The sequence below is a fragment of the Nevskia soli DSM 19509 genome (genome assembly GCF_000711955.1).
GTDB lineage: Bacteria > Pseudomonadota > Gammaproteobacteria > Nevskiales > Nevskiaceae > Nevskia > Nevskia soli.
Map to the genome: position 1 here is coordinate 1 of NZ_JONR01000024.1, position 57,671 is coordinate 57,671.

Genomic DNA, 57,671 nt, shown 5'->3' on the forward strand with positions numbered 1-57,671 from the left:
AGGAAATCCCTGCATGACCGCCCCGACCTTGAGGGCTTTGACCAATTCACGGCGCTGCGCCTGATCCAATCCCGCCGGACGGCCGCGGCGACCATCTTTGAGCGCCCCCGGACCTTCAGCCTCCAGCTTCAGCCGCCATTTGCGCACCGCCTCAGGGCTGACGCCCACGCGCCGGGCGACTTCCGATTGGTGCACACCCTGCTGCAACAGACGACCAGCCTTGAGTCGCCGTCGCTGTAAATCCGATGCTTTCTGAGGCTCTGCCATTGGTGCCCTCCAAGCTACCACAGCGGCAGACCACAAACAGCAAAAATAGTTTCAACTATTTATGCAAGGCTCAATAAGTTCGACCGAACAGCCACTGGGGCGGAGAAAAAGAGGCAATCCCAAGCCGGATTGCCGCCGGAAAAATCCCGGATGGCGCTACTGCCAGGCCGTGCCGATCATCCAGTCATGGAAGACCTGTCCATAGCCCGCAGTCGGCGTACCGTGTGCATCCATGATCAGCACGTTTTCATTGTTCAGCCAGACGTCCCAGGCCCAGCCCACTACGGACCATCCATGCGTGTCCGCGTAGGGTAGAAGCTGCTGCAGAAACGGAGCGCCGGAAGTGCCAGGCTGGTTGCGTTCACCCACCTCTGTAATCACCACCGGATAGCGTGACGCGATGGACTGCACGGCAGGCCAGTTGGCCGGCATGGACCAAGTGGAGGAAAGGTTGGAAAAGCGAAGCGAAAACGCGGCTCCCTTGCCACTGCCTGAAGTGGAATCCTGGGTCACGGGACCAGTGGGCAAGCTCGTTTGCAGATAAGCGCCGCTCTGCGTAATGCCGACCCCGGTTATGCTTCCGCCGGAACCGATCGATGTGACGGTGAACTTCGCCGGCGTATAGACGGTATTGGGTTGGGGCAGGGTAATGGTATCGGAGACGCTGTAGCCACTGCCGGCTGCCGATAGGCTGAAGCCGGAAACGAGCTGTTGCGGTGGATAGGGATGCCATGCGGCAGCCATTTGCCCCAGCGGATCGCTTGGGACATTCGCCAACCATGCGCTCATGTCGTTGCAATATGCAATGCCGCCAACCAGTACGATGTTCTGGGCCCCTACCTGGCGCACGGAATCAAGCATCGCCTGCATGCCGGCAACATTCCATGAAGTGACAATTCTCTGGTATTTTCCTTCGCCGCTTGTCGCCGGGTAGTAACTTATCGTGCCGCCGCGCATCATCACCTCCCAGGCCGACGCACTGCCGTTTATACCGTCGAGATAGGGCTCGTTGTACAACTCGAACAACACTGCGCGATTGTCTTTGAATGCTGCGGCGACCGATCGCCAGAACGCCAAGGAATGATCGAGATTCGCCATTTGTGTCTGCAACATCGGACAGGTACTTCCAGGCGCCGCCCAATGTAGATCGAGAATCACGTAAAGGCCGGCTGCATTCGCTTGAGCAACCTGCGTTTTCACCGTCGACTGGTAGTTGCCGCCGGGATCCGGGCTGTGGATTTTTCCACTGGTGTCGACGCAGCTGCTGTTGTTGAGCCAGGAAGCTTCGTTCAGGGGTAGACGTAAGACGTTGGCGCGCCAGCTGTTCAATCCAGCCCAATTGGGGCCGCCTGCCTGGCCAGCCTGGCCCCCGGAAGGATCTCCAGGGCTCCAGCCCTGGATCGCAACGAATTCAAATCCACTGTAGTTGACGCCGCGCAGTTGCACCTGCTTGCCGTTGCCGTCAATGAAGTGGTTGCCCTGCACGCTGATCGCCAAGCCGTGTGAAGCGCCTCCGCTCGAGGTGGTGCCGGAGCTCGAACCGGCGCCGCTGGAGGACGCGCTCTGCGCTCCCGAGCTGGCGCCGGAACCGCTGCTCGAAGAAGCGGAAAGCCCGCCGGAACTGGAACCGCCGCTGGATCCGGTGCTTGGAGAGGTGTTCGTTCCATTCGAACTGGAGCTGCCGCTTGAAGGAGCGGCTTGGCTATCAGAGGATGAACTGCTCATTGATGATCCGCTGCCGCCCGGGCTCTCGGAACAAGCGCAGAGTTGCAGCATCAGCGCCGCGGTCATGGACAATATGATGCGAGCTGTCACGTTCGGGTCAAAACCTCGTTTGGCGCGTATGTCGGAATCTGCTGGCTGGCGACAGCAGGTTATTAGAGGCGACACAGCGCACTTGGCATGGTGCCAAAACCGACATTTCCCGCTTCGTTCCGACCGTTCGTCGGTGGCGTAGCTGCGGCGTACAAAAAAGCCCCCGGAGATTTCTCTCCGGGGGCTCCCCCAAACTACCCGGCACTGCAGGAAGCTGTCGACTTCGTGCCGCGGCGGGATTCAGCTCATCATCGACGGCTCACGGAGCGTGGTTGACCAGCCAGTCGTGGAATACCTGGCCATATCCGTCGGTCGGCGTCCCATTGACGTCCTTGATCAGAACGTTCGATGAGTCGCCCCACGTGTCCCAGGTCCAACCAAGCAGGCTCACGCCGTTCTGGTCCGCGAAGGCCGTAACGGTGGAGACCAATGGCGCTCCAACGGTGCCTGTTGCGTTCAGATCACCGGTTTCGGTGGCGATGACCGGGAAACCTGCGGCGCGAATGTTCTGCACGTCGGTGTATACACCGGGGGCATAGTTCGGCTGGGCGTAGGCAGCGGTGCCCCAAGTGGTACCGAAGGTCGGGTAAGGGTGCCAAGTGGCAGCCATCTGCCCTTGTGGGTCGCTCGGACGGTAGGTGAGCCAGCCACTCAGATCCTGCGTGTACTGCATTGCACCGACCAGCACCACATTGGTCGCGCCGGTGGCGCGCACTGCATTGAGCATGGCCTGATAGCTGGCAATCGCCCAGGGCTGCTTGACGTCCTTCCAGTTGCCTGTGCCGCTGGTGGCGGGGAAGCCGCTGAACGAGCCGTTGGTGCCCAGCATCATGTAAGACCAGGTGTTGCCCGTGAAATCGAAATTCAAGTAAGGCTCGTTGAACAGTTCGAACATCACGGCCGGATTGCTCTTGAACTGGGTGGCAATGCTGGTCCAGAAGTCCAAGGAATGATCGGCATCGGCCATCTGGGTCTGTAGCATGGGGCAGGCCGTACCCGGTGCCGTCCAGTGCAGGTCGAGAATTACATACAGTCCCGCAGCATTTGCCTGCGCAACCTGCGTGGCCACGGCGGATTTGTAGTTGTTACCCGGGTCGGGATTATGCACCACGCCGCTTGTATCGGTGCAGCTGTAGCCCAGCCAGGACGCTTCGTTCAGCGGAATGCGCACGATATTCACCTTCCAGCTCTTCATCGCGGTCCAGTTCGGACCTCCGGCTTGGCCAGCTTGCGCCCCTGACGGATCGGATGGAGACCAGCCGCCGATAGCGACGAATTCGAAGCCGCTGAAGTTCACGCCGCGCAACTGCACCGGTTGTCCAGAGCCATTGACGAACTGGTTGCCCTGCACGCGAATGGAGAGCCCACCGGTGCCGCCACTCGAACTGCTGCTGGAAGAACCGCCGCCAGAGCTGCTCGTGGTGCCGCCGCTGGAAGAGCTGCTCGAGCTGCTAGAGCTTCCACTTGAGGAGCTGCTGGAGCTGCTTGAGCTACCGCTGGAAGAGCTGCTCGAGCTGCTGCTGGACGAACTGCTGGAGCTGCTTGAGGAACTGCTGGAGGCCGTGGCCACGGTGAATGAGCCAGGTGAAAAGGCCGCATTCTTGGCGTTGAGGATAACCACCTGTCCGGTCTTTCCATCTGCGGGTACGGTAATCTTCACCTGCGTATCGCTGACCACTTTCAGCGCAGCATCATGTCCGCTGCCGATCCATGCAGCATTGGCACCCGTAAATCCAGAGCCGGATACAGTCAAGACCGTACCTACGGGACCCGAGGTTGGAGTGAAGCTGCCGATCATCGGTTGCGGCAGGGTCGCCGAGCTGGCAGTGACCGCGAATGTGGAGGGACTGAAAGCGGAGTGCGCGGGGTTGATCAGCGCAATCGAACCGCTGGTTGCATCGGCGGGAACTGTGACGGTTGCCTGGGTATCGCTGATAACCTTCACGGTTGCGGTATGGCTGTTGCCGACCCATGCCTGGTTCGATCCGGTGAAGCCGGAGCCCGTAATTGTCACAGCAGTCCCCACCGGACCGCTTGCCGGCGAAATCGTAGTGATGACCTGCTGCGGATAGGTGGTGGCTGTCGTCGTGGTCTTGGTTGTGGTGAATGCGGTGGAAGTAAACGCCGCATGCGATGGATTGAGGATCGCAACGGCGCCAGTCGTCGCATCGGCGGGAACGGTGATCGTTGCCTGAGTGTCGCTGAGCACACGCAGAGCGGCATCGTGCCCGTTTCCAACCCAGGCCTGAGTCGAACCGGTGAAGCCTGCGCCGTTCAGGGTCACGATCGTGCCGGTCCCACCTGAAGCCGGTGAGAATGAGTTGACGAGTTGCTGCGGGTAGGTGGTGGCGGCATTCGCCCCGGCGCTGACCAGGGATAGCGTCAAGACGGACAACAAGCTTCCGACGCGCATGGTGTTTAGGCCAATAGGGGCGGTCCACACGGAACGGCGAGGGCTCTTGGATCGGGGTCCCGACTCGATTGCGACCGGCTGATTGGACGCCGGTGGCGCTCCGAAGATGCGACTGAAGTTCATGGCGATGTATTTCCAGTTTCTGGTTTGGGGGGTAACCAGTTCGTGTATTGCTCGCGGCAACAAGCGATCCGGTGTCGCCACCTTCGTCTTTCACGGAGAGTCTGTGGGATTGCCCACGTTAAATGGCTGCATTCGCGCCGTTCGGCGGACGGTACCTTAAAAGCAAGTGCCGCTCATCGGCACTCTGCAGCCGCTGATCGGCACCTTTTGGCGAATATTCGGGGAGCGGGAATGAAGAAATCGGGCCGGAATAGTCAGCCCCCACTGTCGACTCACGCAGGCAGCCGTTGTGAACGGCCCAGATCTGGTGCGTCGCCAATCAGCGACCTAAGAACCCTGCATAGCCGGAATCAAACGTCCCAACTTGATTCAGATCAATCCGGATTCTTTTGTTCGGCACCATACTAAGTAGCGTAATCAAAGATCCACCAAGGGGGCGCGATGAAAGAATTTGAGCTGCCGGCAGAAATAGCGCTACGTGAGTTATTCGCGGCCAATGCGCCGCGAGGGCGGGGGCCGGTCAATGCGCGAAATCTGTATCGCCTGTGGGAAGCGACCGGATTTCGGCGCTCGGATCTGGCTGCATCGATAAGGACCATGATGGCTTCAGGGACCCTGCGGGCGGAACATCAGTCCGGCCATTGCCAGTATTTCCTGGCTCGGGCTATCCGAAGCAGCATCCCGGAGCTCGATGCTGTCGTAAATAAAACCTCATTGGATGATGACGACAAGATTGTCATCACCGCCGCGAAACGGGTGCGTAACCCCGCCAGTGGCGCGAGTTTCGGACGGCGCAGTCAGGATCGGGGGGAATACGCAAAAGCCCCCGAACGTCGCGGTCTGCAGCAGAATCGCTTTCTCGGGTTGCTGCCGGGTCCGGTGCGGGCGGAACTTGAGCAGAAGCTGGAACAGGTGCCGATGCCCCTCGGCCTGGTTCTCTGGGAAAAAGGTGAACACATACGCTATTTATACTTTCCTATCGATTGCGTATTGACGCTATCCCAGGAAACCGTTGAGGGGTTCTCGACCGAGATGGCGATGATCGGCAATGAGGGCATGGCGGATATCCTGGCCGTGCTTGGGAGCGACGTGGCTTGCGGCCGTGCCGTGGTCGATATGCCAGGTTTCGCCTATCGCCTGCCGGTGAGCACATTGCGAAAGACCTTCGAAGCTGGCGGCGAGGCGCAGCAGGTGTTCCTGCAGTATTTCCGGGCCCTGTTTCTGCAAACCGCACAGCTTGCGGCATGCAACCGCTTCCACACGATCGACCAGCAGCTCAGCCGTCTCCTGCTGAGTTACATCGACCGTTCCCGTTCGAACAAGATGATTACCACACATGAACGGCTGGCCAGCCTGTTTGGCGTGCGTCGTGAAGGCGTGACCGAGGCTATCGGTAGACTGAAAAAATCCGGTGTGATCGAGGTTGGGCGTTGCGCTCTTACAGTTTTAGACCGTGACGCACTAGTAGAAAAATCTTGCGAGTGCTATGACGCCGTTCGGAGCGAGTACGATCGTCTGCGTTCCCTGTCGGCGCGCGGCGCGGGGCCAACGACCGCGCCGGGGCTCGGTGCCGGGATTGCTGCCAGTCCAGATTTTCCGAGAACCGCAGGGCGGTTAAACAGCAGCCAGCACAAGCCAGGTTTCGCTCCCTGACGCGTGTCGGCTGCAAGAAGGTCAACCTGGAATCGCGAGTGGCCCACTGCTCTCTCGCAGCGATAGGGCGAGGATGCCGCCTACACTGATTATTTCCCCGAGTAGTACGCCAAGCGGGGCGCCGATTTCGCCGATATGGCGCATGGCCCAGTAACTGGCCATGAGGGATGCCAGCGCGCTTACGGCAGTGATCGCCGTGAGTGCCCGGAAACGCGAGTGCACTACCAGTAGGTATATCAACTGGTCGCGGATCACCATCACCAGAAATGCAGAGAACCACAGCAGCAGCAGCTGGTCGCGGTGGGCAAAGGATTTCTTCAGGATCGTCGCGAATATCCAGTCGCGGAATAGCCACAAGCCCCCGAAATAGCACAGTGCGATACCGGCTACCGCAGCCGCAAAAAAGCTCAGGCGGCGCAGCACAGCCTGCGCGCCATGCGCCGCCAGCCAGGTCGTAGCCAATGGCAACATCATTGTCCCCAAACCCGTCGAAAGCAGATTCACCGGCATCATCAGCAGGCGAGTCGCGGCAATGGATGCCAATGCCTGGACATCCAGTGTCGCGGCGACCAGATAGCTATAGCCTTGGCTGAAGGTCCAATGCACGGCCGCTCCAGCCGTTGACCAGAGTGCGAAAGGCGCAATCTGGCGCAGGATCCCCTGACTGCCGGCGATGTTCCAGGGTTCATGGCGGCGCAGGAAGCCTGCCAGCAGCAGGCCGCCAACCAGAGCGGAGAGCGTCAGGCCAAGAATGGCCCCGAGCGAGGGGGCTGAAAGCCATGTGGCCAGGAAGGCCGCCGGAATCAGCAATGCGACAAATACGGCGTCGCTTCTGAGCACGTCTGCCGGCCGATGATAAGCCAACAGCACCATTCGAAAATATTCCCGGTTCAGTGTCAACAACGCGGCGCCGATCACGGCAAGGACCAGTGGCCCGGTATGGCGGTCGAGCACTCCGCCGCACCAAAGGACGGCGGTGACGAGCACCGCTCCGACACAGGCCGGAATCAACATATGGCGTTGTGCGCGATACAGGCCGCCGACAACATCGGCTCGTCCGGCTGGGTTCAGGTGCGTCAGACGGTTGACCATGGATGGGGCAAAGAACGCGCTCTGCAGCGATGTCAGCAGCAGCAGGGCATTTATTGCCAGTATGTAATACCCGTACTGCAAGTCTGTACTGCGGCGGATCAAGATCAGCCCAACGCATAGACTGGCCCCGGACAGGAGCGCCTGGTCGATGACCGCGCTGCTGAACAGTTTCAATAGGCGGTTGATGCCGTGAATCTTATTCAAGCGCGCTCCCGCTCTGTGCTGACCCAGCCCGCCGATTCGCGTCGGCCGAGCATGACCGGGATTTTCCAAAGCACAAAAAACGGCGCATACATCAGATCGAAAAGGCCCTGCCTGCCAAGTCCGCTGAGGCGCCAGCCTCGCAACACATACAGGAGCAGGCTGGCAGCGCAGATCACGCCTATCCACAGCAAGATTCTTGCTTCAGGTTGCCACCACATTGCGATGCCGGAGCAGACAATCAGTGCGGCGATGTTCATCGATACGTAGGACAGGGGCAATACCAGCAGATCAAGCGCCAAGTCCAGGCATACCTTGCTGCGCCGATATAAGGCTGCTCGCAATAAGGGCAGGGTGCGGGTGCGAATCAGTTGCATGCGCCCGCCCTCCCAGCGCTGCCGCTGCTTTCCGGCTGCGACGCCGCCGGACACCATTTCCCCCTTGGCATGCGCCTCGTCGGCATAATGCACGCGGTACCCGGCAAGTCCGAGCGTGATGCCGTATTCCAGATCTTCGGTGATGGAATAGGCGCAAAACGGCAACTCTCTGAGCAGGGCATGAGTGACACACCAGCCATTGCCACGGATACCGCAAGATAATCCGAGTCGCTCGCGGGCGCGGGAACGCACTATGTGAAATGAAGCCTTGGCCATCGTGATCAGACGCGTTCGCCACGAGGCTAGGGGATTGAGAACGCCATAGTGGGCCTGTACTGCCACGGCGCCATTCTCGATCCGGGCGGCGAAGGCTTCCAGCAGGTTGTCCGAGACCTCGCTGTCCGCGTCCACTACGACAACGGCATCGGCGATCGCGTCCTTCAGACTCTTGTTGAAGGCAAAGTCCAGGGCATAGCCCTTGCCGCGGTTGCTGAGGTCGCGTCGTTCGATGACTGTGGCTCCCGCGTTGCGCGCCAATGCAGCTGTGGCATCCGCGCAGTTGTCGGCAACTACCAGGATTCTGAATTTTCCAGCCGGCCAGTCAAGCCGCCGCAGGCTGGTCACAGCGCGCTCGATTACCGTGGCCTCATCGTGTGCGGGGACGACGATATCGAAGCGCAACTTGCGTGACGAACGCGTTGCCGGAGGTAAAGCCCCGGATAGCAACGTCGCAGTGAGTAAATAGGCGGAGGCCGCTACAGCCGGCAATGCCAACAGCAGCAGGAACATGTACAACAGCGTCATGGCGATGTTCTCCGGGCGTACTCGTCGTAGCGCCAACCACACAGCAGGGATAGCTTGCCGAAATTCGCGGTCGCCTTGATGATCCAGTGGGCCGCCTGATGACGACCGAGGGGAAGTGTCAAAGGCACGAGGCTGCCGGCGACCAGCATCTGGGCAAGTGACCGCAGCGCCAGTAAAGTTGTTCGCGTGTGCGTGGCCGCTCCGTAGCCGCCGTCGAGCGTATGCCGGGAAAAATCCTGTCCCCCGCGCAGAGCGCGCAGGCACAGCCAGCGAAGTGAAAGTCGAGTTGGCGCCACCGGCTCAACTACCGCCGCTTCATCGCACCAAACAATCCGCGCACCGCGCCGCGCCAGCCGGGTGAGCATTGCGCCATCCTCCCCGCCAGTCAGTCCGTAGGCCGGATCGAAGGGGGGGGCGTCGCCCTTTAGCAGTTCGCTGCGCATCAACACGTTTCCGAAGCGCAGGAGGTTGGCTGGAACCACGGTGCCGGTGGTCATGCGAGGCCAATTATAGAAACTGCCGCGACGGATCCACGGAGGCGCCTGCGGCGGCAGCATCGGTTCGACCGGCCCAAGCACCACGTCAGCCCGATAGCGTTCAGCGGTAGCCAGCATCAATTCCAACCACGGCGGTTGCGCGCGTTCGTCGTCATCGATGAATGCAATCCAGCTTCCGGTGGCAAGGTCGACGGTGCGATTCCGTGTTAGCGAGATATTCTGGATCGGCTGGACTTCGTAACGGATCTGGAACGGTGTGCCATACCGCATGCGCTGCTCCACCACCTCCCTAGCCCCTCCTTCTGCGGTATTGTCAACCACTACAAGCTCGGCCGGAGATAGCGTCTGGGCAACCATGTCATCGAGCAATTGGCGCAGCTGTTCGTTGCGTCGATGTGTTGCGATGCACAGACTGACGCTCACTGGCGAGGCTCCACTTTGGGCTTGGATAGGAAATGCGCAGCTTTCAGAACCGCCCAAAGCTCGGTACGCGCTCGCAGAAGCGTCCAGCCAAAAAGCGCCAGTGTGGTCCAGTTCATGAGCAGGGACAGCCCTTCGGTCAAGGCCAGCATCGACATCAGGAGTGTCAGAAAAAACAGGCGGATCAGACACAGCGGGGCATCCGGCCAGCTACGCTGCCCGAGGCGGTAGATGATGTATGGCAGCCAGCGCGCCATGACATGAGCGGCCAGTGCCAGCGCCCCGACAGGGCTGATCGGCACCAGCGCGGCAAAGACCGTGGTGCGGGCAAACTGCAGGCCGACATACATCCAGACACGCGTTGTCTTGTCCAGACGGTTGTAAAGCAGGAATGAGAGATGGCTCAGACCGAGCGCGGCCATCCATGTGGCCAGATCCTGCGGCGTCGCCGCACCCGGCCAGCGCAGCAGTAAAATGCCGAGATAGCCACATGCCAGCGCCCAAATCCAGGGCTGCACGGCGGGCGTAGCGACTGGTGCGTCAAAAAATGCCGAAGTCAGCTTGGGATGCGATTCATAACGCTCCGCCACCAGATCGTTATCGACATAACCTCTTTCGTACACGGCCCAGAAGGAGATCAGCAAGAACAACAGGCCCAGGAGATGCAGTCCCGGAATTGCGGCCAGTGCGATGGAGCTGAGCACCCAGTAGGCGAAATCTTCCTGCAGGATTCCGCGAAATATGTAGCGTTCACCGGGCCGTTTCACCCGCGAGACGTATTGGCCGGGTAGATAAATGGCGCTCAGGGCATGGCGAAATCGCGCCTGTGGCCAAGTGGTCCGCAGAGGCCGGGCGCACGCGTTGAGCAGCGGGAGGTCCTGCACCGAATCGGTGATGACCAGGCTTGCCTTGACGACATCTTCCCCCAGGGCCCCAACGACCAAGTCCAGCTTGCCGCCCCGGCGATCCTGCCAGTGATTCACCCGCGCCGCAACGATGACCGCCTCCGGGAGCCCCATGGCCGCTACCAGTGGGGTAACGATGCCGTCGAAGCCAACCGTGGCAATGATCGGTGAGGATCCACGGGATTTCACCGCATTCAACAGGCGTTGATTGGTGAAACGGGCCGCCAGGCTCGTCACCCGTTTGCGCCAACGTCGATGAGTCCAGGGGAAAAAAGTGCTGACCAACCGAACGCGCCAGCTGTCGCGGGTGGATTCGCCGCCAGTCCAGCGCCAGGGCTTAATCATATCGAGCAGCCGCAGTAGCAGCAGGGCTGCGACTCCTGGATGGGCACAATCGATGAAATCTTCCGTGGAGTTGCCGAGGTAAAGTGTTTCGTCCAGATCCAGCAATACCGGGCCGACATGCCGGCTCAGTGCATCGATCGCGATATCCGGATGTGCGTCGTGCAAGGATAGGATGGGGGAACCATTCATCGTAGGTTCACTGGGGCCGGAACCGTCGAATTGCGCGATACCGTAACTTGGCGGTGCAGGCGCTTGCGCAGCCGTGCACATGGTCGCTCCACCCAGCGCCGCATCAGCTCAGCTACAGCCAGTGTCAGAATTGCAGTCAGAGTTGTCGCGGCAGCCCAGCCGAGGTGTGGCCAGTTATCAACGATCATGAACATGATGACTTGGTGCGACAAATAGATGGAGTAGGACACCGTCCCGAGATAAACCATGGGCTTGCTGTTCAGCCAGCGATAGGGAGCCTTTGCCGAACGCGCCACCGCAAGGTAAATCAGCGGGGCGATAGCCAGACTCTGAATGGTGTAACGGGCCGTTAGCCGAAACGCCTCGCCGCGCCAGGCAAGGGTGCCGATCAGTACCAGGACGCAGGTGATGGCCACGAGTCGGTCACGATGCTGACAACGCTTGGCCGCAGTATCGAGCCACGGATTGCGCCATAAACCCATCACGCACCCGACGAGGATGGCGTCAACGCGCGTATCCGTACCCATGGTCAGGTGCGCCTCGGATCCACCGTGTAGCATGAGCCAGAAGCGCCATGCCAGCACTGCGGCGCAAAGTGCGCTCAGCAGTGCCGCCGACCTGTTGCCGCGTCCCGACCTCAACATCAGCAGGGCCAGCGGCGGATAGAACAGATAGAAATGCTCCTCGACCGCCAGCGACCACACCACGCCGATTCCCGCCGGAATGCCGGCGAAGTCATGGGAGATGACGAAGTAGTTGCCGAGATAAAGCAGCACCGCCCATAGCCCATCCGCTGTAAAGTGGCCCTTTACAATGTTGTGCTCCGAAAGCAGGGCCGTGGCGCCGATCACGATCAGCAGTGGCGGCATCAAGCGCAGGAAGCGGCGCAAGTAGAAAGTTCGAAAGCAGACGGTTCCCGTTGATGCATATTCAGAGCGCATCAACGTCGTGATCAAAAAGCCGCTCAATACGAAGAATATGGTGACACCCAGGCCCCCGGGTACAATGTGCTCGAGTCCCGCATGCGCAAAAAAGACCAGTAGTACAGCAATCGCGCGGATTCCATCCAGGGATGGAATGGCTTCGGTCGCCGGGCGGCGGCTGTTTATGGTCATGTCCACCGGGCCGCCTCATGTTCCGCCAGAGATATGGGGGCGCTGACCGGATGCAGACTGACCGAGCGATAAATGCTGTCGGTGGGGTCGCCGAAATGCAGCTGCAGGCGGCGCTGCAAATGCGCGCGGGCGAGATCAGCAGTGGCCAGCATCATGATGACACAATTGACGCTCATGGCGCTGAGCCAGTGGGTTTCCGATAGATTGGTAATCCCCTGTTGCAGGAACAAGGCAAGACACAAAGCGGCCTTCTGCCGGTCCATCGCGAGCAGTTGCAGCGACTGCCTGATGTAGGCTGCCAGATAGCCGATCAGGCAGGCCAAGCCGACAAATCCAAGATCATTGACGATTTCGAGATATCCGTTGTGTGCTGACCCCGGATAGAAATTCATGCGCTGAAGGAACTCCAGCGATGGCGATCCGGGCACGGGGGACCAGTAAGCGCCATAGCCGGTTCCAAGATACGGGCTGAAATGGATGTGCTCCACAATGATCGCCCATATTTCGCTGCGCCCCGTAAAAGACAGGTCTTTTCCGGTCAATGCCACGATCGGGCTGAGTAGCACATCCAGTCCGGGTACCAGGCGCAGGATGGCCATGGAATAGATCAACAACATTGCCACGAATGTAATGATGGCGATGGGCATGTATCGGCGTAGTCCGGCAGGAGCGCGCAGGAACATGAAAAGAAAAAGAAGCACGAATGCCGCAGTCACTAATGACGTGGAACTGCGAGACAGGAGCAGGCATATGGCACAGAGTCCCGTTCCAAAAAGAGCGACGGCCGGCCGAACCTCTCCGGTCAGCCAGGCATGAAACCAGAAGATGAGGCCAATACAGGACAGAGCGCCGAGGGCATTCTTGTGGCTGGTCAGTCCGCGCCACGCGCCCACCAACTCGGCCGACGATTCCTGATGAATTGCCAACTGCGGTGACAGCAGACCGAACAACAGCGATCCACCCAGCATGATGGTGAGAATAGGGCGGATCACGCTCTGCAACCGGCGTCCGTGCCACCCGATCACCATGAAGGCCAAGGCAATCATCATGAAGGTGATAAAGCGGATATCCCGGCGTATGCTTAAACTGGGATCTATTGACCAAGTGACACTGGCCAGAGCAATGATCAAGAACGCGGGCAGGAACGGGTTGAGCCAACGCAGGACTAACCAAGCCAGCCCGGATCGCCACAGGACTACCACGCTGCCGAACCCCAGTAGCCCCAGCCAGAGCATCCGCGTCACCGGTGATCCTGCTGTCGGCGCCTGCGCAGTATGCAGGGCGCTGTAGTCCAATCCATCTGGAACGATCATCAGTACTACCAGCGTCCAAACCAATACGCCGACCGCGATAGCATGCCGATCATCGCGTATCCAAATCGCTCCCGCGTGAGAGGTCTCATGCATTACGCTTTCCATCCTGCGATCACCCGCTCGGCAGCGCAGATAAGCCTGTCAGGTCGGGTGCCGCCAAGTAGGAAAAAGGGGCAGCCACAAAATCGTCTATGGCGCTGGCCGGCCATGATCGGTGCAAAGAAATATCGGCAGCTGAGGAACATGCTGATTAAAAGTGGTTGATCACCGCACCAAGAATTTGCGAGCGGGTGGCTTCCAGGCGCCGTAGCAAATCACGAGTGTCGCTGTAAGGGGTATGCCCAGCACGACTCAGCGCGAGGACCCGTCCTGCAGACTTGGCTACCGCCAAGCCGTCCGAATAAAGGGACACGGGGCCAGTGTCGAACACGACGTATGCGAACTGCCGCCGCCATTCCTCGATCAGCAGTTCGAAGCGTGCGTCCGAGAGCAGTTCCAATGGATTTGAATGGCTCTCGCCCGAAGTCAATAGGGACAAATGCTGCACACCTTCCACGGAAAGCATGCAGGGTGGCTGGCCGCTGACGATTGCATCCGCGAGCCCGCATTGATTATCTGCCGCAAACAATGAATGTTGCCGTGAACTGCGAAGGTCCGCGTCCACCAAAAGGGTCGCGCGGCCGAGTTGCGAAAAGGAAATTGCCAGCTCGGCGGCGAGCATGGATCGGCCTTCTCCAGCACAAGGACTCAATATAGCGATCATGTTTGCCTGAGCGTTGCTCTGACTGCGCAGGATCAGCTCGGTGCGCAGAGCGCGAACTGTTTCGCTCCGGACGGCATAGGGATCGTGAACAATGCTCAGGCGTGAGTCGGGCTGGGCCATCACCTTGGCCAGACCGGCGTTGTGCCCACCATTTTGCGCCGCTTCGATGTCGTCCCGTGACACTAGTCCGAGGCACAGCGCTGCGTCGCAAAAGGGCAACCCCAACCGTCGCTCGGTGTCCGTAATCCGCGCCAGGGAATCGCTGGTCAGTCGGCGGCGCCGGATCAGGGCAGCGCGAAGCCCGGAATCGACTGACACGTGATGACTGCTATCGGTACTGCTGCTCATGGCGCGGCTTCCAGGCGGCGCCCGTCGTGGAACTCGGCAAGCACCGGGATGCCATGATCCCGTTCCAGGTCGTCGCGGCAGCGAATGCGTCGCTTGACCAAAAGCTCGTAGAACACCGGAAGGCCAAAGCCCAGCCCCAGTCCGCCGATCAAGGCGGAGAACAGGAACTTGAGGGTCTTCGGTTTGCTTGCCCGAAGCGGAGTCGTGGCGCGGCCCACAAAATCCACGTTGCTGTAGTGGTCGTTCGAGGCGAACATGATCTGGTCGTAGCCGTCCAGGGCGCGCTTGTAGACCGACTGCGCGGACTCCAGTTCCACCAGGTATTTGGCCTGTTCGTCGTGAAGAGAACGCGTGAGGAGAACCTTCGCGTGCTGCTCGTCGACGGCTTGTTTCATTTTTTCTTCAAGGTGACGGGCAGCGGCAAGATCGGATGCCGCGCCGCTGGTGTAGCGTTGTGTTTCCATTACCAGGGAATGACGTGTCGAGTCCATCTGCTGTTGCAATGCCAATACCTCGGGATGCCTTGATCCAAGAATTGCACGACTTTCCGCCATGCGTGACTCCTGGTCGGCGAGCTGCGTCTTCAGGGACTGGATCAGGCTGGATGACAGCACCTTGTCGGCCAGCGCCCCATTTTGCGCGCCAGCCGCTTCGGCGGTGCGGCGTGCGTTCTGGGCTTCGACCTGGCGTTGCTGCAGGGTCGAAAGCAGCTCCATATCGATATCGATCCTGGAGTCGGAATCGAGCAAACCGGTTCTCTGCCTGAACGCCGTGACCTGTTCCTGTGCCCTGTCGACCTTGGCCTTGAGATCATCCAGCAGCGCGGTATATCGTCTTGCGCGATCACTCGCCGGGCCGGTTTGGCGCAGGTGCTGCTCTTCGGTATAGACATCGGCGACTGCGTTGGCCACCTGCGCAGCTTCTGCCGGATTGTCTGCTGCATAGGTAACGTAGATGAGCTGGCTGCCGAAATGTCCTTGCTCAACCGTGAGATTCTTGGCCAGAACTTTTTCGGCCCATTCGCTCAGGGTGGTGCCGTCGCCTTTATAGCCTGAGATGTAGGGTTTGAGATCTGTCAGGTGAAGCCGCTCTACTACCTTCATCAGCACCACGGGGCTTTGCATCAACTCGATTTGCGTAGCGATGTAGCTGCCCAGGAGGCCGACTGGAAAATCCTTGCCGGCCAAAGGGTCATTCACTTCATAATTGATGAGCAGGGACGCTGTGGCTTCGTAGCTGCGTGGCAGCAACCTGACCACGACAAAGGAGATCGAAAACACGCACAGTGCTATGGCTAATGTCAGTTTTCTATGCGCCCAGATGATTGCGCCGATCTGTGATGCCGACAGACCGGGGTGGGCATATTGTTGCGGAACCACGGCGAACGGAAGCGCTCGATTGGTGTCGCGCACGGAAAGTTGGGTTCCAGCCATTAGAATATTCGCTCCTTCACGCGCAGCACGTCATTGGCCTCGACTGGATCGGTCAGTTCCGGCTTCAGGGTCACGTAAGATCCTTCACCCGTGCGTCTGCGGATTTCGATTCGTCCGTCGCTGCCCCGAGGGGTAATGCCGCCGCTGCGTGCGATGGCCTGTACTACCGTCATCCCAGGCTCGAGCCGATACATGTTCGGTGACTGAACTTCACCGTAGATATAGAATTGCGCGGCGCGCGGTACAAAGACCGCGTCTCCCCCTCTTACCGTTACAGCAGGTAGTGAACTGGCGGAGCTGGTCAATCTCTTGATATCAATGGGGATGTGCTGGATGCGGCCGTCCTTGTCGGGCCGCAGCAGATAGATGGTGTCCGCGCCGCCTTCAGTGATGCCGCCGGCTTGGGCAAGCAGATCGAGGATGGTTGTCTTCGATTCAATAGGGAACCTGGATGGTGAGCGGACTTCGCCAAGTACGGACACCTGCTGGCTGCGATATTGGACGAGGAATACGGTCACTTGCGGATCCACCAGGAAGTTACCGCCGCGCAGGGCTGCCGCGACGCGCTGTGCCGCTTCGGCGGGCGGCAGACCCGCCGCTTTAACGCTTCCGGCGAGGGGTACGGATATCGTGCCATCTGGAGAAACATAGGTGATGGTGCTGAATTCAGGTCGGCCGTAAACCTGAATGCTCACTGCATCACCGACACCCAGCTTGAACGTGGCATTGGTATCGCCGCCGACGGCCGAGGCGGATTCTGGTCCGGTCACCTCAGGCTCTGTGGCAGGAGAAGGCGCTGCGGACGCCTGGCAGGAAATACCAGCCAGCATCAGTCCGACGGTAAGGAACCAAACGGCCGGCATTCGTGATTTCTCAAATTGTTTGATCATTCCGCGTGATTTCCAAGCTAACCCGGATCGGCATGGGTCCGATCTTGTTTCCAGGTAGCGGTTGAAATTTTGAATAGGGCCTACAATCGAATCTGTTCGCTATCCAACAATCCCGCATGGCTCCGACGCTTTCTCCATCGTAAGGCGGTACCTCTGCAGGGATAGCCGAGCCGGAGTGGCTCAAGTGTCATACTTGGCGAGGCAGAGGAGGGCGAGATGGCCCCGTGTGCCGTGTATGGTTTTTGGCGGTGTTTTTGGATGGTTTTAACGTGCTGATAGTCCCACCTGGCGGCGTTCAATCATGGAGCCACCGGCGCGGCGGCGCTTGCGTGCTTGTTCCAGCAGATGTGTGACCCCGTCGCCCAAGCGGCTCCCAGTCATCATCTGAGCCGGCCGCAAAAGGATATCGGCGCGTCCGGGTTCCCGGGCGCCGATGCTCCGTTCCGAGCGCAAGGCACTCAAGCCCTGTGAGAAATCGCTAATTCTTAGACCCGTTTTCTCCCAGTCCTCGCGCAATTGATCCAGATCAATTGGCTGCCCGACTTGCAGACCTTTTCTCCGGAATATGTCCTGGAAAGCACCGATGATTGTGGAGGTATCTATGCTGCGCCAATTGACGCGGAGTTCAATTGGCGTCCTGATCAGAAAGGTGAATGCACGCACCCCTCGCACCAGATATCGGCTCGCCATTCGGCGAGGGGCCTGTAGCAGACGGTAGGCCCACTCGATGCCGAGTTGCTGCATCCAACGGGGTGCGCGTTTTTCGATCCCGGTCAGGAAGTCGATGGACGCGCCGACGCACAAAGCGAGACCACGTGCGATGTTGCGAGTCTTCAACTGGCGGGCTACATATTCCTGTTGGGGCGATCCCACTGCCAGAAAACAGAAGCGAAAAGGGCTATTGTCCTCGACGAAACGCAGGCAAGCCTCGATCAATAGCGGATCTCGGATGAAACCCATTGGCGGATTAAAGTGACTCAGATGCTGCAGATGGTAATGGTCTCTGATTTGCAGTGCCTGCTCAGGGCTGCCCCCAATCAAGATGATATGGTCATCCGGTTGGATCACGTTGGCGAACAGGCTGGAGGTAAGGTCGCTGCCGCAACATACTGGAAAGCGAAGGCCACGCGTGAATCGCAGGATGTTGGCGAGAAAACGACTGTCGAGCAGTACGAAGCCAGCATCGGCATAGAGTGTGCGGAAGGCGCTATCCTCTTTTAGCCGAAGCAGATGATCGACATTCGGCGTGACCACGAAGCCATATTGTTGATTACCGAATTCAGCCGCCAGGCGGGTGAATCCAGGGAGGTCGAAATCATCCAGTTGACAAACAGGCGGCGGTGCAGGGTTCATCTTCAAATCCTCATGCTCTCATGCGTCCCCAGGGGGCTACTCATTTTCGTCAGGGGACCAGAAAATGTCGGCACAATGTTGGGCGTGCATTCATGAGTTTTCTGTACGTCTGGATACAAAATGCGCTGACACATATATGGAAAGCCGAGGATGGGGCTTGCAGTCGAATACATGATGTCCCCACGGGGTCGTGCGCGGGATTTGTGTCTGCTAACCAACAGAGCCCGATTCAATCCCATATGAGAATTCGCATCTATTCCGGGCAGGGCCTTTAAAGCGGTGGTGACACATTACGAGACGGTCCAGAAGGACCATAAGCCGCTGCTCCTCAAGGCACCACGTCAAAGCTGGTGCACTTCGACCCGGTCTCGTTGTCGATCCGGCGGACTGGGCTTTGGCATTGCATTTATCGCATTTATCTGCAGTGTCCCGGCGCTGGCCGAGATCAATCTGATGCCCTATGTGTCCGGCCGGACCTTGTACGACTCCAACGTCTTTGCCCTGTCCAGCGGGGATCAAGCGGTATTGCAGAATGGAGATCCTAGCCGATCGGATACGGTATTCCGATACGCCGCAGGCGCGGATGCATCCTTTTTATGGAATCGACAGGAAGTGTACGGATTCGCGGAAGGTCGTCGTTTCAACTACCTGCATTTCGACCAACTCGATCATGACGAATACACTCTCTCCGGAGGATCCAATTGGGTAGTCAATGATGCCTTTGGCGGAAGCGTCAACTATCGCCAGGAACGGCGCATGGCGTCGTTTGCCGATCGCACAACGACCCAGCTTGAGATGGAGACTGAACGTACATTGTTGGCGCGTCTTGATGTAAAAGCTAGCGATGAATGGCGCCTCGACGGCGGCTTCAAACTGCATGGGCTGGACTCTCCGCTGCCTGGATTTCCGTTGTTCGCGCTAGGCGAGCATTCCGGCAACATGCAAATACAGTACGTTGGGCGGGGCAAGCTTGGAGTCGGCCTGTACACGGAGTATCTCGAAGGTGACTATCGGGGCGTACCCGATGAAGGGCGATTCCGGCAGGTAACCGCAGAACTCACTTCGACATATGCTATTAGCGGCTTGTCTGATTTCGATGCAAAAGTAGGCTATTCTCAACGCAAGAGCCAGATCGAACAGGGAGGGGACGTATCTGGACTTGCCGGAACCCTTGCCTATAAACGCAGTTTTACCGGTAAGACCTCCGGCGATATTCAGATATTTCGCCGCATCAACAGTTATGTCGCCGGAGCGACGTCAGTCGTTGAAACCGGAGCGACCATCGCACTGCGCTGGCAACCAAGCTCGACGATATCCGTAAGCCCGGATTACTCCTGGATCGAGACCGGCTACCGTGGAACATCGGCGCCCGGATCGTCGTTTCCCAGCCGCAGGGATCACTATCAGACTGCAGGAATCACGATAAACTATGACGCGCGGCCGTGGTTGTCTATCCGTGCCTTCGGTCAAGCGCAAGACCGTAACTCGAACATTGTGCTCGACAGCTTCAACGAGTCACAGGTTGGCATTGAATTTGTGCTTCGACGGAGCCGTGATCCCAGTAGCGTTTTGCATGGCGATACGTTGACGTCCAGCCACTAAGCATCCCTTCCGGCTGACTTGTGAATCCGTGCCGTGCCAGCTGGCGTGGCACATCGAAAAAATGATGGTCGTCTTGGGGCGATTCACCATCTCCGGAGCTTGTAAAAAGCGCCGTCATCCGGAATATTACTTCAAGGTGCGCAGGCCCGTCATCAGCGGCGTGAAATGCAGGCCCAACCGGTCCTCCGATTTGCGCCCATCCAGGCGAATGTTCTGGCTGAAAAGACGCAGCAGCGAAGGCGGCATAGGTTCCGGCACCGCCGCGCTATCGGCCCCTAACAAACGCGCGACCAATTGCGCCGCCTTCAACGCGGGTGCCAGTACCGAGCCCTCAAACAGCAACCTTTTTTCAGAAATCCTGCGCACCGGTAGCGCATTGTGAAATTGCGCGAGCCACAGGAAGTATTCATTCCAAGTTAGTGAGCCTGGCATTACAATATTGAAGCACTCGCCTTCAATGTCGGGTTGGCGCAATGCATTGAGCAATGCAGCTACCAGATCGTCAATGTGAACCAAATTGCAGAATCCCGCTCCGCGGCTTCCGAGGTCACCGATCCGCCCGGCAAGCAGCCAACGCGCGATACGTTCGCTCCATTGCCTGCTGCCGCGGCCGTATATGCAGCCGGGCCGCAAAATTACCGCTCGAGGATATCCACGGGCTATTCGTTCGGCTTCGACCTTTGCCCCCGCGTATCCTCCGGCGTTCTGGGTGAGCGAACTGGATTCATCCACCACGCCGGATGCCGCGCCATATACCGCCATCGAACTCAGATAGACAACACGCGGCGGCTGTGGCTGACGTGCCGCTGCTTCATACAGGGCCCGCGCATTGGCCCGTATTACATTGGAGGTCCCGGCGACAGCGTTGACCACAGCATCCACGCCGCGCATCGCTTCGAAAAGCTGCGCTGAGTCGGTGGCATCGACTTTGCCGACGCTTTCGCATCCAGAGGGCGGTGTATGGTAGTGATGGGTCACAAGGGGCATTGCCCATTCAGATGTGGCGAGCGCTTTCACCAGCTGCCGGCCTACATACCCACTTGCCCCTAGAATCAGAATTCTTTTCTTGATCACGTGATCGATTCTGGCACAGGGCTTGCCTTTTCATTTCGCGGCGCTCGTTCGGGGTTCGCAGCCGAGACGTACTGACGGCGGTTGGCGACAGCTTTAAGGTGATCGGCTAGCCGCAATGCCAACGCCACGATAGTCAGGGTCGGATTTGCCTGACTCGATGTGGGGAATACCGCGGAACTGGCGATGAACAGGTTGTCTATGCCGTGCATTCGGCAATTGGAATCCACCACGCTGTTGCGCGGATCGGATCCCATACGTGCGGTGCCGAGGTGATGACCGCCATATGCACCGTAGCGGGTCATTTCAAGCTCGACTGAGTCTATATCGTACTCAAAAGAACCAACCTCGCTGCAGCGCAGGTCATCCGAAAGCAAGGCCAGGGCGCGCTTCACAGTGAGGACGTCCCCCTCGGTGTAACGCCAGTCGATGTCCAGTTGTTGGATGCCAAGGGCATCGCGCAGAGTTCCGAGTCGCACCCGGCTATTCGGATTAGGCTCCTGCTCTGCGTGAAAATCCAAGCTGTAAAGTCCTGCTCGTGGCTTGATGATGATCGACGGAAACTTCCGCTTCGCCAGAGTGCGGTAACGCAACCAGTGGATCAGAAACAAAGCTGTTCCGAATGGATCGCAGATGACATTGCGCAGGTGTAGCAGTATCGCCTGCGCCGACAGGTGTTCCTCTCCGTGTAGGCGCTTGCCGTATTCGTATGGAATAATGCCCTTTGCCAGATAGAGCAGGGAAAGCAAACCAGTCCTGTGTGCAGGATCGGTAATACGCGGATGATGCAAGCGTGCCACGAAATTTCCGATTCGGTGCTGACGCTGTGTGGCGGAGGAAAGCGCGAAGCGCCGGCGGCAATACACGCCGTTCATGTCGACATCGTAGCCATGATGGACCTTATTGGGCTGATTCAGCTTGATCGCTCCAATAGTTCCGGCCATGTGACACATGTAATAACGTCCAACTAAATCACTATTGTTGCCAATGCCGTTGCTATGTACATCACGATTGGATAGCAATAGCCTGGCCACTTCAAGCCCGCCAGCGGCGAGCACGAACTGGTCGGCTCGAACCGTCATGGTCCTTCCATTCAGCGTGCTGACTGTCGCTCCATTAAGTGCCGAGCCTGCATTGTTTAAGCTAAGCGCCGTAACATTGGCATGCAGCAGCACGGTGACTCTAGTGGAAGCGCGCAGATATGCGCCGTAGCGGCGGCCAAAATCGGTGGGGCAACTGAAGCGTTCCAGCGTGTCGGTGCTGAAGTGAGGGCTTTTGAATCCGACGATCATGGCCCTGGGTTCGGCTTCAAACGCCTTGCCTACGGTATAGGCGAATGAGCCGGCCTCGCACAATTCGTTGGCTTTGCCATAGTAGGGAAGCAGATCGCCGTATGCTATCGGCCAACCACTGTGAGGTATCCAGGGACGAGCTTCGAAATCGATAGGGTCGAATGGGACACAACGTCCGCCCCAGATTGTTGTTGAGCCACCGAAACGACGCTGGCGATAACGGTCTGGGAGGCTATGCAGATGCTCGTCTGACACAGTGCCCTGGTATAGATCCTGCGTTTCGTGCTCTGCCTTGAGGCCCCCTGACTCGAGAAGTAATACGTCGAGTCCCGCATCTTCCAGCGCCAGCGCCAGAGAAATCCCGGCCGCGCCGGCGCCCACAATGCAGATATGCGCGGACAGCTGGTGCCCATCCGGAAAATTGGATGCGTCTAGTATCACGTGTTGACCTTCTTTCCCACCTTGGAATCAATAGACGGCTTATCGCTATCGCGAAGGTATACCTGCCACAACAAGCCTAGAGTAATTACAGCAAGGAGCAGGAACCATTTCTGTTGGATGGCGCACAGTTTCGCTCTGTGAAAACGCAGAGTCACTTTGTATAGACGCTCGATTTCGTCGATAACACTGTTGGGCGTCATACAGAAAACGTTGAGACCAATGCGTAGTGTTTGTTGAGTAACTAGTTTTTGCCTTCGGTGGTTTTTGGCTGCCTTTCTGGAACGGTTGGTGATGAGAAATAGCGATTTTTCGCAATTTTGACATTGATGGACGGAAAAAAGAGGATGATGAACACAGAAGATGTTGTGAACCCGTGGCAGATGCAGTTGCGGGCTCATTCAAAAAGAAAGATCAGCCGCGATACGGTTACCCTGGCTTTCGACTTGTTACCCTTGGCGGATTTCGCCTGTTTGATTCTTTCCGGATACTTGGGAACACTCATCTACTGCACAGTAACCGGCGATGGATTGTCAGCCGATATTTGGAGCATCCATAAAACCCGAATAATCATTCTCGCCTTGCTGGCGCCTGTACTCCTGTACGATCGCAAACTGCGCGATGCGACCGGCCACATCAGCCTGTGGAATCTCGCTGGCAATACCGTGATGCGCTTTATCAAGTTCTCCGGCGCAGCATTGACGCTAGGGTTTCTCACTCATTCCTTGGTCGACGTGCCACGCGGATTGGCCGTAACCTGGCTTGCCATAGGCCTCGTCCTGGTCACGGTCCTCAGGATGCTGTTGGTCAGAGAGCTACGCGTGCTGGAGCGCATTGGAGTGCTGTGCGAAAGCGTCGCCATTGTCGGAGCTGGTCCAGTGGCCGATCGCCTGATCCAGCAACTGCTTCACGCTAGGCCGGATAGCATGGAAATAGTGGGGATATTCGATGATCGCATGGCGGATCCAGCCACACATGAAACACGCCAACCGGCCGCCCTCAACCGTCCGGTAGGTACGCTCCAGGATCTGCTCGATATTGGAAAGACCCGCAAGATCGATTGGGTATTACTGACGATGCCGTGTACCGCGGAGAATCGCCTGCTGTCCATGATTCATACACTCAAGGCTTTGTCCGTTCCGGTGGGGCTGTGCCCGGAAAATGTCGGGCTTCTTCTGCCTTATCGTATGATCGACTACGTTGCGGATGGCCTGCCGGTCACCTTGCTGGCGGATCGTCCAATCCGACATTGGGCGGCCATCATCAAGTCGGTGGAAGATGTGCTGCTTGGTGGCTTGTTGCTGCTTCTGCTACTGCCGATCATGGGGTTGATCGCATTGGCCATCAGGCTGGAAGGCGCGGGTCCAATACTATTCCGCCAACCGAGGCATGGGGCGAACAACGACGTATTCGATATATTCAAATTTCGCACCATGCGCTGGAGTGCGGACGCGGAGCAAGGCCCGCTAAAGCAAACCAGCGTGGATGACATGCGAATCACGCCGGTCGGGCGCCTTCTGCGCAAAACGAGCCTCGACGAGTTGCCGCAACTCTTCAATGTGCTGCGCGGTGAGATGTCCCTGGTGGGACCTCGCCCTCACGCGGTTAACATGCGAACCGAGGATCGCCTCGGACACGAAATTACAGATGAATACCCGCATCGGCATCGGGTCAAGCCGGGTATGACCGGCTGGGCACAGGTCAATGGCTCCCGTGGCGCCACGGATACCCGTGAGCAGTTGCGCCGCCGGGTCGAGCTGGATATCCAGTACGTTGAAAACTGGTCCTTGTTGTTCGACATCAAGATACTGTTACTGACCTTTTGGGTGGTACTGCGTGGCACCAATGCACGCTGACCCCGGCACAGCGCTGCTCAGGGTATAAGGCTTTCGTGAGAATTCTCTTTGTCCAGATAGTCGGTGCAGGGTCATAAGCTGTGGCTGGTTGGGGGAGCGGGTCTTCCGTCCATCAACTGTCTTGCATCCTGACTCGGATTGTATGGCGCCGCACTGATTGTCCGAAATCCCAATGTTGAACTTGCGTTGCCCACGCGGCATCAGCATCCGCTCTCGAGCATCTCTCATCACAATATTGGACAGTCAAGTGAACGTATTACCCATTGGGACGTTGTTGCACCTGCTGGACAGACCACCCGGCATCGATCGCTTGCCAGCTGAAGACCGGACGGGACAATGCGGCGAAGGGTTTCAGGCACGCATTTATGAGGAAGCCAATGGCGGCTGGCAAAGGATTCGGGGCTACTGATGCCAGTGGTTTCCCGCCTCATGGTGCAGGGTACATCGGCATGGCGCGCCACCAGCAGAAGCGAGTACAAGCCTGTTGAAGCAAATACTCAACCGGGGAACGTGAGCGCTGGTCTTGATTCATACATCACTGCCGTCAACCGGGTGCCTATGTTGACTGCGCACGAAGAGATCCTTCTGAGCAGAAAAATCCACAGGGAAGAAGATTCGGCCGCAGCAAAGCTATTGATCAAATCCAATCTTCGCTTCGTCGTACCGATTGCGCGTAGCTACCTGGGATACCGGCAGTCATTGGATGACTTGATTCAAGAAGGAAACATGGGGTTGATCAAGGCTATCCACCGATTTCAACCAACCACCGGTTCCCGCCTTGTCCATCTGGCCACTCCCCTTATTACGGCCGCAATACGGGACTGCATCGTGCGCCTATGGCACATGATTCCTTCTGAACTGACCCGTACCGAACAGGAGTTATTTTTTCGACTACCGGAGACATTACGCGAGGGAGGGCTTGAATTGACAGGTGCCGAGTTGAGAAAACTCGCCGCATCTTTGCGCACCAGGCCTGAGGTGCTCCGGCGCCTTCAAATATGGTTGGCCGGCACGGATTTCTCCCTGGATGGCCAAGAATGGAGGCGCTCCAGCCATCATCAGCAGAGCCAGTTGCCATCCGGGGATAGTATAGCCGTGGAAGCCTCCGAGGAACTCGAGCACCAGTTTGAAGCCATGCACCAGTTCCTAGACCACTTGGCGCCTCGTACGCGCGACATATTGGTGGGGCGGTGGCTGACACCGGGGCCGCGGCCCAAGCTGCACGAATTTGCCCAGCGCCACGGCATTTCAAGGGAACGGGTGCGGCAGATCGAGCAGGAGGCCTTCAATAACATCAGGGATGGAATGCGTTCACTCCAGCGCCGCGGTGGATGAAGCCAGCTTTGCGACAGTCGGAGCTCGCAAAAACAAATCAGCCACTGTCCACGCTGACCAGGTCGCGTTGAGCCAGAATTGTCTGAAAACTAACCCCATGTTCCAGACGTACCGCAACATCGATGTCCGAAGTACGCAAGACAAAACCGGCCAATGGCGCGACGACGCCGTGCGGGAGGCGGATGCGAGCTTCAAGATGGTCTCCGGTATGCAACGGCAAATCGTCCCCGCGACTGAATCGAATGCCGCCTTCCGATAGGTCGAATACCGAAAGCGCGGCACCTTCCCATTCCAGCGTAGGGCGAAGCCTGTCAGGGTAGCGCACCCTGTAGTCGACGCGTCGATTACGAATCTCCATCGGCTAAGCCTACACCTACGCAAGCCTGTATACCGGATGGTCGGCCGTGCGGCTTTCGGCGCAGGACTTTTGTACGTTGGAAGACAGTTTGGACGATCCATCCGAGCCTATTCTGAGATAGGCGGGGCCCACAACGTCCAAACCTCCAGAATCGGCCGTCAGGGAATCAATGCTCAATCATTCGTACAACCGGCTGTTGGCCGCATTGCCCGAGCGGGACAGGACACGCATTATGGCGCAGACGGATTTGGTGCTGTTGCGGGCCGGGACCGTCCTTTACGCGACCAGACAGACGTTGCGCTATGCGTACTTTCCAATCGACTGTATCTTGACCCTTGGACAGAATAATGAGGGAACGTACACCGGTGAGGTGGCAGTGATCGGCAACGAGGGCTTTCTTGGTGTTGCAATGTTTATGGGCGGCCGACTCGCGACCAGCACCGCTAGGGCCTTGACCGGTGGCCACTGCCTTAGATTAAAAGGCGGGGCCTTCAAGCGGGAGGTTCGACAATCCTTGACGTTCGAGCGGCTGCTGTTGAGGTACACGCAAGGGTTGTTTTTCCAAAGTGCGCAGTCTGGAATCTGCAGACACGCGCACGATCTCCGTGCTCGAACAGCCACCTGCATTCTCTCCTGCCTGGAACGTCTTGGCGTCCATTCCTCCGAACTGACTATGGACCTCGTTGCCCGCATCCTGGAAGTGAAGCCCGCGGATCTTGGCGCTGCGATGCGCTTCCTGCAGGCCCATCGAATTGTCAATTGCCGAGGCGGCGAGGTCGAAGTGACTGATAGAAATGCCCTGGAGCAGACTGCCTGTGAATGCTACGAGATTATCAAGCATGAGTTTCAGGTGCTGTTGCCCGATGCTATTCACCGCCGGCCCCATCCAATCGTGGAATCGGAGGCTTGTCAGCCGGGCTGATCGTCGCCGCATATTCTTTCGATGCGCACTCCAGTAGCGGTACGGGGCAGGCAGGACGGACCCAATGGGGTTCCGGAGCCTGCCTCCGAGTAGTAAATCTTTTCCCATCCGCGACCGCTCAGCAGGGCAGCACGGATTGTACGGCAGCAAACAGACTTGATGTCCCCGCGCAGTGATAAATACGCGCCATGAAAAGAAACCTGCCGAACTAATAAATCCCCCAAAAGACCATGGATAAATCGCTCCGCCTTTTAAGCTGGATGAATAGTCCTTGTCTCACCGTGAGATGAACGTGTTAGAGCAACAATCGCCGGATTGCCGTGATAACGGGCCCGATGCTCAGACGGCGCGCCGTATGCGAGGTTCTGGAACCCTTGGCGACTTGCTGCGAACGCAGATGTCCGGTGTCGTCGGCATTTTTATGGGAATGCGAAATCCTGCGGCGCCAGTGGCGTCGGTTCTGCGCTGGATCAATACCCGGTTCAAGACCTGGCGCTGCGATCAAATCGGCTTCGGAGTGGAAGTGCTGGGTTCGATATGGGTACATGGCGGAGGAACAATCAGGATAGGAAACAATGTCCGACTTGACGGGCGCATAGCGCCGATCGAGCTTCACAGCGCTCATCACGCTATGCTGGAGCTTGGAGATGACGTATGCATCTATGGCGGCACTTCGATTGAGGCGGTCGAAAGCATACAAATAGGCTGTAGAAGCGTACTTAAGCCGTTCGTGAAGATCATAGACAACAACTTCCACCCCCTGCGTGGCGACCGTAACCACAGGCCACCTCCGGCCCGGGTTCTGATCGAGGATGACGTGGTTATTGGCGACCACGCCATAATCCTGCCCGGAGCACGGGTGCAATCGGGGGCGTGGATCGGTGCCCGCTCGGTGATCAGCCATCGTGTACCTAGCGGGGCCCGCGTTTCGGGAAACCCTCCCCGCATCCTCCGTATCCCGCAATGCTGACTCAGGATTCTATAAAAGGGTTTGCACAGCGCTGCGGATTATGGCTGTCGAAGCGTATGCAAAGAGCGATCGGCCGTCTGCGAGCACGATGCATGCTGCGTGGCGCGACGATCGGGCGGGGCGTATGCGCCACTGGCCGCATCAAGATCAGAAATCACGGCACCCTGTGTATCGGACGGAAAGTGACTTTCCTCGGGGGCATGATTCCTACACAAATCATCGTTCATCGCGGCGCGCGGCTGGATATCGGCGATGAAACCCTGTTCAACTATGGTGCCTCGATCGAGGTCTGGAACGAACTGACCATTGGCCGGCGTTGCATGATCGCATCCATGGTGCGTATTGCGGATGGCCCAGGGCAACCTGCATCTGCTGTCCGTCTGGGGGACAACGTCTGGATTGCGCACGGCGCGGCGATCGGGCCCAGCGTCACTATTGGGGAAGGATCTACCCTCGCGGCCGGCAGCGTGCTGGACAGGGATGTGCCGCCCCAGACGCTGGCCATAGGAGATCCCGCCCGGTTTGTTGGCCTCAACCTTTTAGCCGGGTTGTCCGCCCGATCATCTACCACTACGGCGTCCTCGTTTACCGGCGCCGTCTTGTCCAAGGAATCCCTTCAATGAGTCATCGAGACATCCTGCGTCGTTTTATCGCCGATACGTTTTTCGTCGAAGAATTCAGCGATCACGAATCGTTCCTGCGGTCTGGAATCATCGATTCCACTGGAATGATGGAACTGATTCAGTTTCTCGAAGAGAAGCTGTCGGTTCGGATGGTTGATTCGGATCTGGTTCCGGAGAACTTGGATTCCATCGACAACCTGCTGCGCTTCATCGGGCGAAAAGCAGCGGTTGGCCAGGTCTGAACCGGACCATGTGCGGCATTGCAGGATTCACCACGCCGCCCGGACTGCACAAGGAAGTGCAGGCGCAAAGGTATGAGTTACGCCTGCGTCGCATGACGGCAAGTCTTTTCCACCGGGGGCCCGACGCCCAGAGGGCTCTACTGCTCGACGGCATAGCTCTAGGTCACACCCGCTTGGCAATTGTGGACCTGACCGCGGGGACCCAGCCGATGTCGGATACGGAGTCCGGCGTCACGGTAGTGTTCAATGGAGAAATATTTAATCACGATGATTTAAGGCGACAGCTGGCAAGCGGTTACCGCTTCCGCACCCGCTGTGATACCGAGGTCATCCTCGCTGCCTACCTCAAGGAAGGCATCGATTGCGTCCGCTCGTTCAACGGACAATTTGCTTTCGCCCTATGGGACCCACGTGACAGCAGCCTGTGGCTCGCGCGAGACCGTGTCGGCATCTGTCCTTTATTCTATTCAGTGACGCGGGAAGGCCTCGCCTTCGCATCGGAGGCCAAAGCGATCTTCGCCGCGGAATGGCTACGCCCGCAACTAGATCCCCTCGCGCTGGTGGAATGCCTGCAGCAGTGGTCTCCGGTTGTTCCCCGCAGTTCCTTCTCTAATGTAATGAGTCTGCCGCCGGGAACATTTGGTCGCTGGCACAAAGGAATGCTATCGGTCCATCGCTATTGGGACCTCGAACTTGGCGAGGACCGTATCGAACAGGGTGTGACTGAAGCCCGCGCCGAAGCGCAGTTGGAGGAGCTTCTCACCGACGCTGTGCGTATTCGCCTGCAAGCGGATGTTCCGGTTGCGGCTTATCTCTCCGGAGGGGTCGATTCGAGCCTGATCTGTGCCATGGCGCAGACGGAATTGAAAGGTGCGCTGCAGACTTATTCGGTGAACTTCCAGCAGAGCCGCTACGACGAAGAGGCGTTCCAGTCCCAGGTTGCCCTCATGCTGGGGACCCGGCATCGGGCCGCGTGTATTACCAGCCGGGATATTGGCGAGCTTATTCCTACGGTGGTGCGCCAAGCCGAGCAGGTTCTACTGCGCACCGCACCAGCCCCATTTTTGAAACTTTCCGCTCTGGTTCGGGAAGACCACACCAAAGTCGTTTTGAGCGGCGAGGGTGCTGACGAGTTGTTCTGGGGCTACGATTTGTTCAAGGAAACAGCCATCCGGCAGTTCTGGGCCCGGCAGCCTCAATCGGACACGCGTCCTCGCCTGTTGTCTCGTTTGCATCCTTACCTCGGGCTGGATGAACAAGCGCCTGCCATGCTTAGGCAATTTTACGGCACCAGACTTGAAAGCATAGATGCCGCGGATTCCTCCCACCACATCCGTTGGGCCAGTTGCGCCCGCGCCACGCGCTTCTTTTGTTCTGCGTTCCTGGAATCGGTGCGGGATCATGATCCGGCCGCGGCGCTCGCGGCTACATTGCCCGCGGCACTTCAAGGCTGGAAGCCGCTGGCGCGGGCACAATATCTGGAAATGCGGACCTTGCTATCCGGCTATCTGCTGTCATCGCAAGGAGACCGCATGCTGATGGCCAACTCGATCGAAGGCCGCTTCCCGTTTCTGGATCATCGCCTGATCGAATTTGCAGCGCGAATGCCAGCATGGATCAAGCTACGCGGCCTGCGCGAGAAGTTCATCCTCAAACGTCTGGCCAGGCGAATGCTCCCGATGCAGATCGTCCAACGCATCAAGTTCCCGTACCGCGCGCCGGTGGCGGAGGCCTTGGCCGGACCATCGGCACCATCATGGGTCCGTGAAATGTTGGGGCGGGAGGCCGTCGATGCCGGGGGCGTATTCGACGCTGCCAAGGTAGGCAGGCTGCTGGATAAAATGACCAAGCAAACAGCGATCCCATCGGAAGCCGATAACATGGCCCTCATGGCAGTCGCCAGCACGCAGTTGCTACTGCGGGAGTTTCCGGCCAATGGGGCGCAGATGCATGATCAGGGCGCCGAGATCGTTCTCCAATCCTCGCAGCGTGCCATGGCGGCATGAACATCTCTGGTCATTGTGCCGCAGCGTGGCTCGCGGACCATGCGTTGCGCTCACCACAGGCGCCGTGCCTGGGCACTCCCTCGGGCTGGTTGAGCTATGGTGAACTGGACGATCGGGTTCGGCGCATGGCTGGATTCCTGTACGCAATCGGGGTACGCCGTGGCGATTTCGTTGTCGTCTCACTGCCGAATGTGCCTGCCGCGGTAGTTGCGAGTCTTGCCATACAGTCGCTCGGCGCCTGTTCAGTCGAGATCAATCCTGACTGGGACGGAAACAGCAATGCCCGTATCGCGAACAAAACTGGAGCGCGGATAGCCATCCTGCACGGACGCAACGCGGCGAAGTGGAGCGGAGTGGCCCAGGCCTTTGTTCGTTACGTGATCGTTCATCCGGAGCATCCGTCAGCGACACTTCGGTCCCTACTGAAGCCTTGCCACTTGACCTGGATGTCAACGGATGGATTGGTTCAAGATGAAGAGATTCGGGTGCCTCCGCCATCGGCGGCAGTGGATCCCGATACGCCTGCGTTGGTGCTGTATACCTCCGGCAGTTCGGGCGCCCCTCGTGGGGTGGTGCAGACGCACCGCAATGTCTCGGCCAACACCAGATCGATATGTTCGTACCTGGGCCTTACTGCCGAGGATAGAGTCATGTCAGTACTTCCTCTTTATTACTCCTACGGAAAAAGCCTGTTGCAGACGCACCTGATGGCCGGCGGATCGGTGTTCTTCGATCACCGCTTCATATATCCACACCTGGTCATCGACGCCATGAACCAGCAGCATTGCACCGGTTTCGCCGGCGTCCCGGCGACCTTCGAATTGCTGCGCAGGCAGATTGGTGCCCGATCATTGAAGGTTCCGGGTCTCCGCTATGTGACGCAAGCTGGAGGCGCAATGCAGCCCGAAACCGTGAAATGGGCCCGCACTGCCTTCGATCCCGCCGCGCTTTATGTGATGTATGGACAAACCGAAGCCACGGCAAGGCTCTCGTATCTCGATCCGGCTGATGCGGTGGCAAAGGAGGGTTCAATTGGGCGCGGCTTGGCCGGTGTCGACCTGCGTATCGTCGCCGATGATGCCAGCAGCATGCCGCCGGGCTCCATCGGACAACTCGTCGCCAGGGGTGAAAACGTGACCCCTGGCTATCTCGGCGACGACGAGGCTACACAGGAAATCATTCGCGATGGGTGGCTATGGACAGGAGATCTTGGCTACATGGATGACGATGGCTTCATTTTCATCACCGGCCGTTCCACAGAATTGATGAAAATTCGAGGTTACCGGGTCAGCCCCACGGAGATCGAACATTGCCTTTGCCGGCATCCGGAGGTCTTGGAAGCCGCGGTGGTGAGTATTCCAAGCGACATTGAGGGCGAGAGTGCTGCAGCATTCGTGGTGACCAGTCCGGGCAAGACCGTGGCTGAAGAGGCCTTGCGCAAGTTTTGCCGTGAGCGGTTGCCCATATATAAAGTCCCCAGGTTTATCCGGTTCGAATCAACATTGCCGCGAACCGGCAGCGGGAAAATCTGCAAATCAGAACTCAAAGAACGGGCGGTAAGACAATGATGTTTAACTCACAGGTGCTGTCCATCGATCTCGAAGCCAAGGCAGCCGAATTGTCAGGTAAGCTTTCCAAAGCCGTACTGCATGTACTGCGCCGGCGTGGTTTGGTTGTGGCGATTTCCGGAGGTATCGACTCAGCCTGCACTGCCGCCCTGGCGGTGCGCGCACTGGGCCCCAGGCGCGTTCACGGATTGCTGTTGCCCGAGCGCGACTCGCAGGCTTTGAGTACCCGGCTGGGACGGGAGTTGTGCGAAAAACTCGATATTCCATATTCCGTGCACGACATCGCTCCGATGCTGGAAGCGGCCGGCTGCTATAGCCTGCGCGACGAAGCGGTGCGTTCCGTATGCCCAGATTTCCAATCTGGATGGCCATGGAATATCGTTCTGGGCAGCGACCGGTCCGGCGCCTCACGCCTCAATGTGTTTTATCTCGTGGTGCGCCGCCCGGACGGAGACGAGCAACGTGTGCGTCTGACGCCGCAGGCATATTTGCAGATCGTCGCGGCCACCAATTTCAAGCAACGCGCGCGCAAGATGATGGAGTACTACCACGCCGATCGCCTGGTCTATGCCACCTCGGGAACTCCGAACCGCCTTGAGTACGATCAGGGCTTCTTCGTCAAACTCGGAGACGGTGCTGCCGATGTGAAGCCCATCGCGGGACTCTACAAGACCCAGGTATATGCCCTGGCGGCCCATCTTGGAGTGATTGACGGCATACTGCGTCGCGAACCCACCACCGATACCTATAGCCTGGAGCAGTCGCAGGAAGATTTCTATTTCTCGCTGCACTATTCGCAATTGGACCTGATTCTTTGGGCCAAGAATCACGATATCCCGGTGGCCGAGGTAAGCAGACAGCTAGGACTGGACATGCAACTGATTCAGCACGCCTACAACGACATCGACCAGAAACGCAAGTCAACCGCCTATCTGCATGCGCAGCCGATACTGCTCGAACCGGTAAACGAGATCGAAGCATTTCGGCCCAGGCTGGATGTTCAAATCCGAAATTCGGTAGGTGTTGCCGCATGAGGTTGGGCGCTCTGTTCCTGCCCACGAGGCAATGTCGAGGTTTTGATGAAGCAGATCCAGTGCGTAGCGGCGGCTATCGATAGATGCGAACGCCTCGCCGGGACACCGGACTGCGTTGAAACAACGGCAGCCCTCGGAAAAAAATACCGCTATATGAAGCGCCGCGGTTGAAGCAGTCCGGAAAAAGATATCAGATGTGCTCTGTCAATCCAATCTCAGACCAGATGGAGAAAACTGCATGGTAATGGCGCCCACGAAGGCTCCGATATCACCGGTTGCGGGGAGGGGGAGGCGTGTTCTGGTAGACATAGCCGGGAACCTGGTTGCCCTTGCTGTACATGCACTGTTCGTAGGCGATGTCATAGCGCCGCTGCAAGCCTCTGCTTGAACGATCCGTCTCGCCGGCACCAATGGCCGATCCGGCAATCAGTCCGACGCCGGCGCCGGTGGCCGCGCCACCCCCGGACCGCCCGATGAGGGCCCCCGCGGCCGTACCGATGGCCGTGCCCGCCACGGCCGTACCGAGTCCCTGATTCTGGGCGTTCGCCGCACCTTGCCCGATCTGCTGCTGGGCGAATTGTCGACACACCTGATCATCTTCGGCAAATACTTCGAAAGGCTTGTACAGGATCGACATGCGGCAATTAGTCATCGGGAGTCTTCCTGCTGTCATGGACCGGGAGGCGCCGGCGAGGGCGCTGGCGTGGCCGTAACCGCTTTCCAGGGCACGTTGCACTGCGTAACGTAGGGGTAGTAACCAGCCGGCTGTTCGCACCAATACCAATACTGCGTTGGTGGTGGCCCCGGCGGCATAGCGATGACAACCTCGGGCGGGACATATGCATCCGGATACGGATAGACCGGCGCGGCATACCAGAACCAGCTTGGGCCAACTACCCACCACCACCCGCCGTAATGGCCGTGATCACCATGATGCCAGTGCCCCTCACGCCAATGGTCCCCTAGATAGGGGGCGGGCGGGACATGGCGATACGACCCGAAGCCGCCGTATCCACCATGTACGGGCGGTGCTCCGTGCCCTCCGCCTGGATGACCATGCTGTGCTTGAGCGAAGGCAGCCGGGAGAAGCAGCACGGTCGCGGCGAAGAACCGGACCATATTTTTTGCCAACGGCAATTCACGCATACCTGCTCCAAGAAAGAACGCCGCAGGGTTTCATATGCACACCAGCGGCAAAAAACTTGGATGAGTCTAGTCCGCCGCCGCGCGCACCGACCTTGATCCACATCAATCCGGGACCGTCTGCGTTGCCTTGGGGAGGCGTGAATTTGCATGAACGGACCAGTGGATGGCGTTGCGCGATATCGACGGACCATGGTCCGGGACAACGGATCTTTCGCTAATGCGAGCTTCTTCGTCGCGGGCCGCTCAGCGAGCATTGCCGCAAGTCTGGGACATGAACCTGGCTTGGCGAAAATCCTTGCAAAAAATCCCGGGCACGTCTTGCGCAACCCGTGTTACAGCAAGTTGCAGGTGCCGACGATGCGATGACGGATAATCGGCCTGCGAACCATCTGCGCGCGTCGTTTCACAGCCCGGTGGAAGGCGCCCTCCCATCCAGAGCGTCGATGAGGCGGGCAGCCTGCGGAATTGGCCCATCATCACTGAATAAGGCGGCAAAATGATCGTCGCTCAGGAAGCTCAGGATATGTTGAGCAGCACCGTCGACGTAGGCTATGTCGGCGATCAGGCGGACACCGTGACTGTAATCCGCATAGCGCCAGCCGTGTACCGTGCTGAGCGGCTGGATCGGCCGACCAGTCGGAAGATGCCAGCCATAAATGGCGACCCGGTCCTGCATTCGCCACAGGCGAGAAGTTAGAACCAGGTCTTTTTTGTCGCCCGCCGTTAGCGTACCCAGGGGAAGACCGTTCGCGGCCCGCTGCTCTCCCACCATCAGGTTGTGCTGCCAGTAGTAGGCCGTCGAACGCATGGCATCGCTGGCTGGCAAGGGCCGAGGCTGCAACTGTACCGGTGATTGCGCGTAAACCGCATCGACCATTTTGCGAGTCGGCAACAAGAAACCGAATCGCCTGGCAATGCTCAAGGCTGTTTCGAGGCGCATCGGCGCGAGGAAATAGTCGCTGTCGGACCCGATCGCCAGGTAATCTGGGGCGACGCAAATGACGACTCGGGCCTGCCCACGTTGCGCCGAACCTGAATCGAGCGTCACCGGGGTAAGTCGCCTCAGAAACCCTGGAATATTGCCGGCCACAAGCTGATCACGGATCGCAGCCTCCCGCAAATCGTCGCTCAGTCCCTCGATTTTACGGGCGAACTGGCTACCGGACAGCGCCGAGGCCGATCGTGGGGGGATGGACGAACTTAGATTTTGGCCACAATCCCCTGTATTTGCCAAGGCCTTTACTGGAATCGCCACAACCGACGCCATGATCCACAACGCAACCGCCCATCGCAAGCTTCGCAGCTTCATATTTTTCTCGCGCATCAAGTATGAATTGGTGCGCGAAATACCGCGCTTCATGCTTTGTATGGGCAATTATGCAGCTTTTCCACCTTTGTCCGATGAATGGTCGGCAGCTTGGGGCCCGTAGGTGCGGGCCCAATCGGAGTTGATCCATATCAAGGTATGGCCAAAACGCAATCCCTAGCATGCAGTCGAGGTATCAATCCAATCCATCGTCGTTTGGGGTCAGAGATGAAGCCGCCGCCGTTCATGATCAAACAGTTTGCCACCCTTGCCGCCGTCATCGCGGCATCGCTTGTATCGAACGTCTCGGCTGATGGCGGCGCATTGCCTCCTTTGCGCCACGTCGGGGATATCAGCTACCGCAACGGCGGGATCGGTGTCGACGAATCGCAGGCGTTGAAGGCCGAAGCCGAAAGGTACCCGCTGACTCTGGTCTTTGCTGCCCGCATCGGCAAGCGCGACGCCTATACCTCCGCCGTGAAGGTGACCATCGTCAAGGCCGATGGCTCTTCCACGCTGGAGGTCAATTCCGAAGGGCCTTATCTCCTGGTTGATCTGCCAATCGGAAACTATCGGATAACTGCCATCAGCAATGGACGCAGCAAAAGCCAATCGGTGGCGATCTTGGCTGGATCCCGTAGACAAGTGGTTTTTGAATGGCCTGAAGAAAACCAGGAATAGGACGCAACCGCGCGAATGACTAACAAAGTATGTCTAGTAACTGGCGGCTCGGGGTTTCTTGGTATCAATCTATGCCGGTATCTCCTGGCGCGTGGCTATACGCTGCGCACCCTGGACATCGCTCCGTTCGAATACCCCGAGAGAAACGTGGTGGAAGTCTTGCATGGGGACATACGCGATCGGTCGGCCGTCGATGCCGCGATGCGCGGCATCGACCTCGTCGTCCACGCCGCCGCCGCCTTGCCGCTGAGCAGTCCCGATGATATTTTCTCCACTGACGCCGATGGTACGCGCATCGTTCTTGAGAGTGCATTCCGCAACGGTGTATCGCGGGTGATTTTTACCTCGTCCACATCGGTCTATGGCATTCCGGATCACCATCCGCTGCATGAGGAGGACTCTCTGCACGGCGTCGGGCCATACGGCGAGGCCAAGATCGAGGCGGAACGCCACTGCCGCGAATTCCGTGCAGCAGGGCATTGCGTGACGGTGTTGCGCCCCAAGAGCTTCGTCGGGCCGGAGCGGCTGGGCGTATTTGAATTGCTCTACGACTGGGCTGCCGCAGGCAGGAATTTCCCGGTGCTTGGATCAGGCGACAACCTCTACCAGTTGCTTGACGTGGAAGACCTCTGTGCGGTCATCCATCGCTGCGCCACTCTTGATGCCGATGTGGTGAACGACAGCTTCAATGTTGGTGCGAAGGATTTCTGCACCATGCGCGAGAACTTCCAGGCGGTACTCGACCGCGCGGGTCACGGCAAGCGTGTCATCGGCTTTCCCGCCCGTCCCGTCATTATCGCTCTGCGTCTGCTTGAGTCACTGCACTTGTCGCCGATTTACCAGTGGATATACGCGACTGCGGCGCAAGAGAGCTTCGTATCCATCGAGCGATTGGAGCAGAAGCTTGGCTATGTGCCCCGCTATTCGAATCAACAGGCGCTGCTGCGCAATTTTGATTGGTATCTGGAACACCGCGACGAATACCGCGGCAAAACAGGAGTCTCGCATCGGGTCCCGTGGAAACGGGGGGCGCTGAAACTGGCTGAGGTGTTCTTTTGATGATCGGCCAAAAGCTCATTCACGCCCTGCGCCTGGATGCGGATGATCCCCTTGATCCAGCTGCGCACGTTCCAGATGCAAACACCTTGGCATCGGCTGCCGAAATGGTGCCTTTGGTGGTGGACCTCGATGGGACTCTGATCCAGTCGGATCTGCTATTCGAATCGGCCTTGGGGGCCGTCCGGCGCAAGCCTTTGAACCTGCTCCGGCTTCCCTATTGGCTGGGGCAGGGCGTCGCCGCTATGAAGCACCATCTGGCTGAAAAAAGTCGTCTTGACATCTCCACCCTGCCGTACCGCGGAGAATTGCTCGACTATCTCCGGCAGGAAAAGAGCCGGGGCAGGCATATCGTGCTCGCTACGGCTGCGGATCAATTGCTCGCCAATGCTGTATCCCGGGAGTTGGGGGTATTCGACACAATATTCGCCAGCGACGGCGGGGATAATCTCAGTGGAGAGCGCAAACGGGACGTACTCGTGGCGGCCTTTGGAGCGCGGGGGTTCGACTACATCGGCAATTCCCGTCGAGACTTACCGATATGGGCCGTTGCACGCCATGCACTCGTCGCCGGATCGGATGAGGTGCTATGCGCACGCATCAAGAGCTCCACGCCGGTGGATCGAATATTCAGGCCCGCCGGGGGAGAATGGAGGGAATACCTGCGCGAATTGCGTCCACATCAGTGGTTGAAGAATTCCCTGGTGTTCCTGCCTCTGGCGGCGAGCCATCGACTATTTGACCCCGTCTTGCTGTTCCATGCCTTCCTTGCCTTCCTTGCCTTCACCCTTTGTGCGTCCAGCGTATATCTGCTCAATGACCTGTTAGATCTGCCGGCCGACCGGCACCACCCTCACAAGCGATTTCGACCGCTGGCCTCGGGCAGCGTGGGGATTCGTGGCGCCTGCGGTCTATTGGCGGCGCTGTTGCTGGCAGCCGCACTGGTCGGTGCTGCTTTACAAGCTGAGTTTCTGATGGTGCTGGGATTCTACTTTGCTACCACGCTCGCCTATTCCTTCGGGCTCAAGGACTACGCTGTGCTGGACGTTCTGATCCTGGCGGGGGGCTATGCCGCTCGAGTTGCGGCTGGATCCGCGGCTGCGGGCATCTCCTTGTCGTCCTGGCTTCTGGCGTTTTGCATATTCCTGTTCTTCAGCCTGGCATTGCTCAAACGCTTTGCCGAACTGGTCGCGCAAAGGGAGGTTAGCGGCTCCAAGGCCCATGCGCGAGGCTATGTGCTGAATGACGCCGGCGTGATCGCCGCACAGGGCATCGCCAGCGGGTACCTCTCCGTGCTGGTGCTGGCGCTTTACACCAACACCACAATGGTGCAGAGCCTGCATGGGCGATATTGGCTTTTTTGGGTGAACTGCCTCCTGCTCCTGTACTGGATCAGCTATATGTGGTTGATGGCCGACCGCGGCCATGTCGAAGATGATCCGGTTGTATTCGCACTGAAGAATCCCGTCAGCCGGGCTCTTCTCACGGTCATGGCGCTCGTGGGATTGGCCGCGACGTGAATCCGGCAGCCTCGCGCGTTTGCGCTGTACTGCTGTGCTTGCTGATGCTTGGTGCAACGGACGAGCAGCATGCGATGCCGCGGCTTGGTCCGGAGACCATTGTCGATTTGCAGCCCTTCCGGACAGTCACGTCTTTGGATATCGAAATGGGCGGTCGCAGCGGGCGGGCCACCCTGATAGACCTCAACCCGGCAATCGGCGCCTGGTACCTCCTGCAGCTGCAATGGCCTGGTTCCGTTCAGTCCTACCACCTGGAGAGTGCCAGACATGGCGCGCAACAGTTGCGCCTCGATCGGCAGGGCCTGCTTCTTTCCGACGGCGGAGGGACCACCGGCTGCCCGCTCTGGGCAGGCGGTCCGGGCGGATTGCTGGAACAGGCGCAGCGCTCCGCTCTGCCATACGCACCGCTGTGTGATGGGCGCTTGTATTTACGCAACGCTGTGGCAGGTACCTACACCCGCCTGGAGCGGGTAACCAATTTCCTGCGGGACCGCGTCTGGGGCGGAGACCGGATAGTCAGCTTCGTCCGGGATCAGTTTTATCAGGATGCGTTTCTTGAACAAGCCAGGCCCGCGCCATCGCGGTTTCCACCCAGCGATCCCCCGGTATCGTCCTCGCCACAATCAGCACGTCTCGTCGCCAGTGGCGCGGTGGCCATTCTGCCCTCAGATATAGAGGTCGACCTGGGTGAAGCCGCCAACAGTATGTTGCTTGGGCAATGGTATCCCGTCCACGATTCACCCGGCATCTACTTGAGCGCGGTGCAACCGCAAGTTGTGGATGCGGCGGTAGCCGCGCGTCTGCGTAGTCGCGTCGTCAATCTCGATGCCGTCGAAGCGGTGGCTCTGGACTACCTCGTTGCCTTCGATCTGAGCCAGTTCGAACTCGGTTTTGCGCTTGGCACGGATCATCCGCGTCTTGGATGGTCCGAACGCGTTCTCGATGAAATGCGCGTCCCGAATCTGGCAGGACCTGATGGTATCGATAGCGCTACGCCGCTGGCGCGGACCGGCATGGTCAGTCCTGCGTTCACCCCCTTGGTAGCGGCCACCTTCGCTGGCGGTTTCAAGCGCGAGCACGGCGCCTTTCACTATGGCGATCTCGCCTACAGGAATCGCGGTTCGCACTATGGCTTCATCGAGGAGGGCGTTGTATTCAGCACTCTGCAACCCGGACTTTCCACCCTCTATGTACTTGCCGACGGTACGATCGGCATGAAGACCTGGAGCCACGACGACGATGCCATGTTGCCCCGCATCCGATACGCACGGCAAAACGGCGTGGCGCTGATCGACCAAGACCCCGTCAGCGCCAGCCCACAATCTGGTCCGCTGATCACGCAGTGGGGGCCTGGCAACTGGTCGGGCTCCAAGGATGAGCAATTCCGCACGCTGCGGGCGGGCGCCTGTCTGAGCGAGACGTCGACAAGGCGGTTCCTCATTTACGGATATTTTTCCGCCGCCACGCCTCGCGCCATGGCCCGAGTATTCCAGGCGTACGGCTGCCGTTACGCCATGCACCTCGACATGAACGCTCTGGAACACACCTATCTGGCACTCTACACTCGAACCGCCGGACGGTTGCTTGTTCAACATCTGGTCCGGGGCATGGACGAAGTCGACAAAAAAGGTGGCGATCAAATCGCGCCGAGGTTTCTGGGCTTCCCGGACGACCGGGATTTCTTCTATCTGTTGCGAAGGAGAGATGCGTCATGAAACAAGGGACATTCGGACTCATCGTGTCGCTCTTGGCGATGAGTGCCATGGCAGGCGGCGCGCCCTCCGCGCCGTTCGCGCGGCAAAACGAGATGCTGTTCCAATTGTTGCAGCAGGACCAGGGATTGAGCCAGGACCAGGTCGATACCATACGCTCGATTTTCGAGCGTTCCGGGTTTATCGGGCAGGGCAATCCTGCCATCACCGAACATCCCGATACTCCGCAAGGTTGTCAATCCAAGCTAAAGGAGCAGTCGATTTCCTATGCCAATCCGCAGTTCGAGCAGATCTGCCATGCCAAATACATGGCACCGCTCTACGACCCAAAAACACAGAAACCGGAGGAGGCGCGGGCCTGCATCGACCAGTTTGAGTTTCCCGATGTCCCCTGTACCTATCCGGTGGTATGGGTACGCGCGCACGAGGCTGCAGAAATCTGCGCTGCGGAAGGCAAGCGCCTATGCGATGCTCACGAGTGGGAAGGTGCCTGCGCCGGCAGTTTGCAGCCTCCGGACTATCGATTCGACTTGGCCAAAGGGGTCAGTCCTGAGGAGGGCATACACCGCATGCGCGCTGCCCATAACAGCGCACATGCTGCCGACAAGAGTTGGAGCTACGGTCCCGCCTACCGTTCCGGCATTTGCGGCACCGCCAGCCACAAGACTCCGGGCTGTCCCGGCGGTGGCTGGAGCAAGTGTGGCTCCAATACTTATCCGGCGGGCGATTTCCCGGCCTGCCACAGCCCGCTAGGGGTCTACGATCTCAACGGCAACGCGGCGGAGCACATGAATCTACCGCTGAATCCATCGCAGATGTCCAGCAGGGGCAGCAAGCAATTGGGCTATACCGAGATGAAGGGGAGTTGGTTTATTTTCGACACTTACCGCGCTCACGAAGACTGGTGCCGCTGGCGCGCGCCTTTCTGGCATGGCACGCGGGTCATGGACGCTGACAGCCATGCCAACTATCACCTGGGCTTTCGATGCTGCAAGGATCCATGACGCGGTGCGATTAATTTAACCCTTTGGGACGTCAGAGGTGCATTCGCTTAATGCGGCTGATGTTGCATGGATGCAAGCGATCGTTTTTGCCACGGGGCGCGCCCTAATTGATAGGCTCCGTTTTTACTTCGAGCGGATCTCATTGATGCCGGAGTCGCACGCACTGATGACGACTTTTCGGCAGATTACTCGCTGAGCGCCGCCTTGTGTGCTATTGAAACGGTTCCAAACGGAATCACTTCAATATGATTTTCCACCGACGTGACGCCGGGTACACCCCAAGCCGCATTCTCCGCCGCCACTTGCTGATTGAGCGTTCGTACATGGCCGCGAAGGATTACTGTGCCGGTACCCCTCGTTTCCACGTGGATCTCGGAGCTGTCGAGGTCGGCGGCGCGTTCGAAGGCTGCCACCAGTCGAGCTTTCACGTTTTCGACGCTGACTACCGGACGAAGGGCGATATTGTTGATGACGTTGCGCACGCCGCCGAGTCGGCGAACATCGGCTTCCGCCTCGCGCCGCTGGAAGTTCCAGGTGACTTCTCCTGAAAGGGTCAGGATGCCGTGTTCAACGGTCACTTGCACGGCGTCTTTGGGCAGGTGGAGGTCCCAGGCCAGGATACGAAGAGCGCGGGATGCAATTTCGTCGTCGGCCACCTTCTTTTCCTGCGGCAACCTGACGTCGAGTTCCTGTGCCACCGCTTTCACGCCGCGGACCCGGCGAACCGCTTTTTCCACGCTGTGTTTTGCCAGCGCACTCTGTACATGCCCACTTAAAGTGACCACACCAGCCGCAACACTGACCCCAACGTGCGCGGGATCGATGCCGGGCACCGATTCCAGTTCCTGAATGATGTTTTGGCGCAATGTCAGATCGTTAAGCATTTGGAAAGGCCTCGTACATTTGGAAGCATCAGCTTGAGGGTATATCGACGCGGCGGCATTGATCTGAGTCAAAGCTGGCTTTGGGCCGGACATGACGCCATCCGAGGCCCGCTACGGCCGGCGCTGGCACCTTACGGGTCACGCCTTTCAGTACCGTGTCAACGAACGATAAATACCGGCAATTCGCCATGGCTCAAAGCGGATTGCGTGCAGCCGCCAAACAGAAGTTCCCGCATCGGCCCGCGGCTGAAGCCTCCCATCACCAGCAAATCGGCATGGCTATTGAGCGCAGCGGCCCATAGCGTATCCATGGTAGTGTGGCCTCGTGTAGCCGCAGCAACCTCGGTGGCATGCACGCCGTGCCAAGCCAGATGTTTCAGCACGCCGTTTACAGAAGCTCGCAAATTGTCGTTGTCGCCTTCATCGGCGGTCACTACGATTACCCGCTTGGCATGCCGCAGCAGTGGCATGGCGGCCCTCACGGCACGAGCGGACTCCGCAGTGTCTTTCCAGCAAATCGCCACTGTTTCAAGGAGTTTGCTGGACGAATATCCGGGCACGATCAAAATTGGTTGCCCACTTTCGATGAGAATCCGCTCGATAAGCTCGCGGGGGATTCCGCTCGCTTCCGAAGGGCGTCCCAATACCACGAGGTCGTGGTGGCGCGCCAGGAAGCACAGATTGTCCACCGGCTTGCCACTGTCCTGCAGCATGCTGGCGGATACGCTATCGCATGGCGTGGAGACATCGGTGGGAATGGTATTGGCCGACAGGAAATCCGAGAAGTGACGAAGGGCCGAGGCGGCGTGCGCTTCGCCGCGCTCGGTAAGCCGATCCATTGCGTTGCGTAACGCGGGGCCTATCAGGTAAGACACAGGAGCAATCGATGCAGCAGCTTCGCCCGCGTCCATGAAATTGTGGTGACACTCGATGTGGCTGCCGAACTGCCTGGCGATGGTCAGGGAGGTATCCAGTACAACCTCATCGATATCGCCGCCGCTCAGCGGCGCAAGAATGGTCTTGATCATGTTCGAGTGGCTCATTTTTAGACGTAACCAAGTTCACTCCTCCTTGGTGAACTGTGCCTTGACATGGATCAATTTGCCTATGGCACGTGGAAATGCCGTTCATTCGTCGCGATCGCCTGCCTTTATGAAAACCGGAGCTGTCGACCATACCGAATGGATGATCCGGCAGGGGCCCGAGGACCCCTTGGCTGATTCCTCACGAAAAGGCTATGCACTTATTGATCTGAATCAATCACAGACACCGGTATTTAGTGGATTCTTCTTTTGTACTATTGTCCATTCTGGAATTCCGCTCATGCCTGCAGAAGAACGTCGACTCCACCTGCGCTTTCACGACCATAGGCGGAGGATCGCGCGTACGGCCACGAACGGTGTGGCGCACGACTCTGCCGAGCAGACCATCGGGACGCAGCTCCGCGGTCTGATGTCAAAACCGGAGAGTCTGTTACAGCTTTCTCGCAAGTTACGCTGTTCCATAAAAACGGTCGAGGAATTGATGGGTTATTGGTTGCCTTACGGGCCATACCACCTTCGTAATCAAATGCTGGATGTATTCGCCAATAACCTGCAAATCGATGCAGATCTGCTCAGATCGGCAATCGATGGAGGGAGGGTGACGGAAGAAGCAGGGCAGCCGGCGGAGAGTAAACAGGTCCGGATTATTCCTCCGGTCTCCAGTCACGTCGTATCCCCGTCGGTAACGTTATCAAACCCACCGTCGGTCGTGCGATCAGGAGCACGGCCCCCGACCATCGTCTGGCGCAAAGTCCGGCGTGCAGCCGTTCCATCGTAAGGTGTTATCGCTCAGGCTTTAGTGCCGAAGCGAATGATGTGGTAATAAGAACCTGTCTGTTGTCGAAGCACTCTAGAACGAGTACGGATGGGGATCATGGTGAGAACTGATAGAGGCGGGTGACAGTTATGAATAGCGAAACGGGAAAAAACACTCGGCCAACCGTCTGGGTTCTGGTGGCCGATAGCGCCCAGGCCCGGTTGTTCTCCGCGAACCTCCGGAATGGAAGTCTGACTGAGGAAGAGCGGCTCGAAAATCCGGAAGCACGGATGCATGAGGGTGATTTCGCGACCGCCGCCCGCGGGCATCTGGTTGGGGGCAAACGAGGCTCGCATATGGGCGGCCATTCCGCGGCGGACGACCACTCGGCAAAAAAGCAATCTTCCGATGAATTTGCTCGAAAGGTGGGGGAATCCGTGCACAGGGCACGTCTCGTCGGCGCTGTCGAACGGCTATACCTGATTGCGGAGCCGCGATTCCTGGGTGAGTTGCGCGAGCACCTCGATGAGCCCACGCGACGTCTAGTCGTGTCGGAGATCGGCCGAAGCCTTGTGGGCCTGACTCCCGCCGAGATTCGCGAACATTTGCCGGCTGTACTTTAAGGCCAATCCGAATCGGTCACCTCAACATTGCCCCCCCCAATCGATGGCAGCACGTGGTCGGCTCACCGCCGAATCAACCGGCGGCGCGTGCCGTGCCCGCCATCGCCACGGATGACATCCCGGTTCTGGGGAGAAAGTAAATGTCTGATGTGAGAAGACCTCTTCAAGGCCTTGGCAGCATGATGCGCATGGGGATATCTGCGAATGGCGGCCCCGCTCCACCTTTCGAAGCGCACCATGGAGGCCGGCCTTCGCCTGGAGCTTGCGACGAGGAGAATCGATATACACTGTGGCTTGGGTTCGAGCGCTCGGTGGCCATGCATGCCAGCCGGGAGGCTTGTGTGTTCGGCGATTTTTCCATCAGCTATACGCGGCTCCACGACTGGGCGGCGGCGCTGGCCGCGGGTTTGATCCATTTGTGCAATGTGGGTCCAGGTGAAAAGGTGGTACTGCTCGCTGGCAACCGGCCCGAGTGGTTGCCCCTGAGCTTGGCCGTCCAGGGGGCTGCGGCGGTGGAAGTTCCATGCCGTCCGGACTTGTCCGATGCCGAGCTATTTTCGCTGCTATCCGGTGTCGATGCCGTCGTCGCTATCGTCGAAACCACGTTGATCGCCGAAAGGATCATCAGCCGCAGCAGCGAGTTGCCGCGGTTGCGATGGATCATCGTGATCGAGCCCGACGAGATGCAGAAGTGCGCGCTTTCGCTGACAAGCGTTGAAGCCGCCGGCCGACGCATCCTGGTTTGCGATCCCGGCCTGCTGTCACGCCAGCAGTGGAGAATCGGAACTGACAGCCCCGCGGCAGTTATCCATACGTCTGGAACCACCGGTTTGCCCAAGGCGGTCCTGCTCAGCCATGGCAATCTTCTGCACAGCCAGCACTACCTGCCGGGCACAATCGGACTGACTCAGGATGATCGTATATTGTTGTGTCTACCCTTGTGGCATCTCTATGGGCGGCTCATGGCCTATGTCGCGATTGCTTCCGGCGCGTCGATGCACTTTGGCTGCTTTGAGCGCCTGGACGAGTATTTCCTTTATGTCCGACCGAGTTGCTTCCCGGCATTTCCGCCGGTATGGGAACGAATTCATCGTCGTTGCCTTTCGGCCCTGAATGGCCGTGGAATGCAGACCCAGGCGCTTCATCTCGCCTTGAAGATCTCCAGGCTTCATCTGCAAATGCGGGACCTCGCGTTCAGTCGGACGGCAATGATCGTCAACGCGCCATCAGTGGGCCGAATGTCGGCCAGCGTGTGGGGCGCATTGGCGGAAGCTCTGCTATTTCTGCCTGCCCGCCTGGCTCGATTGGTACTTACTGAAACGCTGCAGCGCCGTGTCGGTCCTGTCCCGCACCTGGGCATCGTTGGGGACGCGCCGTTGCCCCGCGGAGTAGACGAGGACTTGAGGGCCATGGGTTTCAACGTACTGGAAGGATACGGTTCCACGGAACAAATCGTCAGCAGTATCCGCAGGCCTGGGCGCAACCCACCTGGTACCATCGGCGAACCTCTGCCGCAGGTGGAGATGCGAGTCTTGGGCGATAGGCTGGAACGGCTCCCAAGAGGCGAAATCGGCCAGTTCGCTGTTGCCGGCCCGCAGGTCTGTCTCGGATACCAGGCGGATGCAACGTTGAACGCGACGTCGTTTGTCATGATCGAAGGCCGTCGGTTTCTTCTTACGGGGGATCTTGGATGGTGTGACGAGCAGGGCCAATACGTCTTCGTCGGGCGCCTATCCAATGCGATGCGTAACTCAGATGGTATGGTGATGTATCCGGAGGTGGTGGAAAACCTGTTGCGCGATAGCCCGTTTATCGAACAGGCCTTGATCTATCCGCGTTCGCCTGCCGGATTCGGGGTTCTGGTCGTGCCAGATCACGATCGGCTGCAACCGGCAATGGAAGAACCGGCTGCCTTCCTGCGGCGGGAAATCAATCGAATCCTGCAGTCGGGCGGCTTGACGGCACAACCATGCCCCTCTCATTTCATCATCGCGTCGCATCCATTCCAGGTTGGCGATGCACTGACCCCGACTCTCAAGCTGCGGCGCGAAGCAATCCGTACGGTTCACTGCATTCCGGAAAAGGAACACATCCTTTGACTCCTTCGCTGAAAAATCCTTGCGAAACACGCCCGTGATCGTGTCCCGGGCAATGGTATTGGAGAAGCCTGGTGGTCCCTTGGTGCTGCGCGAACGTCCAGTGCCGGTTTCGGCCGATGGGGAAGTGCTGATCGAAGTGTCCGCCTGCGGCGTTTGTCGGACCGACCTGCATTTGCTGGACACCGAACTGCCCGACATACGGTATCCGATCGTGCCGGGTCACCAGATCGTCGGGCGGGTTGTGGAAACAGGGAGCGGAGTGCACAGCCTGAAATGCGGGCAGCGTGTGGGTGTGCCCTGGCTGGGCGGCACCTGCGGACACTGCGGGTATTGCGCCGATGGCCGGGAAAACCTCTGTGATGCAGCGCGCTTTACCGGTTACCAGATAGATGGCGGCTATGCTACCCATTGTGTAGCCGATGCGCGCTATGCATTTGCCTTGCCGGAGACTTACGGTGACTTGGAGGTGGCGCCACTGCTGTGTGCAGGGTTGATCGGCTACCGCTCCCTGCGGATGTGCGGGGACGCTCGACGGGTGGGCTTTTACGGATTCGGAGCGGCAGCTCATATCCTAACGCAAGTAGCGCTCTGGCAGGGGCGCACTGTCTTTGCGTTCACTCGTCCCGGTGATTTGCGGGCTCAGGCCTTTGCAACCGGTCTGGGTGCCGCCTGGGTGGGCGACTCGGATGCCATTCCACCCGAGCCTCTTGATGCAGCGGTCATTTTCGCGGCTGCCGGCGAACTGGTGCCGGCTGCGTTGAAGGCGATACGGAAGGGAGGTACGGTGGTATGTGGCGGTATCCATATGAGCGATATTCCACGCTTCCCTTATTCCAGCCTGTGGGGGGAGCGCAGCGTTCGCAGCGTCGCCAATCTCACCCGGCGCGACGCCGAGGAATTTCTGGCTCTGGCTCCACGAGTGCCGGTTCGCACGCAGATCACGGTCTATCCCCTGGAGCAAGCCAACACCGCCCTCGATGATCTGCGTGCCGGCCGGCTGAGCGGCGCTGCAGTCATAGCACCGCGGCAGGAGTCAAGCGCTTGAGATGCTCCGAAAGCGAAGCATCGGCCCGGGGAGGCGGATTCACGCCGGCGGCACCATCATTGGCCGCTGACAGGAAACTGGCGAATGTGCCCGGACCGGAAAATGAGCGGACCCACGGCAGCACGAAAACCCTACGATCCTAGTTGGCGGCATTGGGAGCCGCAGGAAGATGTTCCAACAGCTCTCGCGTTGACAGCGCTATCGAGCGATTGAGGTCGATGCCGTTGGAGATATGACGAATGGTGTTGCAGGTCACTACTTCCTGTGAACCCATGTGGCGCAGCTGCTCGTAGGCATTCTGCGAGAACAAGGCATGCACGCCTATGCATACCGGCGGCCCGAAACCGCTGGCCTGCAGGCGCTTCACAGCCGCGATCATGGTGTAGCCGCTGGAGACGATGTCATCCACCAGCACGGGGGTGCGATCCTGAAACTCCGCCACGCCGGGCATGCGCACTTCTACGTCTCGATCGCCGTAGCGAACCTTGTCGAGCACAAAGAAAGGGCAGGGAACATCGTGCGCGACTTCACTTACCCATTGACGGCTTTCCTCATCGGGACCAACCAGAACGGGTTGGGCGACGTTTTCACGGATCCAATGGGCAATAGGCTTGGCGGCCGGCACGACGCGTGTGGGGATGCGATAGATCTCGTCGAGGCGATGGATGCGATGCAGATGAGGGTCCACCGTAACCAGGCCGTCGAGGAAGCCCGACAGCCATTTTGCTATATGCATGGCGCTTACGCCTTCGCCGACGTGAAAGCTGCGGTCCTGGCGCATGTAGGGCAGGTAGGGGGAGGCCAGTATCACACGGCGGGCGCCGAGTGAGCGCAAGGTCGACGCAGTCAGATACAGGGTAATGAGTTTGTCGTTGGGGCGGTCCAATGTGCAGGCGATGATCACATCGCACTGATCGACTGCGCCCGATACGCGGACGGAGGTCTCCTCGTCGGGGAAACGATGCAACGTGAGCGCCCCACGCTGAGCGCCCAGAGCGGAAACCAGTTCGGAAGCCAGATCTTCATTGCCCGGGAATGCCAGCACTACGACGGCGGGATTCGGAATCATGGAAGCTCCTTTACATCGACGATTTGGGGGTGCGTGGCCGCGTATTGTGCGGCATATTCAAGGCCGCCCGGGGACTCGGCATGGATCACGAAAAGGGGGTCGCCAACAGCGATCCGTTGTCCCAGCCTGGCGTGGAGTTCGACGCCGGCAGCTGGCGATGTCGGCGCTCCCGCCAGCTTGGCGGTGCGCGAGAGGCGGCGGTTGTCGATATTGCTGACGATGCCGGCCCGACTGGCGGTGACCGGTCGGCGATGTGGTGCCAGCCGTGGTTCGCGCAAACCACCCTGGGCCATACAGATAGCCTGAAACTTGTTCCACGCGGCGCCGCTGTCCAGGGTGCTTCGTGCCAGGGCAAGTCCGGAGCCGTCAGGGGCCTTGTTGCCGAGCTCCAGAAGATCACCAGCCAGGCATAACGACCGTTCGCGAAGATCTTGTGGCGCGTCTGGTTGATTACGCAGCACCGAAATGACATCCAGCGCCTCCAGCATCGGACCGATGCCGCGTCCTACAGGTTGCATCCCATCGGTGCAAATCACCCTCAGCTGCAGCCCGAGAGCGGCGCCTACGTCCAGCAGGGTTTGCCGCAATGACGTTGCGGTAGCCGCGTCGCGCACCTTGGCGGTAGGTCCTACCGGCATGTCGATCAGCAGATGGGTTGAGCCGGCAGCCAGTTTTTTCGAGAGAATCGAAGCGGTGAGCTGACCGCTGCTGTCGAAATCCAAGGGACGTTCAACCTGGATGAGTATGTCGTCGGCGGGGCTCAATGACATCGATCCCCCCCAGACTATGCAGCCCCCTTCCCGTTCAACCACCCGGCGCATATGCCCCAAGGTGAGATCGACAGGTGCCAACGCCTCCATGGTGTCCGCTGTTCCGGCTGGAGAGGTGATGGCACGGGAGGAGGTTTTGGGAATGGTAAGGCCGCATGCCGCAACGATCGCCACGATGATTGGTGTAGTGCGATTGCCCGGAAGCCCTCCTACACAATGCTTGTCGACCACAGGGTGCTGGTACCAGGCCAGGCGGGTGCCGGCATCGACCATGGCATGGGTCAGCGCCACGGTTTCCCGCAGCGACATACGTTCGCCGGCACATGCCGTAATGAATGCGGCGATCTCTATCGAGGCGTAGTGGCCGGCACTGATGTCGCGAATGATGTCATGCAAGCCGGCGTCGCTGAAGTCACCGCCGTAGATCTTTTTGCGAACCGCGGAAAATGATTCGACCGCTTCGGGGTGGGAGATACGGACGCTGTCCCCGGTATGACTCCCCAGGGCATTCCACGCAGCCTCCGACAGACCGACTTCATCCGGACGGAGAATGTCTCCCAGAACCACATTGAGGGTTGCAATAACGCTGCGCTGATTCAGGGTGAGGCGCACGCGCGACAGGCTTGCGAATCCCTCGGCTCGGCATGCCGGGCAATCGGTCCGCATGAATGCCACAGGCTCGCGGTAGGTATCGATGCCCAGGCGCCGCACCAGCAGTTCGTCGTGGCGCACGAGTTCAGGCAACCTCGGCCGGGGCGTCGAGCGTGGCCCGTTCCAGATAGTCCGGAACGATGCAGTTCCAGTGCAGGCTTTCCTCGATCCCGCGCCGCAATGCGTCGGCTGCATCCGGCTCGCCGTGGGTAATAAAGGTACGCCGTGGCGGCACCTCGAAGGCGCGCAGCCACGCCAAAGTTTCGCCGCGGTCGGAATGCGCGGAGAGATTGCTCATGCAAGCTACCTCGGCCCTCACCGCGATATATTCGCCGTGAATCTTGATCGAGTCGGCGCCTGCCTGAATCGCGGCGCCGCGCGTACCGCCAGCCTGAAACCCGGTAAGAATGATGGCATTCTTCGGATCGGGTGCGAACGCCTTGAGGTGATGCACGACCCTGCCGCCAGTGGCCATGCCGCTGCCGGCGATAATCAGCATCGGACCGCTGCGCTTGTTCAGTGATTTGGATTGTTCGACCGTATTGACCATGGTGGCAATGTTGAACAATGCGGAGCATTGGTCAGGCTGGAGGCGGTGCTCGGAGGAATGCCGGCGGTAGATCTCGGTGGCATCCACCGCCATTGGGCTATTCAGGAATATGGGGAGATCTGCCGGGATCTTGCCTGTCGCCTTGAGCCGGGAAAGGCAGTACATGAGTTGCTGGGTCCTTCCCACCGTAAACGCGGGAACGATGATCACGCCGCCGCGGGCGGCTACACGGCGCACGACCGCGCCGAGTTGCTCGATCGGATCCACCGCGTCATGCAAACGGTTGCCGTAGGTCGATTCGACGACCAGAAAATCGGCATGTCCGGGATTCTCCGGCGGCTGCATCAGCAGATCATGTGGTCTGCCCAGGTCACCGCTGAACAGAATGCCGGTATTGCCGATCAGAAACCGGATCATGGCGCTGCCCAGCAGATGCCCGGCCCGGAGCATGCTTGCCCGAATCCCCACGGCCGGTTCGAAATCTTCATGCAATTCACGCGTCTTGAAGAAATCCAGGCAGCGGAACGCATCCGCCTCAGTGTAAAGAGGCAGCGCAGGGGAGTGCTTGGACCGACCATGCCGGTTGGCGTGCTCGGCATCCTCCTCTTGGATGCGCCCGCTGTCCGGCAGCATGATTTTGCACAGATCGGACGTGGCCGGTGTGCAGAAAATAGGCCCGCGGAAGCCGTTCTTCACCAGCAGGGGCAGATAGCCGGAATGGTCGAGATGAGCGTGCGTCAGCACGACCGCGTCAAGCGATGATGGCTCAAAGGGGAGTTTGGACCAATTGCGCAGTCGCAGCTGTTTGTAACCCTGAAACAATCCGCAATCGACCAATAGGCGGCTATTCCGATGCGTCAGGAGATATTTGGAGCCCGTGACCGTTCCGGTTGCTCCAAGAAATTGTAATTCCATTGAATGTCGCCCCATGGCATTGCGCGTTATGGAAAGGATCGGTCGCTTAGGCCCGTCCGGCATTGATTTGCGTCAAGCCCAGTACCGCAAGGTAACCGAGGGCTCCGGCTATCGGTGCGGTCCAAGAATGCCAGGCGGTACAAAAAGAATGGCCGAGCGGTATGCCAATGATCCAGATCAATGGCTGTCCTATCCATCGAGCCGCAAGATGTGTGCACATTCAGCTGGTCGGGCAACACGCGCTCGCCGCTATCTCTACGAGAACGGATTCCGTCATGAACAAATCGGAAGTGATGTATTCATCTTCACGCTCGCCGTTCAAGGCGCGCTACGGCAATTACATTGGAGGCGAATGGGTTGCCCCGGTCAATGGCCGACATTTCGGGAATATTTCACCACTCAACGGTGAGGTCGTCTGCGAAATCCCCCGATCCGACGCAAAGGACATCGAACGCGCACTCGATGCTGCGCACCGGGTGCGTGAGGCCTGGGGACGCACTTCGCCCACTGAGCGGGCTCGATTGCTCAATCGCGTGGCCGATCGCATGGAGGAGCATTCTGCGCTGCTGGCCGAGGCGGAAACCTGGGATAACGGCAAGCCGATCCGTGAGACCATGGGCGCTGACATTCCATTGGCGATCGATCACTTCCGCTACTTCGCCGCCTGTATCCGCGCGCAGGAAGGTGCAATCGGCGAAATCGATCACGACATGATTTCCTACCACTTTCACGAGCCGCTGGGCGTGGTAGGGCAGATCATTCCCTGGAATTTCCCGCTGTTGATGGCAGCCTGGAAGCTGGCGCCGGCTTTGGCCGCGGGTAATTGCGTGGTCATCAAGCCTTCCCGGAATACGCCTGCCAGCATCTTGGTTCTGGCGGAACTTGTTGGAGACATCCTTCCCGCAGGCGTGCTGAACGTCGTAAACGGAACCGGCGGCGAAGCGGGCGAAGCTCTGGCATCAAGCAAGCGTATCGCCAAGATTGCGTTCACCGGTTCCACCGAAACCGGACGCGGCATCATGCATCACGCGGCCGACAGCCTGATTCCGGTGACACTCGAACTGGGTGGCAAGTCCCCTAACGTGTTCTTCGACGACGTGATGTCGGCCGACGACGCATACCTGGACAAGGCGATCGAGGGCTTCGTGCTGTTCGCTTTCAACAAGGGTGAAGTGTGCAGTTGCCCAAGCCGGGCGCTGGTTCAGGAATCGATGTACGAACGGTTCATGGAGCGCGCGATTGCCCGCGTCGAACGGATTCGTGTCGGCAATCCGCTGGATCCCGCAACGCAAATGGGGCCGCAGAACTCGCAGGAGCAGCTTGGCAAGATCTTGGACTACATCGATATCGGCAAGCGCGAAGGCGCTCAACTTCTGACAGGGGGTTCACGTGCCGAGATCGGCGGCGAGTTCGCGGGCGGCTACTACCTGCAGCCGACCGTGTTCCGGGGCAATAACAAGATGCGCATTTTCCAGGAGGAGATTTTCGGGCCCGTCCTGTCGGTAACCACGTTCAAGGACGATGCCGAGGCGGTCGCTATCGCAAACGACACCTGCTACGGACTCGGTGCGGGCGTCTGGAGCCGCGATGCCAATCGCTGCTACCGGATGGGGCGCGCAATCCAGGCCGGGCGCGTGTGGGTAAACCAGTATCACGCCTATCCGGCGCACGCTGCGTTCGGTGGCTACAAGCAATCCGGAATCGGGCGGGAAACACACAAAATGATGCTGGATCACTACCAGCAGACCAAGAATATGCTGGTCAGCTACAGCACCACCGCGCTCGGCCTGTTTTGATACGACGATCAAGGAACACGAAATGAAAACCATGAAAGCCGCTGTCGTGCGGGAATTCCATCAGCCGCTCGTGATCGAGGAGGTACCGGTGCCCACACCAGCCGCCGGTCAGATTCAAGTCAAGATACAGGCTGCCGGCGTGTGCCACACGGATTTACACGCCGCAAATGGCGATTGGCCAGTAAAGCCGAAACCGCCATTCATTCCGGGGCACGAAGGTGTTGGGTACGTTTCTGGCGTCGGCGCCGGGGTTACGCACGTCAAGGAAGGCGATCGCGTCGGTGTGCCATGGCTCTATTCGGCCTGCGGGCACTGCGAGCATTGTTTAGGGGGGTGGGAGACGCTTTGTGAATTGCAACAGAATACCGGTTATTCGGTAAACGGCGGCTTCGCGGAGTATGTCATTGCCGATCCGAACTATGTCGGCCTGCTGCCGAAGAACCTGGGTTTTATCGATGTTGCTCCGATTTTGTGCGCGGGCGTCACTGTCTATAAGGGGCTCAAGGTTACCGACACGAAACCCGGCGATTGGGTGGTGATATCCGGCATCGGCGGGCTCGGCCATATGGCAGTCCAATATGCGCACGCAATGGGACTCAACGTCGCTGCCGTCGATATAGACGACAGCAAGCTCGAACTTGCGCGACGTCTTGGCGCAAAGGTCGCGGTCAATGCCCTCAGGGACGATCCGGCGGCCTTCCTGAAGAAAGAGATCGGCGGTGGCCACGGCGTTCTCGTCACGGCGGTATCTCCAAAAGCGTTTGAGCAGGCTCTAGGCATGGTTCGCCGCGGCGGCACAATTTCGCTCAATGGCCTACCGCCGGGAAGTTTTCCCCTGCCGATCTTCGACATGGTGCTCAGCGGCATTACGGTACGCGGCTCGATCGTCGGCACGCGGCTCGATCTGCAGGAGGCATTGATGTTTGCCGAGGAGGGCAAGGTCAAGGCGACAATTTCAACTGACCGGCTGGAAAACATCAATACGGTTTTTCAGCACATGCGTGAAGGCACGATCGAGGGACGTGTGGTGCTCGATATGCAATCCTGAAAGCCGATGCGCCAATAGCCTTGAGCAGGCGTGCGGCCGTGGGTGGACCGTCGAAGCGACGCATTGTCATTCTGGCACGATACTGGTTGGAACGGCGCGTAAAATGCGGTGATATTGATATCTTCTTCTTAAAAGAAGCAATAGGGCGGGGGCGCCCAGAAAGTCTAGGCAGCATTCGCTGCAAAGCCGGCGCAGAGCCCCGCGGTAACGCACAGGTAACCGAAGCCGGCTCGGCGGGCAAATGCCCAACCCGCCATGGACCAAACGATGACGAATTTGAGCCCGAGGCTGGACAGGTAAGCCAGGGCGATAGCCCTGCTCGCCTGATCTGCGGACAGATCGCCGGAATTGGTCAGCTGAAGTGTCGAAAGGGTAATCGCGTCGATATCGGTCAGGCCGGACAATATCGCCATGCCGTAGACGCCGCCGGCTCCTGCGACATGATGCAGCCAGGCAAGAGCCAGCAGAACGCCGGCATAGAGCACGCCGAAGCCCAGCGCAACGCGCATTTCGCTGGGGTTGCTGATTTCCAGATGCGGAATCTCCGCGGCGTGTGCGAGTCGGTGCCAGATGATCAAGGGCAGCGGAAGCCCGACCAGAAGTCCGCCAGCCAGCACCGGCAACAGTTTAGGCAGCACATCGGGAGCAACCATCGCGGTCTCCGCTGCCAGCTTGACCAATACCGCTGCATTTGCCGTAAGAACAACGACAAGTCCGGTATTGATCGCTGCCTGATCATTCCGCGCGTGCCGCGAATAGGCGAGCGTGGTCGCGGTGCTGGACACCAGTCCGCCCAAAGCGCCGACCAGGCCAATGACCGTAATGCCTTGCCTGTCGCCGGCAAGGCGCAGCACCAGGTACCCTACAAAACTCAGTCCAGAAATCAGCGCCACCATGAGCCAGATCCGATAGGGATTCAGGGCGCCCAGGGGACCAAAGCCTTTGTCCGGAAGCACTGGCAAGACGACGAAGGTCACGACCGCGAACTGGAACAGCGATACCCAGTCCTGCCGCGACAGACGCTGCGTCATGCCATGCAGTTCGGATTTGAAGTACAGAAGACCAGTCACCCCGAGGGCCATGACGACCACGATCTGTTGGTAGCCAAACCATGTGGCGGCTCCGAGTCCAAAGCAGATCAGCAGCGAGACCATCGTGGTCGTGCCCGGGTCTTCGCCGGGCCCGGCGTGCCGGTAGGTAGAGATCATCATGGCTGCCAGCGCGGCCACGGCCACCGGCAGTAGAAGGGTGTCGGAAGTCTTCTCCGATAGCAGCGCACACAGGGTCCCGAGCACGGCTACCAGGGCGAACGTGCGAACGCCGGCTTTGCCACCCTGGCTGCGTTCCCGCTCCAGGCCCAGCAACAGGCCTATCCCCAGGCTGGCGAGGAAGCGTGCAATGTAGTCGAGTTCGGTCATGTTCCCAGTTTATATCTTGCCGATTTTGATGACATTTTGTGCGTCCCAGGGCGGCATCGCCATGACTTGAGTCAATCCCGTGGGCGTGACGCATCTGACTGATCGGCGTGATGGAATAGGTACTTCCCGCAAGCGAACTGCGGCAATTGCGAATGGTGGAAGACGGGTGCGCGGGCGCAATCTATCTTTCATCAACGGGAGGAATCGCAATGGCTTTCGACGGCGCACCGGCAGTACTGAACACCGATTGTCACCTTTGTCCGGTCCGGACCTGTATGGCCCGACGCGGCAGCGAGCAACAGACCACCGCATGGGGCGATATGCTGGCTCCCCGAATAGCGGTGATGCCTGGTGCCAGCGGCCTCTACCGTTGTGGCGATCGCCTGCGCTCCTTATTCACCGTCCGTGGAGGCTGCATCAAGACCTACACGGTCGATGCCGAAGGTAATGAACATATCCGTGGCTTTTATCTTCCCGGCGACTTGGTGGGGCTCGATGCCATCGGTGATGGGACCTGTCTGTCCACGGCCGCCGCGGTGGTTCCGTCCCAGGTGTGTGTCGCGCCGATGTCCGATCTGCGCCAGTTGATGCTGAGTCAGCCCGAATTGGCCCAGCGCATGGTCGAGCAGACCAGCCGGGAGTTGGCATTGTCCCTGGCAATTTCCGGTGACTTCACGGCTGAACAGCGGGTTACGGCCTTCCTGCTCAATATGCGGGAGCGCATGGGAGGGGGGGCGGTTCTGCGGCTGCCGATGGCGCAGCGCGACGTTGGCAACTATCTGCGCCTGGCCACGGAAACCGTATGCCGCACGCTCAAGATCCTGGAACGTCGCGGCTGGTTGGCGCTGGGCGAACGGAGCGTACGGTTCGTCGATGACGCCAGGTTGAGGGAGACCGCCGAGCCCGTCGGGATCGGGCGGGTTGCCGTTCACCTGGCAAAGGCAG

General features: G+C 58.9%; 48 protein-coding genes (1 of these 48 running past the window's edge). 23 read left to right on the plus strand and 25 right to left on the minus strand.

Annotated features, from left to right (window positions below; all coding sequences use genetic code 11):
• Both BP26_RS28595 and BP26_RS0113355 read right to left on the minus strand, forming a co-directional pair.
• On the minus strand, positions 1-267 hold a 267-nt coding region (locus tag BP26_RS28595; protein WP_084183310.1), incomplete at its 3' end, for a helix-turn-helix domain-containing protein.
• A 156-nt stretch (positions 268-423) separates the two neighbouring features.
• Entirely contained in the window at positions 424-1,764 is a 1,341-nt protein-coding gene (locus BP26_RS0113355; protein WP_084183061.1) for a glycoside hydrolase family 5 protein, read from the minus strand.
• Here BP26_RS0113355 and BP26_RS30125 point away from each other — a divergent pair.
• A complete protein-coding gene (locus BP26_RS30125) occupies positions 1,733-2,224 on the plus strand; it encodes a hypothetical protein (protein ID WP_029921084.1) in 492 nt (163 codons plus the stop codon). The genes BP26_RS0113355 and BP26_RS30125 overlap by 32 nt on opposite strands.
• 117 nt (positions 2,225-2,341) lie before the next feature.
• Here BP26_RS30125 and BP26_RS28600 read toward each other — a convergent pair whose 3' ends face one another.
• A complete protein-coding gene (locus tag BP26_RS28600) occupies positions 2,342-4,468 on the minus strand; it encodes a cellulase family glycosylhydrolase (RefSeq protein WP_084183063.1) in 2,127 nt (708 codons plus the stop codon).
• A gap of 591 nt (positions 4,469-5,059) precedes the next feature.
• Here BP26_RS28600 and BP26_RS27640 point away from each other — a divergent pair.
• Entirely contained in the window at positions 5,060-6,271 is a 1,212-nt protein-coding gene (locus tag BP26_RS27640; RefSeq protein WP_084183064.1) for a Crp/Fnr family transcriptional regulator, read from the plus strand.
• A 21-nt stretch (positions 6,272-6,292) separates the two neighbouring features.
• Here the strand turns inward: BP26_RS27640 and BP26_RS0113380 are convergent, their stop codons facing one another.
• The 10 genes from BP26_RS0113380 to BP26_RS28605 all read right to left on the minus strand — a co-directional run bounded on the left by BP26_RS0113380 (position 6,293) and on the right by BP26_RS28605 (position 18,316).
• Complete coding sequence (locus tag BP26_RS0113380; RefSeq protein ID WP_051748944.1) at positions 6,293-7,567, minus strand: lipopolysaccharide biosynthesis protein; 1,275 nt, start codon at positions 7,565-7,567, stop codon at positions 6,293-6,295.
• On the minus strand, positions 7,564-8,745 hold the full coding sequence (locus BP26_RS0113385) for a glycosyltransferase family 2 protein (protein WP_029921089.1): 1,182 nt from the start codon (positions 8,743-8,745) through the stop codon (positions 7,564-7,566). Before BP26_RS0113385 ends, BP26_RS0113380 begins: the two co-directional genes overlap by 4 nt.
• A complete protein-coding gene (locus BP26_RS0113390; protein WP_029921090.1) occupies positions 8,742-9,665 on the minus strand; it encodes a glycosyltransferase family 2 protein in 924 nt (307 codons plus the stop codon). The genes BP26_RS0113385 and BP26_RS0113390 overlap by 4 nt, the downstream gene beginning before the upstream one ends.
• Complete coding sequence (locus tag BP26_RS0113395; RefSeq protein ID WP_169740704.1) at positions 9,662-11,101, minus strand: HAD family hydrolase; 1,440 nt, start codon at positions 11,099-11,101, stop codon at positions 9,662-9,664. The genes BP26_RS0113390 and BP26_RS0113395 overlap by 4 nt, the downstream gene beginning before the upstream one ends.
• On the minus strand, positions 11,098-12,216 hold the full coding sequence (locus BP26_RS0113400; RefSeq protein ID WP_051748945.1) for an acyltransferase family protein: 1,119 nt from the start codon (positions 12,214-12,216) through the stop codon (positions 11,098-11,100). Before BP26_RS0113400 ends, BP26_RS0113395 begins: the two co-directional genes overlap by 4 nt.
• On the minus strand, positions 12,213-13,622 hold the full coding sequence (locus BP26_RS0113405; RefSeq protein ID WP_029921093.1) for an O-antigen ligase family protein: 1,410 nt from the start codon (positions 13,620-13,622) through the stop codon (positions 12,213-12,215). The genes BP26_RS0113400 and BP26_RS0113405 overlap by 4 nt, the downstream gene beginning before the upstream one ends.
• Before the next feature lie 157 nt (positions 13,623-13,779).
• On the minus strand, positions 13,780-14,640 hold the full coding sequence (locus tag BP26_RS0113410; RefSeq protein WP_029921094.1) for a CpsD/CapB family tyrosine-protein kinase: 861 nt from the start codon (positions 14,638-14,640) through the stop codon (positions 13,780-13,782).
• Positions 14,637-16,073: a GumC family protein gene (locus BP26_RS0113415; RefSeq protein WP_029921095.1), complete on the minus strand. Its 1,437-nt coding sequence runs from the start codon at positions 16,071-16,073 to the stop codon at positions 14,637-14,639. Before BP26_RS0113415 ends, BP26_RS0113410 begins: the two co-directional genes overlap by 4 nt.
• The gene (locus tag BP26_RS0113420; RefSeq protein ID WP_051748946.1) at positions 16,073-16,963 is read right to left on the minus strand and encodes an SLBB domain-containing protein; all 891 of its coding nucleotides are present in this window, start codon (positions 16,961-16,963) and stop codon (positions 16,073-16,075) included. The genes BP26_RS0113415 and BP26_RS0113420 overlap by 1 nt, the downstream gene beginning before the upstream one ends.
• 264 nt (positions 16,964-17,227) lie before the next feature.
• Positions 17,228-18,316 carry a WecB/TagA/CpsF family glycosyltransferase gene (locus BP26_RS28605; protein WP_084183067.1) on the minus strand — a complete coding sequence of 363 codons (1,089 nt, stop codon included), beginning with the start codon at positions 18,314-18,316 and terminating at the stop codon, positions 17,228-17,230.
• 282 nt (positions 18,317-18,598) lie between these two features.
• Here BP26_RS28605 and BP26_RS29520 point away from each other — a divergent pair, with 282 nt between their 5' ends.
• On the plus strand, positions 18,599-19,918 hold the full coding sequence (locus BP26_RS29520; RefSeq protein ID WP_157572519.1) for a porin family protein: 1,320 nt from the start codon (positions 18,599-18,601) through the stop codon (positions 19,916-19,918).
• 126 nt (positions 19,919-20,044) lie between these two features.
• Here the strand turns inward: BP26_RS29520 and BP26_RS28610 are convergent, their stop codons facing one another.
• Positions 20,045-20,992 carry an NAD-dependent epimerase/dehydratase family protein gene (locus BP26_RS28610; protein WP_211254916.1) on the minus strand — a complete coding sequence of 316 codons (948 nt, stop codon included), beginning with the start codon at positions 20,990-20,992 and terminating at the stop codon, positions 20,045-20,047.
• Positions 20,989-22,722 (minus strand): FAD-dependent oxidoreductase, encoded by a 1,734-nt coding sequence (locus tag BP26_RS0113440; RefSeq protein WP_084183068.1) that lies wholly within the window; start codon positions 22,720-22,722, stop codon positions 20,989-20,991. Before BP26_RS0113440 ends, BP26_RS28610 begins: the two co-directional genes overlap by 4 nt.
• Positions 22,723-23,066: 344 nt before the next feature.
• Here BP26_RS0113440 and BP26_RS0113450 point away from each other — a divergent pair, with 344 nt between their 5' ends.
• The gene (locus tag BP26_RS0113450) at positions 23,067-24,575 is read left to right on the plus strand and encodes an exopolysaccharide biosynthesis polyprenyl glycosylphosphotransferase (protein ID WP_169740705.1); all 1,509 of its coding nucleotides are present in this window, start codon (positions 23,067-23,069) and stop codon (positions 24,573-24,575) included.
• 408 nt (positions 24,576-24,983) lie between these two features.
• Positions 24,984-25,910 carry a sigma-70 family RNA polymerase sigma factor gene (locus tag BP26_RS0113455; protein WP_084183069.1) on the plus strand — a complete coding sequence of 309 codons (927 nt, stop codon included), beginning with the start codon at positions 24,984-24,986 and terminating at the stop codon, positions 25,908-25,910.
• A 37-nt stretch (positions 25,911-25,947) separates the two neighbouring features.
• Here BP26_RS0113455 and BP26_RS28615 read toward each other — a convergent pair whose 3' ends face one another.
• Complete coding sequence (locus tag BP26_RS28615) at positions 25,948-26,268, minus strand: PilZ domain-containing protein (protein WP_084183070.1); 321 nt, start codon at positions 26,266-26,268, stop codon at positions 25,948-25,950.
• 169 nt (positions 26,269-26,437) lie between these two features.
• Here BP26_RS28615 and BP26_RS0113465 point away from each other — a divergent pair, with 169 nt between their 5' ends.
• Entirely contained in the window at positions 26,438-27,190 is a 753-nt protein-coding gene (locus tag BP26_RS0113465) for a Crp/Fnr family transcriptional regulator (protein ID WP_029921103.1), read from the plus strand.
• Between the two features lie 295 nt (positions 27,191-27,485).
• Here the strand turns inward: BP26_RS0113465 and BP26_RS30615 are convergent, their stop codons facing one another.
• Positions 27,486-28,025, minus strand: coding sequence for a hypothetical protein (locus BP26_RS30615; protein ID WP_029921104.1), 540 nt, complete (start codon positions 28,023-28,025; stop codon positions 27,486-27,488).
• A 227-nt stretch (positions 28,026-28,252) separates the two neighbouring features.
• Between BP26_RS30615 and BP26_RS0113475 the strand changes: the two genes are divergently transcribed.
• The 5 genes from BP26_RS0113475 to nadE are packed head-to-tail and all read left to right on the plus strand — an operon-like array spanning position 28,253 to position 33,633.
• Positions 28,253-28,783 carry an acyltransferase gene (locus BP26_RS0113475; RefSeq protein ID WP_051748952.1) on the plus strand — a complete coding sequence of 177 codons (531 nt, stop codon included), beginning with the start codon at positions 28,253-28,255 and terminating at the stop codon, positions 28,781-28,783.
• Complete coding sequence (locus tag BP26_RS0113480; protein WP_029921106.1) at positions 28,780-29,025, plus strand: acyl carrier protein; 246 nt, start codon at positions 28,780-28,782, stop codon at positions 29,023-29,025. Before BP26_RS0113475 ends, BP26_RS0113480 begins: the two co-directional genes overlap by 4 nt.
• 8 nt (positions 29,026-29,033) lie before the next feature.
• Complete coding sequence (asnB, locus tag BP26_RS0113485; protein ID WP_051748953.1) at positions 29,034-31,031, plus strand: asparagine synthase (glutamine-hydrolyzing); 1,998 nt, start codon at positions 29,034-29,036, stop codon at positions 31,029-31,031.
• On the plus strand, positions 31,028-32,599 hold the full coding sequence (locus BP26_RS0113490) for a class I adenylate-forming enzyme family protein (protein ID WP_029921108.1): 1,572 nt from the start codon (positions 31,028-31,030) through the stop codon (positions 32,597-32,599). The genes asnB and BP26_RS0113490 overlap by 4 nt, the downstream gene beginning before the upstream one ends.
• Positions 32,596-33,633 (plus strand): NAD(+) synthase, encoded by a 1,038-nt coding sequence (gene nadE, locus BP26_RS0113495; RefSeq protein ID WP_211254917.1) that lies wholly within the window; start codon positions 32,596-32,598, stop codon positions 33,631-33,633. The genes BP26_RS0113490 and nadE overlap by 4 nt, the downstream gene beginning before the upstream one ends.
• Positions 33,634-33,901: 268 nt before the next feature.
• On the opposite strand, the gene BP26_RS0113500 is transcribed toward nadE, so the two are convergent.
• A complete protein-coding gene (locus BP26_RS0113500) occupies positions 33,902-34,270 on the minus strand; it encodes a glycine zipper family protein (RefSeq protein WP_051748954.1) in 369 nt (122 codons plus the stop codon).
• A gap of 912 nt (positions 34,271-35,182) precedes the next feature.
• Positions 35,183-36,139, minus strand: coding sequence for a hypothetical protein (locus BP26_RS0113505; protein ID WP_051748955.1), 957 nt, complete (start codon positions 36,137-36,139; stop codon positions 35,183-35,185).
• Between the two features lie 174 nt (positions 36,140-36,313).
• On the opposite strand from BP26_RS0113505, the gene BP26_RS0113510 reads away from it, so the two are divergent.
• The 5 genes from BP26_RS0113510 to BP26_RS0113530 are packed head-to-tail and all read left to right on the plus strand — an operon-like array spanning position 36,314 to position 42,058.
• Positions 36,314-36,766, plus strand: coding sequence for a hypothetical protein (locus BP26_RS0113510; RefSeq protein ID WP_051748956.1), 453 nt, complete (start codon positions 36,314-36,316; stop codon positions 36,764-36,766).
• Positions 36,767-36,781: 15 nt separating this feature from the next.
• Entirely contained in the window at positions 36,782-37,825 is a 1,044-nt protein-coding gene (locus tag BP26_RS0113515; RefSeq protein ID WP_029921113.1) for an NAD-dependent epimerase/dehydratase family protein, read from the plus strand.
• On the plus strand, positions 37,825-39,342 hold the full coding sequence (locus BP26_RS0113520) for a UbiA family prenyltransferase (RefSeq protein ID WP_211254918.1): 1,518 nt from the start codon (positions 37,825-37,827) through the stop codon (positions 39,340-39,342). Before BP26_RS0113515 ends, BP26_RS0113520 begins: the two co-directional genes overlap by 1 nt.
• Positions 39,339-41,057 (plus strand): hypothetical protein, encoded by a 1,719-nt coding sequence (locus BP26_RS0113525; protein ID WP_157572521.1) that lies wholly within the window; start codon positions 39,339-39,341, stop codon positions 41,055-41,057. Before BP26_RS0113520 ends, BP26_RS0113525 begins: the two co-directional genes overlap by 4 nt.
• Entirely contained in the window at positions 41,054-42,058 is a 1,005-nt protein-coding gene (locus BP26_RS0113530; protein WP_029921116.1) for an SUMF1/EgtB/PvdO family nonheme iron enzyme, read from the plus strand. Before BP26_RS0113525 ends, BP26_RS0113530 begins: the two co-directional genes overlap by 4 nt.
• Before the next feature lie 185 nt (positions 42,059-42,243).
• Here the strand turns inward: BP26_RS0113530 and BP26_RS28630 are convergent, their stop codons facing one another.
• Both BP26_RS28630 and BP26_RS0113550 read right to left on the minus strand, forming a co-directional pair.
• Complete coding sequence (locus BP26_RS28630) at positions 42,244-42,942, minus strand: BON domain-containing protein (RefSeq protein WP_169740707.1); 699 nt, start codon at positions 42,940-42,942, stop codon at positions 42,244-42,246.
• Between the two features lie 158 nt (positions 42,943-43,100).
• Positions 43,101-43,970 carry a universal stress protein gene (locus BP26_RS0113550; protein WP_157572522.1) on the minus strand — a complete coding sequence of 290 codons (870 nt, stop codon included), beginning with the start codon at positions 43,968-43,970 and terminating at the stop codon, positions 43,101-43,103.
• On the opposite strand from BP26_RS0113550, the gene BP26_RS29525 reads away from it, so the two are divergent.
• The 4 genes from BP26_RS29525 (at position 43,969) to BP26_RS0113565 (ending at position 48,509) form a co-directional block, all read left to right on the plus strand.
• Entirely contained in the window at positions 43,969-44,763 is a 795-nt protein-coding gene (locus tag BP26_RS29525) for a hypothetical protein (RefSeq protein WP_157572523.1), read from the plus strand. The genes BP26_RS0113550 and BP26_RS29525 overlap by 2 nt on opposite strands.
• A gap of 128 nt (positions 44,764-44,891) precedes the next feature.
• Entirely contained in the window at positions 44,892-45,365 is a 474-nt protein-coding gene (locus BP26_RS0113555; protein ID WP_084183075.1) for a host attachment protein, read from the plus strand.
• 188 nt (positions 45,366-45,553) lie between these two features.
• Positions 45,554-47,464 (plus strand): AMP-binding protein, encoded by a 1,911-nt coding sequence (locus BP26_RS0113560; RefSeq protein WP_281172739.1) that lies wholly within the window; start codon positions 45,554-45,556, stop codon positions 47,462-47,464.
• A 52-nt stretch (positions 47,465-47,516) separates the two neighbouring features.
• The gene (locus BP26_RS0113565) at positions 47,517-48,509 is read left to right on the plus strand and encodes a zinc-dependent alcohol dehydrogenase family protein (RefSeq protein WP_029921122.1); all 993 of its coding nucleotides are present in this window, start codon (positions 47,517-47,519) and stop codon (positions 48,507-48,509) included.
• 139 nt (positions 48,510-48,648) lie between these two features.
• Here BP26_RS0113565 and BP26_RS0113570 read toward each other — a convergent pair whose 3' ends face one another.
• The 3 genes from BP26_RS0113570 to BP26_RS0113580 are packed head-to-tail and all read right to left on the minus strand — an operon-like array spanning position 48,649 to position 52,464.
• A complete protein-coding gene (locus BP26_RS0113570) occupies positions 48,649-49,578 on the minus strand; it encodes a ribose-phosphate pyrophosphokinase (RefSeq protein WP_029921123.1) in 930 nt (309 codons plus the stop codon).
• Positions 49,575-51,080 carry a thymidine phosphorylase family protein gene (locus BP26_RS0113575; RefSeq protein ID WP_029921124.1) on the minus strand — a complete coding sequence of 502 codons (1,506 nt, stop codon included), beginning with the start codon at positions 51,078-51,080 and terminating at the stop codon, positions 49,575-49,577. Before BP26_RS0113575 ends, BP26_RS0113570 begins: the two co-directional genes overlap by 4 nt.
• A 4-nt stretch (positions 51,081-51,084) precedes the next feature.
• Positions 51,085-52,464, minus strand: coding sequence for an MBL fold metallo-hydrolase (locus BP26_RS0113580; protein ID WP_029921125.1), 1,380 nt, complete (start codon positions 52,462-52,464; stop codon positions 51,085-51,087).
• Positions 52,465-52,739: 275 nt separating this feature from the next.
• Between BP26_RS0113580 and exaC the strand changes: the two genes are divergently transcribed.
• Together exaC and adhP are read left to right on the plus strand one after the other, a co-directional pair.
• Positions 52,740-54,260 carry an acetaldehyde dehydrogenase ExaC gene (exaC, locus tag BP26_RS0113585; RefSeq protein WP_036516870.1) on the plus strand — a complete coding sequence of 507 codons (1,521 nt, stop codon included), beginning with the start codon at positions 52,740-52,742 and terminating at the stop codon, positions 54,258-54,260.
• Between the two features lie 22 nt (positions 54,261-54,282).
• Positions 54,283-55,308, plus strand: a complete 1,026-nt coding sequence (adhP, locus tag BP26_RS0113590) for an alcohol dehydrogenase AdhP (protein ID WP_029921127.1) — start codon at positions 54,283-54,285, stop codon at positions 55,306-55,308.
• Between the two features lie 164 nt (positions 55,309-55,472).
• On the opposite strand, the gene BP26_RS0113595 is transcribed toward adhP, so the two are convergent.
• Positions 55,473-56,726 (minus strand): MgtC/SapB family protein, encoded by a 1,254-nt coding sequence (locus BP26_RS0113595; RefSeq protein WP_029921128.1) that lies wholly within the window; start codon positions 56,724-56,726, stop codon positions 55,473-55,475.
• 209 nt (positions 56,727-56,935) lie between these two features.
• On the opposite strand from BP26_RS0113595, the gene BP26_RS0113600 reads away from it, so the two are divergent.
• Positions 56,936-57,671: the 5' portion of a Crp/Fnr family transcriptional regulator gene (locus tag BP26_RS0113600; RefSeq protein WP_169740709.1), read on the plus strand. Its footprint extends 5 nt past the window's final position; only the first 736 of its 741 coding nucleotides appear in the window; it begins with the start codon at positions 56,936-56,938; the stop codon falls past the right edge of the window.

Bases quoted from the DNA above. Each gene is read 5' to 3' on its own strand.
- BP26_RS0113405 (WP_029921093.1), bottom strand. From the start codon at position 13,622: ATGCATGAGACCTCTCACGCGGGAGCGATTTGGATACGCGATGATCGG.
- exaC (WP_036516870.1), top strand. From the start codon at position 52,740: ATGAACAAATCGGAAGTGATGTATTCATCTTCACGCTCGCCGTTCAAG.
- asnB (WP_051748953.1), top strand. From the start codon at position 29,034: ATGTGCGGCATTGCAGGATTCACCACGCCGCCCGGACTGCACAAGGAA.
- BP26_RS29525 (WP_157572523.1), top strand. From the start codon at position 43,969: ATGTTCGAGTGGCTCATTTTTAGACGTAACCAAGTTCACTCCTCCTTG.
- BP26_RS28605 (WP_084183067.1), bottom strand. From the start codon at position 18,316: ATGAACCCTGCACCGCCGCCTGTTTGTCAACTGGATGATTTCGACCTC.
- BP26_RS0113555 (WP_084183075.1), top strand. From the start codon at position 44,892: ATGAATAGCGAAACGGGAAAAAACACTCGGCCAACCGTCTGGGTTCTG.
- BP26_RS0113450 (WP_169740705.1), top strand. From the start codon at position 23,067: ATGATGAACACAGAAGATGTTGTGAACCCGTGGCAGATGCAGTTGCGG.
- BP26_RS27640 (WP_084183064.1), top strand. From the start codon at position 5,060: ATGAAAGAATTTGAGCTGCCGGCAGAAATAGCGCTACGTGAGTTATTC.
- BP26_RS0113595 (WP_029921128.1), bottom strand. From the start codon at position 56,726: ATGACCGAACTCGACTACATTGCACGCTTCCTCGCCAGCCTGGGGATA.
- BP26_RS0113415 (WP_029921095.1), bottom strand. From the start codon at position 16,073: ATGGCTGGAACCCAACTTTCCGTGCGCGACACCAATCGAGCGCTTCCG.
- BP26_RS0113550 (WP_157572522.1), bottom strand. From the start codon at position 43,970: ATGATCAAGACCATTCTTGCGCCGCTGAGCGGCGGCGATATCGATGAG.
- BP26_RS0113465 (WP_029921103.1), top strand. From the start codon at position 26,438: ATGCTCAATCATTCGTACAACCGGCTGTTGGCCGCATTGCCCGAGCGG.
- BP26_RS0113395 (WP_169740704.1), bottom strand. From the start codon at position 11,101: ATGAATGGTTCCCCCATCCTATCCTTGCACGACGCACATCCGGATATC.
- BP26_RS0113560 (WP_281172739.1), top strand. From the start codon at position 45,554: ATGGGGATATCTGCGAATGGCGGCCCCGCTCCACCTTTCGAAGCGCAC.
- BP26_RS0113565 (WP_029921122.1), top strand. From the start codon at position 47,517: ATGGTATTGGAGAAGCCTGGTGGTCCCTTGGTGCTGCGCGAACGTCCA.
- adhP (WP_029921127.1), top strand. From the start codon at position 54,283: ATGAAAACCATGAAAGCCGCTGTCGTGCGGGAATTCCATCAGCCGCTC.
- BP26_RS0113500 (WP_051748954.1), bottom strand. From the start codon at position 34,270: ATGTCGATCCTGTACAAGCCTTTCGAAGTATTTGCCGAAGATGATCAG.
- BP26_RS0113385 (WP_029921089.1), bottom strand. From the start codon at position 8,745: ATGACGCTGTTGTACATGTTCCTGCTGCTGTTGGCATTGCCGGCTGTA.
- BP26_RS0113410 (WP_029921094.1), bottom strand. From the start codon at position 14,640: ATGAGCAGCAGTACCGATAGCAGTCATCACGTGTCAGTCGATTCCGGG.
- BP26_RS0113475 (WP_051748952.1), top strand. From the start codon at position 28,253: ATGCTGCGTGGCGCGACGATCGGGCGGGGCGTATGCGCCACTGGCCGC.
- BP26_RS0113530 (WP_029921116.1), top strand. From the start codon at position 41,054: ATGAAACAAGGGACATTCGGACTCATCGTGTCGCTCTTGGCGATGAGT.
- BP26_RS0113490 (WP_029921108.1), top strand. From the start codon at position 31,028: ATGAACATCTCTGGTCATTGTGCCGCAGCGTGGCTCGCGGACCATGCG.
- BP26_RS28630 (WP_169740707.1), bottom strand. From the start codon at position 42,942: ATGCTTAACGATCTGACATTGCGCCAAAACATCATTCAGGAACTGGAA.
- BP26_RS0113400 (WP_051748945.1), bottom strand. From the start codon at position 12,216: ATGACCATAAACAGCCGCCGCCCGGCGACCGAAGCCATTCCATCCCTG.
- BP26_RS0113420 (WP_051748946.1), bottom strand. From the start codon at position 16,963: ATGATCAAACAATTTGAGAAATCACGAATGCCGGCCGTTTGGTTCCTT.
- BP26_RS30125 (WP_029921084.1), top strand. From the start codon at position 1,733: ATGAAGTGGTTGCCCTGCACGCTGATCGCCAAGCCGTGTGAAGCGCCT.
- BP26_RS0113570 (WP_029921123.1), bottom strand. From the start codon at position 49,578: ATGATTCCGAATCCCGCCGTCGTAGTGCTGGCATTCCCGGGCAATGAA.
- BP26_RS28615 (WP_084183070.1), bottom strand. From the start codon at position 26,268: ATGGAGATTCGTAATCGACGCGTCGACTACAGGGTGCGCTACCCTGAC.
- BP26_RS0113520 (WP_211254918.1), top strand. From the start codon at position 37,825: ATGATCGGCCAAAAGCTCATTCACGCCCTGCGCCTGGATGCGGATGAT.
- BP26_RS0113455 (WP_084183069.1), top strand. From the start codon at position 24,984: ATGCCAGTGGTTTCCCGCCTCATGGTGCAGGGTACATCGGCATGGCGC.
- BP26_RS0113510 (WP_051748956.1), top strand. From the start codon at position 36,314: ATGAAGCCGCCGCCGTTCATGATCAAACAGTTTGCCACCCTTGCCGCC.
- BP26_RS0113480 (WP_029921106.1), top strand. From the start codon at position 28,780: ATGAGTCATCGAGACATCCTGCGTCGTTTTATCGCCGATACGTTTTTC.
- BP26_RS0113580 (WP_029921125.1), bottom strand. From the start codon at position 52,464: ATGGAATTACAATTTCTTGGAGCAACCGGAACGGTCACGGGCTCCAAA.
- BP26_RS0113505 (WP_051748955.1), bottom strand. From the start codon at position 36,139: ATGAAGCGCGGTATTTCGCGCACCAATTCATACTTGATGCGCGAGAAA.
- nadE (WP_211254917.1), top strand. From the start codon at position 32,596: ATGATGTTTAACTCACAGGTGCTGTCCATCGATCTCGAAGCCAAGGCA.
- BP26_RS0113515 (WP_029921113.1), top strand. From the start codon at position 36,782: ATGACTAACAAAGTATGTCTAGTAACTGGCGGCTCGGGGTTTCTTGGT.